54 protein-coding genes (2 of these 54 running past the window's edge) are annotated in these 56024 nt (G+C 70.8%); 33 read left to right on the top strand and 21 right to left on the bottom strand.

Translation table 11 applies throughout. From position 1 onward, the window contains the following. Together proC and ACS5PM_RS09900 are read left to right on the top strand one after the other, a co-directional pair. A protein-coding gene (proC, locus tag ACS5PM_RS09905) for a pyrroline-5-carboxylate reductase (RefSeq protein WP_439387445.1) crosses the window boundary here: on the top strand, window positions 1-179 show its 3' portion. Its footprint begins 649 nt before the window's first position; only the last 179 of its 828 coding nucleotides appear in the window; its start codon lies off the left edge, out of view; its stop codon occupies window positions 177-179. Between the two features lie 7 nt (window positions 180-186). Continuing rightward, a complete protein-coding gene (locus ACS5PM_RS09900; RefSeq protein WP_439387444.1) occupies window positions 187-828 on the top strand; it encodes a VOC family protein in 642 nt (213 codons plus the stop codon). On the opposite strand, the gene ubiA is transcribed toward ACS5PM_RS09900, so the two are convergent. Genes ubiA through lnt form a run of 6 tightly spaced genes read right to left on the bottom strand, consistent with a single transcriptional unit; the run spans window position 829 to window position 5916 of the window. After that, on the bottom strand, window positions 829-1758 hold the full coding sequence (ubiA, locus tag ACS5PM_RS09895) for a 4-hydroxybenzoate octaprenyltransferase (protein WP_439387443.1): 930 nt from the start codon (window positions 1756-1758) through the stop codon (window positions 829-831). Further along, window positions 1742-2737: a hypothetical protein gene (locus tag ACS5PM_RS09890; RefSeq protein WP_439387442.1), complete on the bottom strand. Its 996-nt coding sequence runs from the start codon at window positions 2735-2737 to the stop codon at window positions 1742-1744. Before ACS5PM_RS09890 ends, ubiA begins: the two co-directional genes overlap by 17 nt. A gap of 22 nt (window positions 2738-2759) precedes the next feature. Next, a complete protein-coding gene (locus ACS5PM_RS09885; RefSeq protein ID WP_439387441.1) occupies window positions 2760-3152 on the bottom strand; it encodes a hypothetical protein in 393 nt (130 codons plus the stop codon). A 3-nt stretch (window positions 3153-3155) separates the two neighbouring features. Then, window positions 3156-3536 carry a hypothetical protein gene (locus ACS5PM_RS09880; RefSeq protein ID WP_439387440.1) on the bottom strand — a complete coding sequence of 127 codons (381 nt, stop codon included), beginning with the start codon at window positions 3534-3536 and terminating at the stop codon, window positions 3156-3158. A 26-nt stretch (window positions 3537-3562) separates the two neighbouring features. Then, window positions 3563-4282, bottom strand: a complete 720-nt coding sequence (locus tag ACS5PM_RS09875; protein WP_439387439.1) for a TadE/TadG family type IV pilus assembly protein — start codon at window positions 4280-4282, stop codon at window positions 3563-3565. Then, complete coding sequence (gene lnt / locus ACS5PM_RS09870) at window positions 4279-5916, bottom strand: apolipoprotein N-acyltransferase (protein ID WP_439387438.1); 1638 nt, start codon at window positions 5914-5916, stop codon at window positions 4279-4281. The genes ACS5PM_RS09875 and lnt overlap by 4 nt, the downstream gene beginning before the upstream one ends. A gap of 292 nt (window positions 5917-6208) precedes the next feature. Here lnt and ACS5PM_RS09865 point away from each other — a divergent pair, with 292 nt between their 5' ends. From ACS5PM_RS09865 to ACS5PM_RS09800, 14 genes are all read left to right on the top strand, one after another. Beyond that, the gene (locus ACS5PM_RS09865) at window positions 6209-6493 is read left to right on the top strand and encodes a Flp family type IVb pilin (RefSeq protein WP_439387437.1); all 285 of its coding nucleotides are present in this window, start codon (window positions 6209-6211) and stop codon (window positions 6491-6493) included. A 75-nt stretch (window positions 6494-6568) separates the two neighbouring features. Next, window positions 6569-7453, top strand: a complete 885-nt coding sequence (locus ACS5PM_RS09860) for an OmpA family protein (protein WP_439387436.1) — start codon at window positions 6569-6571, stop codon at window positions 7451-7453. A gap of 88 nt (window positions 7454-7541) precedes the next feature. Further along, on the top strand, window positions 7542-8987 hold the full coding sequence (locus tag ACS5PM_RS09855) for a pilus assembly protein TadG-related protein (RefSeq protein WP_439387435.1): 1446 nt from the start codon (window positions 7542-7544) through the stop codon (window positions 8985-8987). After that, window positions 8987-9877, top strand: coding sequence for a hypothetical protein (locus ACS5PM_RS09850; protein WP_439387434.1), 891 nt, complete (start codon window positions 8987-8989; stop codon window positions 9875-9877). The genes ACS5PM_RS09855 and ACS5PM_RS09850 overlap by 1 nt, the downstream gene beginning before the upstream one ends. Before the next feature lie 11 nt (window positions 9878-9888). Next, entirely contained in the window at window positions 9889-10668 is a 780-nt protein-coding gene (locus ACS5PM_RS09845; protein ID WP_439387433.1) for a hypothetical protein, read from the top strand. Continuing rightward, window positions 10659-11396: a hypothetical protein gene (locus tag ACS5PM_RS09840; RefSeq protein WP_439387432.1), complete on the top strand. Its 738-nt coding sequence runs from the start codon at window positions 10659-10661 to the stop codon at window positions 11394-11396. The genes ACS5PM_RS09845 and ACS5PM_RS09840 overlap by 10 nt, the downstream gene beginning before the upstream one ends. Continuing rightward, window positions 11393-11593, top strand: a complete 201-nt coding sequence (locus ACS5PM_RS09835) for a hypothetical protein (RefSeq protein WP_439387431.1) — start codon at window positions 11393-11395, stop codon at window positions 11591-11593. Before ACS5PM_RS09840 ends, ACS5PM_RS09835 begins: the two co-directional genes overlap by 4 nt. Before the next feature lie 31 nt (window positions 11594-11624). Continuing rightward, window positions 11625-12575, top strand: a complete 951-nt coding sequence (gene cpaB / locus ACS5PM_RS09830; RefSeq protein WP_439387430.1) for a Flp pilus assembly protein CpaB — start codon at window positions 11625-11627, stop codon at window positions 12573-12575. Between the two features lie 53 nt (window positions 12576-12628). Further along, entirely contained in the window at window positions 12629-14182 is a 1554-nt protein-coding gene (locus tag ACS5PM_RS09825) for a type II and III secretion system protein family protein (protein WP_439387429.1), read from the top strand. 16 nt (window positions 14183-14198) lie between these two features. Next, the gene (locus tag ACS5PM_RS09820; RefSeq protein ID WP_439387428.1) at window positions 14199-15917 is read left to right on the top strand and encodes a TadA family conjugal transfer-associated ATPase; all 1719 of its coding nucleotides are present in this window, start codon (window positions 14199-14201) and stop codon (window positions 15915-15917) included. Further along, the gene (locus tag ACS5PM_RS09815; protein ID WP_439387427.1) at window positions 15914-16756 is read left to right on the top strand and encodes a type II secretion system F family protein; all 843 of its coding nucleotides are present in this window, start codon (window positions 15914-15916) and stop codon (window positions 16754-16756) included. Before ACS5PM_RS09820 ends, ACS5PM_RS09815 begins: the two co-directional genes overlap by 4 nt. Window positions 16757-16772: 16 nt before the next feature. Continuing rightward, window positions 16773-17639 carry a type II secretion system F family protein gene (locus tag ACS5PM_RS09810; RefSeq protein WP_439387426.1) on the top strand — a complete coding sequence of 289 codons (867 nt, stop codon included), beginning with the start codon at window positions 16773-16775 and terminating at the stop codon, window positions 17637-17639. Further along, window positions 17636-17980, top strand: a complete 345-nt coding sequence (locus tag ACS5PM_RS09805) for a DUF192 domain-containing protein (protein WP_439387425.1) — start codon at window positions 17636-17638, stop codon at window positions 17978-17980. The genes ACS5PM_RS09810 and ACS5PM_RS09805 overlap by 4 nt, the downstream gene beginning before the upstream one ends. A gap of 3 nt (window positions 17981-17983) precedes the next feature. After that, window positions 17984-20104 carry a fused MFS/spermidine synthase gene (locus ACS5PM_RS09800; protein WP_439387424.1) on the top strand — a complete coding sequence of 707 codons (2121 nt, stop codon included), beginning with the start codon at window positions 17984-17986 and terminating at the stop codon, window positions 20102-20104. A 3-nt stretch (window positions 20105-20107) separates the two neighbouring features. Here the strand turns inward: ACS5PM_RS09800 and ACS5PM_RS09795 are convergent, their stop codons facing one another. Further along, window positions 20108-21736 (bottom strand): peptide chain release factor 3, encoded by a 1629-nt coding sequence (locus tag ACS5PM_RS09795; protein WP_439387423.1) that lies wholly within the window; start codon window positions 21734-21736, stop codon window positions 20108-20110. Between the two features lie 135 nt (window positions 21737-21871). On the opposite strand from ACS5PM_RS09795, the gene ACS5PM_RS09790 reads away from it, so the two are divergent. From ACS5PM_RS09790 to ACS5PM_RS09755, 8 genes are all read left to right on the top strand, one after another. Beyond that, complete coding sequence (locus tag ACS5PM_RS09790) at window positions 21872-22567, top strand: hypothetical protein (RefSeq protein WP_439387422.1); 696 nt, start codon at window positions 21872-21874, stop codon at window positions 22565-22567. A gap of 16 nt (window positions 22568-22583) precedes the next feature. Further along, entirely contained in the window at window positions 22584-23246 is a 663-nt protein-coding gene (locus tag ACS5PM_RS09785; RefSeq protein WP_439387421.1) for a response regulator, read from the top strand. A 1-nt stretch (window position 23247) separates the two neighbouring features. Continuing rightward, the gene (locus tag ACS5PM_RS09780) at window positions 23248-24627 is read left to right on the top strand and encodes a sensor histidine kinase (protein ID WP_439387420.1); all 1380 of its coding nucleotides are present in this window, start codon (window positions 23248-23250) and stop codon (window positions 24625-24627) included. A 101-nt stretch (window positions 24628-24728) separates the two neighbouring features. Further along, window positions 24729-25307, top strand: coding sequence for a cytochrome b (locus ACS5PM_RS09775; RefSeq protein ID WP_439387419.1), 579 nt, complete (start codon window positions 24729-24731; stop codon window positions 25305-25307). Window positions 25308-25317: 10 nt separating this feature from the next. Beyond that, window positions 25318-26661, top strand: a complete 1344-nt coding sequence (locus ACS5PM_RS09770) for a cytochrome c1 protein (protein WP_439387418.1) — start codon at window positions 25318-25320, stop codon at window positions 26659-26661. Continuing rightward, entirely contained in the window at window positions 26646-27032 is a 387-nt protein-coding gene (locus ACS5PM_RS09765; protein WP_439387417.1) for a c-type cytochrome, read from the top strand. Before ACS5PM_RS09770 ends, ACS5PM_RS09765 begins: the two co-directional genes overlap by 16 nt. A 42-nt stretch (window positions 27033-27074) precedes the next feature. Then, window positions 27075-27974, top strand: a complete 900-nt coding sequence (locus tag ACS5PM_RS09760) for an Fpg/Nei family DNA glycosylase (protein WP_439387416.1) — start codon at window positions 27075-27077, stop codon at window positions 27972-27974. Window positions 27975-28098: 124 nt separating this feature from the next. Beyond that, window positions 28099-28509 (top strand): hypothetical protein, encoded by a 411-nt coding sequence (locus ACS5PM_RS09755; RefSeq protein WP_439387415.1) that lies wholly within the window; start codon window positions 28099-28101, stop codon window positions 28507-28509. A gap of 6 nt (window positions 28510-28515) precedes the next feature. Here ACS5PM_RS09755 and ACS5PM_RS09750 read toward each other — a convergent pair whose 3' ends face one another. The 12 genes from ACS5PM_RS09750 to recG form a co-directional block, all read right to left on the bottom strand. Further along, window positions 28516-29637: an ABC transporter permease gene (locus ACS5PM_RS09750; RefSeq protein WP_439387414.1), complete on the bottom strand. Its 1122-nt coding sequence runs from the start codon at window positions 29635-29637 to the stop codon at window positions 28516-28518. Continuing rightward, window positions 29634-30812, bottom strand: a complete 1179-nt coding sequence (locus ACS5PM_RS09745) for an ABC transporter permease (protein WP_439387772.1) — start codon at window positions 30810-30812, stop codon at window positions 29634-29636. The genes ACS5PM_RS09750 and ACS5PM_RS09745 overlap by 4 nt, the downstream gene beginning before the upstream one ends. 375 nt (window positions 30813-31187) lie before the next feature. Continuing rightward, window positions 31188-32177, bottom strand: a complete 990-nt coding sequence (locus ACS5PM_RS09740; protein WP_439387413.1) for an HlyD family secretion protein — start codon at window positions 32175-32177, stop codon at window positions 31188-31190. Then, window positions 32174-33580: a TolC family protein gene (locus ACS5PM_RS09735; protein WP_439387412.1), complete on the bottom strand. Its 1407-nt coding sequence runs from the start codon at window positions 33578-33580 to the stop codon at window positions 32174-32176. The genes ACS5PM_RS09740 and ACS5PM_RS09735 overlap by 4 nt, the downstream gene beginning before the upstream one ends. Before the next feature lie 38 nt (window positions 33581-33618). Continuing rightward, complete coding sequence (locus ACS5PM_RS09730; RefSeq protein ID WP_439387411.1) at window positions 33619-34131, bottom strand: Dps family protein; 513 nt, start codon at window positions 34129-34131, stop codon at window positions 33619-33621. 56 nt (window positions 34132-34187) lie between these two features. Next, window positions 34188-35360, bottom strand: coding sequence for a hypothetical protein (locus tag ACS5PM_RS09725; RefSeq protein ID WP_439387410.1), 1173 nt, complete (start codon window positions 35358-35360; stop codon window positions 34188-34190). A 16-nt stretch (window positions 35361-35376) separates the two neighbouring features. Beyond that, complete coding sequence (locus tag ACS5PM_RS09720; RefSeq protein WP_439387409.1) at window positions 35377-38193, bottom strand: ATP-binding protein; 2817 nt, start codon at window positions 38191-38193, stop codon at window positions 35377-35379. A 6-nt stretch (window positions 38194-38199) separates the two neighbouring features. After that, window positions 38200-38901, bottom strand: a complete 702-nt coding sequence (locus ACS5PM_RS09715; protein WP_439387408.1) for a hypothetical protein — start codon at window positions 38899-38901, stop codon at window positions 38200-38202. A gap of 13 nt (window positions 38902-38914) precedes the next feature. After that, window positions 38915-40291, bottom strand: coding sequence for an amino acid adenylation domain-containing protein (locus ACS5PM_RS09710; protein ID WP_439387407.1), 1377 nt, complete (start codon window positions 40289-40291; stop codon window positions 38915-38917). Between the two features lie 196 nt (window positions 40292-40487). Next, entirely contained in the window at window positions 40488-41411 is a 924-nt protein-coding gene (locus tag ACS5PM_RS09705) for a LysR substrate-binding domain-containing protein (RefSeq protein ID WP_439387406.1), read from the bottom strand. A 161-nt stretch (window positions 41412-41572) separates the two neighbouring features. After that, a complete protein-coding gene (locus tag ACS5PM_RS09700) occupies window positions 41573-43135 on the bottom strand; it encodes a M4 family metallopeptidase (RefSeq protein ID WP_439387405.1) in 1563 nt (520 codons plus the stop codon). Window positions 43136-43619: 484 nt separating this feature from the next. Beyond that, window positions 43620-45758, bottom strand: coding sequence for an ATP-dependent DNA helicase RecG (gene recG, locus ACS5PM_RS09695; protein WP_439387404.1), 2139 nt, complete (start codon window positions 45756-45758; stop codon window positions 43620-43622). A gap of 132 nt (window positions 45759-45890) precedes the next feature. On the opposite strand from recG, the gene ACS5PM_RS09690 reads away from it, so the two are divergent. The 9 genes from ACS5PM_RS09690 (at window position 45891) to ACS5PM_RS09650 (ending at window position 54528) form a co-directional block, all read left to right on the top strand. Then, window positions 45891-46073 (top strand): hypothetical protein, encoded by a 183-nt coding sequence (locus ACS5PM_RS09690; RefSeq protein ID WP_439387403.1) that lies wholly within the window; start codon window positions 45891-45893, stop codon window positions 46071-46073. Between the two features lie 126 nt (window positions 46074-46199). Continuing rightward, window positions 46200-47303, top strand: a complete 1104-nt coding sequence (gene queA / locus ACS5PM_RS09685) for a tRNA preQ1(34) S-adenosylmethionine ribosyltransferase-isomerase QueA (RefSeq protein WP_439387402.1) — start codon at window positions 46200-46202, stop codon at window positions 47301-47303. After that, a complete protein-coding gene (locus ACS5PM_RS09680) occupies window positions 47300-48241 on the top strand; it encodes an HD-GYP domain-containing protein (protein ID WP_439387401.1) in 942 nt (313 codons plus the stop codon). Before queA ends, ACS5PM_RS09680 begins: the two co-directional genes overlap by 4 nt. 146 nt (window positions 48242-48387) lie before the next feature. After that, on the top strand, window positions 48388-48768 hold the full coding sequence (locus ACS5PM_RS09675) for a c-type cytochrome (RefSeq protein ID WP_439387400.1): 381 nt from the start codon (window positions 48388-48390) through the stop codon (window positions 48766-48768). Window positions 48769-49038: 270 nt separating this feature from the next. Continuing rightward, window positions 49039-50181, top strand: a complete 1143-nt coding sequence (gene tgt, locus ACS5PM_RS09670; RefSeq protein ID WP_439387399.1) for a tRNA guanosine(34) transglycosylase Tgt — start codon at window positions 49039-49041, stop codon at window positions 50179-50181. A 64-nt stretch (window positions 50182-50245) separates the two neighbouring features. Further along, a complete protein-coding gene (locus ACS5PM_RS09665) occupies window positions 50246-52306 on the top strand; it encodes a hypothetical protein (protein WP_439387398.1) in 2061 nt (686 codons plus the stop codon). Further along, complete coding sequence (locus ACS5PM_RS09660) at window positions 52303-52848, top strand: hypothetical protein (RefSeq protein WP_439387397.1); 546 nt, start codon at window positions 52303-52305, stop codon at window positions 52846-52848. Before ACS5PM_RS09665 ends, ACS5PM_RS09660 begins: the two co-directional genes overlap by 4 nt. Before the next feature lie 34 nt (window positions 52849-52882). Next, the gene (locus tag ACS5PM_RS09655) at window positions 52883-53662 is read left to right on the top strand and encodes a phytochelatin synthase family protein (protein ID WP_439387396.1); all 780 of its coding nucleotides are present in this window, start codon (window positions 52883-52885) and stop codon (window positions 53660-53662) included. Window positions 53663-53808: 146 nt separating this feature from the next. After that, a complete protein-coding gene (locus ACS5PM_RS09650) occupies window positions 53809-54528 on the top strand; it encodes a hypothetical protein (RefSeq protein WP_439387395.1) in 720 nt (239 codons plus the stop codon). 30 nt (window positions 54529-54558) lie between these two features. Here ACS5PM_RS09650 and ACS5PM_RS09645 read toward each other — a convergent pair whose 3' ends face one another. Both ACS5PM_RS09645 and ACS5PM_RS09640 read right to left on the bottom strand, forming a co-directional pair. After that, window positions 54559-56001 carry a radical SAM protein gene (locus ACS5PM_RS09645; RefSeq protein WP_439387394.1) on the bottom strand — a complete coding sequence of 481 codons (1443 nt, stop codon included), beginning with the start codon at window positions 55999-56001 and terminating at the stop codon, window positions 54559-54561. Continuing rightward, on the bottom strand, window positions 55998-56024 hold the 3' portion of the coding sequence (locus tag ACS5PM_RS09640) for a prolipoprotein diacylglyceryl transferase family protein (protein ID WP_439387393.1). Its footprint extends 732 nt past the window's final position; only the last 27 of its 759 coding nucleotides appear in the window; its start codon lies off the right edge, out of view; it ends in the stop codon at window positions 55998-56000. Before ACS5PM_RS09640 ends, ACS5PM_RS09645 begins: the two co-directional genes overlap by 4 nt.

The following is a 56024-nucleotide window of genomic DNA, read 5'->3' as shown; positions in this document are numbered from 1 at the left end:
TCGCGGCGCAAAGTGCCGATGCTCCCTCGGTCCTGCGCGCCAACGTCACCTCCAAGGGCGGCACGACGCACGCCGCCATCACCACGCTGGACGAGCGCGGCGTGATGGATGCCTTCGTGCAGGCGCTGCATGCAGCGGCGCGCCGCGCGAAGGAGCTCGGCGACGAGTTCGGCGGCTGAGCGGGCCATGGCCGGCTGCCTGATCGATCACCTGACCATCACGGCCCCCACGCTGGAGGCGGGAGCGAAGCTCGTCGAAGGCGCCCTCGGCGTGTCGGCCCAGCGCGGCGGCCAGCATCCACGCATGGGCACGCACAACCTGCTGCTGCGCCTGGGGGATGCGATGTTCCTGGAGGTCATTGCGACCGATCCCGCCGCGCCGGCGCCGCCTCGCCCACGCTGGTTCGCGCTCGACGAACTTGCGGCCGATGCGGCGCCCGGGCTGTCTTGCTGGGTCGTGCGGACGTCGAACATCCGCGACACGGCGGCCGCGGCCACGGAGCCTCTGGGGACTGTGGAGCCCATGTCGCGCGGCGCGTTGAACTGGCTGATCACCCTGCCCGAGGATGGGCGTCCTCCGCTCGGAGGCGTGGGGCCGGCATTGATCGAATGGCACACCGAGGCCCATCCGGCCATGGGGCTGCAGGACCTGGGTTGCCGCCTGGCCGGCTTCGAGCTGCTGCACCCGCAGCCGCGTCGCGCCGAGGCGCTGCTCGTGAGCCTGGGATTCAACCCGCAAGGTGTGAAAGTGGAGATCGTCGAAGCGCCGCACCCGGCGCTGCGGGCCCGGATCCTGACCCCCCAGGGCTTGCGGACCCTGGCCGCCTGATCAGCCGGGCAACTGGGTGAGCGCCAGGGCCGTGCCGGCGAAGACTGCGAAGCCGACCCAGTGGTTGAGGCGGAAAGCCTTGAAGCAACCCTCGCGCTCGCGGTCGCGGATCAGGGTGTAATGCCAGGCCGCCTGCAGGGCGCCGACGGTGATGCCCACCCAGACCAGCCTCGGCACGCCCAGCGTGGTGGTGACCCAGCCCCAGCTGACGAGGTAGACCGCATAGAAGGCCATCACCGCGGCCACGTCGAAGCGGCCCAGCGTGATGGCCGAGGTCTTGATGCCGATCTTGAGGTCGTCGTCGCGGTCGACCATGGCGTATTCGGTGTCGTAGGCGAGCACCCAGAACAGGTTGATGGCCAGCAGGCACCAGGCGTGCCAGGGCACCGCCGCCCCTATGGCGGCGAACGTCCAGTACTTGCCGCCCTGCACCGCGGCAAAGGCCATCGGGATGCCGAAGCTGAACGCCACGCCCAGCACCGCCTGCGGCATCGAGACCAGGCGCTTGGCGTACGGATAGCCGATGGCCACCGCCAGCGCGGCGAAGGACAGCAGGATGGTCGGCGGGTTGGTGGTCAGCACCAACGCGAAGGCCGCCAGCGCCAGCACGGCCCCCAGCAACAGGGCCTCGCGGGCCGGCAGCGCACCGCTGGTGACGGGGCGGTTGGCGGTGCGCTTGACGTGCTTGTCGAACTCGCGGTCGGCCACGTCGTTCACGCAGCAACCCGCGCTGCGCATGAGGATGGTGCCGAGCACGAAGACGACGAGCAGGTGCCAGCCCGGGAAGCCATCGGCGGCAATCCACAGCGCGGCCAGCGAAGGCCACAGCAGCAGCAGCCAGCCGGCGGGCCGGTTCCAGCGGATCAGGTCGAGGTAGAGCGACAGGCGCGAGCGCCGCGGGGCAACGGGGAGTTCAGTGGCGGTGGCCATGGGCCTGGATTGTCGCGCCGGCGGGCTGGCGCAGCGGCGAGTCGTGTCGCCACAAACGGTGCTCGGCCAGGTAGTGCGCGAAGACCAGCCACAGCGACAACGCGACCGGCACCACCGGCGCGAGCAGCAGCACCAGCAGGCTGGCCAGCGGCCACAGCCACGGCCCGGGACGCCGGCCGGCCAGGCCGAGGAGGCGGTAGAGCCGGTTCGCGCCCGGGTGCGTTGCTTCCCTCGCATTGGCCAGGGACGCATAGAAGAGGAAGGCACTGACGTCGTGAACCAGGCGCAGCAGCACGATGCCGAGCAGCGGGTAGCCGGCCAGGACCATCGCCCACGCGCCTGCGATGGTGAGTTGCAAGGCCAGCAGCGCGCGCAGATCGCCACCGCACTGCCGCGCCGCCCAGGCCAGAAGGGCCGCCAGCGGGGTGGACAGGCACAACAGCACGCCCGCGGCCTGCAGCCAGTTGGCCGGCGTGTCCACCAGGGTCCAGCCCGCCTCGCCGCCCACCGCCAGGCCGGCCGCCACGCCGACGGCGGCCAGCAGTGCGCGCCAGGCGTGCGCTGCCAGCGCCCAGGCCTTGGATCCCAACAGCCCTGAGCGCCCGAGCGCCTGCCCGAGCGCCAATCCGCTCTGCTGGCCCACCACGTGGACCATGGTCCAGCCGACGACCAAGCTGTCGGTCGACGGTTGGCCGACGAAGGGTGCCACGGCCAGCGCGGCCAGGGCCGCCCAGCCCAGCGACGGGCGCAGCACCGGCGCGCAGGCCCGCGCCTGCGCCGGGTCGGCGAAGGCGAAGAAGCTGGCCAGGATGTGCGGCATGCCGAACACCAGCGCGTAGCCCGGGATCAGGGCCGGCGAGGCCGGCGTCCAGGTGCGCAGCGACCGGTCGAGGACGGTGGTGTCCAGCAGCACGGCGGCCCCCATGAGCGGCCCGGCGAGGTACACCGCCAGCAGCCACGAGCGCCGCGGGACGTCCATGCCGATGCGGGCCGGCGAAGCTTCAGCGAGCCGGCGGCACCCGCGCCAGCTCGGCTTGCAGCGCCGCGATGTTCGCCCGTGTCCGGCCCAGGGCGGCCGCGTCCGCGCCGGGGCCCTGGCTCAGGGCCTGAGCCAGCAGGGACTGCTCGTGCCGCAACTCGTCCTCGAGGATGCGCCGGCGCTCGGACGCGCCATCGCTGTCTCGCCAGCGAGCCGCCGGGGGGGTGCCGCTGGGACCGACCCTGGGGGCAGGCGCCGCCTCGCAGCCAGGCTGCGGCGCCTCGCGGCCACCGACGATCCACTCGACGCCGCCCCGGCGGCACACGGCCGCGTCCGTTCCCGCGGCCATCGCCTGGCTCACCGGCACGGTGGCCAGCGCCCAGCAGGCCACAGCCTGCCATCGGACCGGCCGCATGGCTCAGCCGCCGTTGGTGACCATCACGTAGGCGAGGCGGCCCATGTCGTCCTCGATCGTGATCGGCATGTTGGTCATGCACACGCCGTTGATGAAGGTGATGGTGAAGCCCTCGCCACTGTTCTCCAGCCGCGACTTGTCCAGCTGCATGCCGGTGGGCACCGAGTTCGCCAGCTTGTAGGGCGGCTGGCCGCCGTAGACGTGCACCACCGGCCCGACGCCGACGGCGCAGCTGTCTTCCGATCCCACGGTGACCGCCGTCGGCGCCACCTCCAGCGCGTCCGCCGGGCCGGATTCGTTGCCCCCTCCACCGCAGGCGGCCACTAATGCCGCGGCCGTGCTTGCCGCCAGGCAAGCGGCCTTCCGTTTCCATGGGTTCGACAACACTTGATCCTCCACTCTTCGGTTGTTCACGACGACTTCTCGGCCCGCGTCTGCATCTGCACGATGGCGAAGCTCTCGATGGGGATGCGGCCGTGCAGGTAGTACTTCAGGCATTCCTGCGACACCGGCCCGAAGACCGTCTGCCAGATCTTCACGTCACCGTAGGCGTCGACACCGACCGAGCCGCCGCACATCACGCGCGACAGCACGCCCGAGATCAGCGGCACCTTCAACTCGTAGCCGTAGGTCACGCGCACCTTCAGCAGGTTGGCGTCCCGGATGTTCATCTTCGAACGCGTGCCGACGTCGAGCGAGCGCCACTCCAGGTTGTCGTTCGGGATGTAGGTCACGCGGGCCTTCGGATCGCGCACGCCGAAGTCGGTGAAGGCATCGGGCGAGGGATTGAGGACCTCGACCTCGGCCGCCCAGGGCCGGGCCAGCGGGACGTTGTCGAGCTTGGCCTTGAGATAGGCCTTGGCCAGCCGGCTCAGGTCGTTGCCGTCGGTGCTGTCCTGGTAGAAGGGTGACAGGCCGCGGATCACCGCTTCGCGCATCACATCCTTGCTGGCGTTGTGCGTGGCGCCCACGCGGGCCGCCATGAAGGCGGCGTGGTTCAGCGTGAGCTTGGCCATGTAGACCAGGCCGGTCTGGATCAGGCCGAGCACGAACAGCGTGGCCAGGGGGAAGACGATGACGAACTCGACCAGCGTGATGCCGCGCTGACGCAGGCGTTGGATTCGCTTCATGGCGGGATCGATCCTCCGTGGGGCGTTTGGACAGGGCGCGGCCACCAGGCGATCAGCGCCAGCAGCGCGCCCAGCAGCAGCGGCGCGACGGCCAGCGCCTCGGCGTGGCGCTGGTACGCGGTCGTGCCGTCGCGCGGCGTCAGGGTCACGGCGAGGCGCTCCGCTCGCTCCTGGTTCGCGGCCTGGGCCTGCACGCGGCCATCCGGCCCCACGAGGACCGTGGGGCCGCCCTGGCTCACGCGCAGCAGCGGCTTGCCCGCCTCGAGGGCGCGCAGCCGGGCCAGGCCGAGCATCTGCCGGCGATACAGGGCGCTGTCGATCCACGCGTCGTCGGCGATGTTGGCCAGCCAGCCGGCACCTTGCGCCCTCTCGGCCTGCGTCAGAGCGAAAGCGAGCTCGTGGCAGATGGACACGCCGACCGTCGTGCCCGCCACGAAAAGGGGGGCGGTCAGCTCCGGCGGCCCGCTGCGCTGCCCCTCGCGCACCCGCTCGAACAGGCGCGCGTAGACGGGGCCCAGGGTCTGCGCCCACGGCAGGTACTCGCCCCCCGGGACCAGCCGCTCCTTCGCGTACAGCGACTGGCGCTCGGGAGAGAGCTGCACCACCGCGTTGGCCAGGTGCACGCCTTCCTGGTCTCGCACGAGGTGCGGCATGCCGACGAGCAGGTGGACGCCGCGCTGGCGGGCGCGGCGCAGCAGGTCGCCCCAGCGGTTGTCATCACCGTTTCGTGGCGGCGGCTCGGGGAAGAAGGTCTCCGCGGTGACCAGCAGGGTGCCGGCGGGCGAGGCATCGATGGCGGCCTCGAGCTGCTGCAGCGCCTCGTCGCGGAAGCTTCTCGTCCAGCGCTTGCCGCGCTCGGCGGGAGGCTGGACCGCCGCCACGCCGAGCGATCCGGCCACTTCGGCCATCGGCGGCTCCGGCCAAGCCGCGCACGCGGCGGCCAGCAGCAGCGCCGGCACGGCTGTGCGCCACGCGGCACGCCATGCGCCGCTGGCCTGCTGCCACACCGCAAGCGCGGCGAGGGCCGACCAGGCCAGCAGCAACATGCCGAATCCCGCGCCGCCCACCGATGGCACGAGGGCCCGAGCGCCGGGCAACTCGACGAAGACCACGCCCAGGCTGGCATAGCCACTGCCCCACCAGCCGAACTGGCGCAGCGACTCCGCGGCGGCGACGGCCAATGCCCAGCGCGATGCCAGCACGCTGGCTCGCCGGCGGTGGCTGCCGCCGAGCGGCGCGAGGAGCCACCAGGCGGCCAGCAGCGGCAGCAGCTGCACGGTGACCATCACGAGCACGACGAGCAGCTGCCACGCGAGAGGCTCGCTCTCGCGCACCGCGAGCGCCACCCAGCCCTGGCCGGTGAAATGCCAGGCCGCCCAGCCGACGGCCAGCGCCACCGTCCCCAGGACCGCGGAGCGCCGCGCGGTCATCACCACCAGCCAGCCCCAGGCCACGAGGGCTGCCAAGGCCGCCGGCCACAGCCGCGGCCACGCCGCCGCCAGGCCGATCAGGCCGCCGCACCCGGCGGCGAGCGCCAGCAGCCACAGCGCCACGCTGTCCAGCCAGCGACCGGGCGATGAGCGGATCGCCTCCGCGCCGCCTGTCGCAGCCTCGTTGGCCAGCGTTGCGTGCACCTGTTCCTCCCTGGAGCCATCTGCGTCGTGGCGCGCGAGTCTCAGGTCGCTGGCGTGACAAATCAAGCGCAAAGCGTGACGTGCATCACTCCATAAAACGTTTTACGTCGCGTTGCACTATCGAAGGTGTTAGGGGGATGTCTTGGGTCGGACGGCTGAAATAAGGTGCCCACGGCGAACCCGGACGGACGGGTCGCCACCCCGGTTCCCACCCAGGGCCGGCACCTCGAGCCGCTGTGCCTGCAGATGGGGCAACGGCCCGCATCAACCACGCTAGTGAGGAGTTCCTTCCATGAAGCTGTTCGACACCTCGTCGCTGCGGCATGCCCGCGGCCAGGGAATGACCGAGTACATCATCATCGTGGCCCTGATCGCCGTCGCGGCGATCGGCGTCTACAGCTACTTCGGCAAGACGGTGCGCAACCAGTCGGCAGCGATTGCCGCCGCGGTCGGCGGCGCGGACAAGGAAGCACGCGATACCAACAAGGCCGGCACCGACGCCGGCAAGGGTGCGACCTCGATCTCGAACCAGGCCGCCGGTCTCGACAATTTCACGAACGACGCGAAGAAGCAGTAACGCAAGGGTGCGCTGCAGGCGCGGCGCCGCCTCTTCGGCGGCCCGCCGCCTGGCGCAGCAAGGGAGTTTTCTCAGATGTTCACGCGGCGAGCCCTCGTCCGCCTGGGGTTGCTGGCCGGATGGCCGGCGCTGGCCTGGTCCGTGGCCAAGCCCGCGGCACTGCCGCCCGCGCTGGCCGACCTGGCCTACCCGGGCGCCGTCCTGAACCAGGAGCAGGATCCGGCCAACACGGCCAACAAGACCTACCGCGCCGCCGGCGCGCTGCCCTCGGGCGCGACGCAGGTTCAGGCCTTCCAGGGCACGCGGCTGTTCGACATGCGGCTGCCGGGCGACCCCGGTGACAGCGCCACCGAACACAAGCGCATCGTCGACCTGCTCAAGCACTACGACACCAAGGTTGCGCAGGCCGGCGGCAAGCGTTTGAACACCGGCTTCGACCCGGGCGCGTGGACGGACGTCAACGCGCGCATGGTCCTTTACAGCCGGCCCACGCCCGAGGGCGAGGTCAGCTTCGGCCTGTGGATCCAGGACGGCGGCATGACCCACTGGCTGATGCTGTTTCCGAGCGCCGACACGCGCGCGCCGGCGAAGCAGGACGAGCTCGCGACACGCCTGGCCAACTTCGGCCGCGCGCCGCTGTACATCCTGTTCGACACGGGCAAGGCCGACCTGAAAGCCGATGGCGTGTCGGCGGTGCAGCAGATCGCCGGCCTGATGAAGGCGGCGCCCGACTGGAAGCTCTCGATCGAGGGCCACACCGACAACGTCGGCCAGGCGCCGGACAACCTGAAGCTGTCGCAGGCGCGGGCCGAGGCGGTGATGAAGGCCGTCGTGGCCCAGGGCATCGATGCCAGGAGGCTCAGCGCCGTCGGCCGCGGCCAGACGCAACCGGTGGCGGACAACGGCACGGAACCCGGGAGAGCGAAGAACCGGCGGGTCGAGCTGGTCAAGCTCGGCTGAGGAAGGCCAGGCAAGAGCCTTCCCGGCATCGAACGAAAACGCGGTGCAGGCCCGCCGTTCCATGGCGGGCAGGCAGGGGAGTCGACAAGTGACGAGCTGGAGTGCAAGAACGGCGATCGCCGCCGCGCGACACGCCCGCGGCCAGGCCCTGATCTGGCTGCTGGGCACCCTGGTCGCCTGCGCGGCCATCCTCTACGGCGTCTTCAACACCGCGCAGATCACGGTCGCCAAGCAGCGCACCGTGAACGCGGCCGATGCCGGTGCGCTGGCCGGTGCCACGGTGCAGGCGCGCGTGCTCAACCTCGCCGCCTACAACAACCGCGCGATGATGGCCAACGAGGCCTTCCTGATCCAGATGCTCAGCATCGAGAGCTGGCTGCAGTACTTCGGCACCACGGCGGACAACTTCGGCACCCTGGCCGAGCTGATCGGCGTGTTCGTGCCGCCGGTCGAGGCGATCGGCCAGTTCCTCGACAAGATGGGCGACGTGGCGGACAAGATCCACGACGGCCTGGCCAAGGCCAACAACCTCATCATCAAGGCGATCGAGCTCGAGAAGAAGGCGATCTACGCGGCGCACACGGTGGTCATCAAGGCCGGCGGCCTGCTGGCCGAGGATGCGGCGAGCAAGATCGTCGAGGCCAACCGCACGCAGTGGGGCACGCACGAGGACATAGGCGTCGAGATCGACAAGCGGCCCGGCGTGCGCGCCGCCACCTTCGGGCTGAACGAGAAGGACTGGCTGGCCTTCACCACCAGCTACACCGGCAACAAGCGCACCGACGCGAAGGAGATCCTGCTGAACTCGCGCGACCGTTTCTCCGCCGACCGCCCGGGCGCCTGGTGGACCAACCTCAACCTGGGCCTCGTGGGCACCGAGAAGCGCGGCGGCTCGCAGCTCAAGGGCTTCGACCGCTGGGAGACGCAGGACACGCTGGAAGTCTGGGAGAAGGTGCCCTGCAAGTCCGGCATGTGCAAGGAGTACCAGCCCATCGGCTGGGGCCGCAGCAACGCCGACAAGAACGGCGGCAACGGCGACGTCTGGGAGCCGAACCGCGCGGCACAGAAGTTCGCCTACGAGCAGGCCGAGAGCCACAGCGGCTGGAGCGGCGTGCCCAATGTCTACGACATCAAGGACAAGTCCGCCAAGGCGCGCCCGGCGCTGGGCATCGACTTCATCGTCGCCACCCGCCGCGTGCGCACCGCCACGCTGACCACCCACCAGATGGGCATCGGCCTGGACGTCGGCGCCAACACCGGCGGGGCCGACATGGCCGAGCGGCTGGAGGCCGACCAGTACACCGCGATAGGCAAGGCCCGGGTGTTCTTCGAGCGGCCGCAGCGCGGCCTCGCCAACGACTTCACCGCCCGCGGCCTGTGGCGCGACGACTCCGCCAAGGAGTACGGCTCGCTGTTCAGCCCTTACTGGCAGGCCCGCCTGGCGGACCTGACGCCCGCCGAAAAGATCGGCCTGATGACTTCGATGGGCATGGTGCCCGACAAGGCCCTGTACACCCCTGGAGGCCAGCGCTGATGCCCGTGTCGTCGTTCCCTTCTCTGCTTGCTCTGGCCGCCGTGCTGGCCTGGTCGCCTGTTCTTGCGCAGGAGGTGAAGGACAGCAGCAATCCGCTGCACCTGCGCCGCGTCGGCCATGGCAACGTGGCGGGCCTGAAGCTGAACATCGGGGCCAGCATCGAGGCCTGCCGCACGGCCAAGAAGCTGCCGTTGAACGCGCCCAAGGTCCTGCCGCCGGACGACTACCTGGCCAAGCTGGTGACGGCCGAGGAGGAGGAGTTCTTCGAGGGCGGCCGCTGGGCCCAGTACGGTACCCAGCGCAGCGTGCTGGCCGATCCGGCCAGCAGCGACTGCCGGCTCGCGCTGTTCACCTCGCGCGGCGTGCGGATAGAGCAGACCTGCGAGAGCCGCTACAGCGCGGTGATGCCCACGACCCAGGAGATGGCCGACCCCGAGGATCCCAAGCCGCCCAAGGCCGAGGTGAGCAGTGGCCCCGGCGGCAACTGCCGCAAGAAGCCCAAGGCCCTGCCCACGCAAGGTCTGCCCACCGAGAACGCCGGCGAAGGGACGCCTTGCGTCTGGTTCGCCGATGCGACCGCCGCGATGATGCGCACGGCCGGCCTGAAGTCACCCGGCCACGACACCAAGACACTCGACTTCTGCCTCTATGCACGCCAGCCCGAGTACTTCTGGCGCGGCCACGTGCGGCAGGTGGTGCTCAAGTCCAGCGGCTCGGACGAATCGCTCGCCGGCAACGACATCAGCGAGATCTTCGGTGAGACGCGCGGCCACTTCAACCAGCAACTGGCCGAGTTCTCGGACGGCAAGCCGATCGCGCCCGATCGTTTCACGCGCGCCGGGGCCGAGGCGTTCCTGAACCAGCCGGCGAAGACGCCGCTGAAACCGTGAGGAGAGGTTCGATGGCTTTGCATCCGCCGTGCCTGCGCATCCAGCGCGGCCAGTCCATCGCCGAGTTCCTCGTGGGCCTGGCGGTCCTGACGCCGCTGTTCTTCGCCATCGCCTATGCCGGCAAGTACGGCGACCTGCAGCAGACGACCACCCAGGCCAGCCGTTATGCGGCCCTGGGCCGCGCGATGGAGCCGTCCGAAGGCCGCCTCGCCGGCTCGACCATCGAGGACCAGATGCGCACCCGCTTCTTCCTCGCCGGCGACTACCTGCACAACGGCCGCATCCAGAGCGACGACAGCGTGGCGGGCCTCACGACGGACAAGGGGCAGGCCGAGCTGTGGCAGGACCTGTCCGGCAACCCGTTGCTGAGCCGGCCGGACAAGATCACGCTGCAATGGGGGGACACCGGCCTCGGCAGCGGCGGCGTCGAAAAGGCCATGGGCGTGATGACCAAGTCGGCCGGCAAGAGCTATCCCGGTGGCCAGGTGGCCAGGGTCGAGGTCACGCTGGCCAACAAGCTGGACCAGATCAACGCGAGCCCCAAGCCCATCGTGATCGCCGCCGCCACCGCGGCCGCGGGCAACGGCCTGGGCAGCTCGGGCTCGCAAGGCACGCGCGACGCCGCCGCGACGATCGTGCCCACCTCGCACATCCCCGGCGCGCTCACCGGCTTCCTCGAGAAGGCGATGGGCCTGTTCGAACCCGAGGGACCGAAGATCGGCTGCATCAAGCCCGACGTGGTGGCCACCAACCGGTTGGACGGCGCGGCCGACAACAGCCAATGCAAGTAGCCACGCATCCCGCGGTGCGTGCCGGCCTGGCGGCTGGCGCAGCCCTCGGCGCCACGCTGGCGGCCGCGGCACCGGCCTGGCCCGAGGTGCCACCGCCGCCGCGGGCCGAGCTCGTCGAATGGGTGGCGCGCGACGCGGTGGTCAACGGCCTGCCCACGCGCATCGAGCGCTTCGAGACCGAGCTCACGCCGAACGAGGTGCTGGCCTTCTACCGCCAGCGCTGGGGCGGCGCCGCTGCCGGTGCGCCGCGAGAGACGCAATCGGGCGACTGGCGCGCCTTGTCCACCCTGATGCCCGGCGGCTACCAGATCGCGGTGCAGGTCAAGCCCCGCAGCCCGTCCGGCACCGAGGGCCTGATCAGCGTGGCGGCTTTCCGCGAAGCCCGGCGCGACCCGGTCCCGACAACGTTGCCACGCTTCGGCGACACGCGGGTGGCGCAGGTCACCGAATCGACCGACGGGCCGCAGCGCAGCCAGCTCGTCAGCATGGTCAGCACCGAAAGCTTCGACGTGAACGTCGCCCGCTGGCGCGGCGAGTGGCAGCGCCGCGGCTGGCAGCTCGCCTTCGAGCAGCAGCCGGCGGTGGGCAGCGATGGCGTGCGCACCTGGCTCGCGAGCTTTGCCAAGCCGCCGCAGTCGATCGACCTGGCGCTGGCCTGGCGGCCCGCCGACCGGCGCTCGTACATCACCGCCAACCTGCTCGGCCCGGCCGAAGGGAGCGCGCCATGAAGGCATCGCGGCGTCACGTGCTGGCGCGCCGTGCCGCGTCCCGCGGCCAGGCCCTGGTCGAGTACATCGTCATCGCCTCGGTGCTGGCGGCGGCCATGTTCACGGTCGAGTTCGGCGGCCGCACGGCGGCGCAATACCTGGCCGACATGATCCGCGCCTTCTTCCGCAACCTGAGCTACTTCATTTCGCTTCCCTGACCTTCCCACCTCGCGCTGTACGGACGCTGTCATGGCCATCGCCCTGCCCAAACCCAAGATCTCCAAGATCAACACCAACTGGCTCTTGCTCGGCGTCGCCCTGGCGCTCGGCGTCGGCGCGGTGGTGCTGAGCAACCAGCTCATCCAGCGCCGCATGAACCAGCTGGAGGAGGAGGCGCGCCGGGGACAGCAGACGGTGCCGGTCGTCGTGGCCAAGCGCGACATGGCGCGCGGCGACCCGATCACCGCCGACGCGATGGCCGTGCGGCAGGTGCCGCGCGAGTTCGTGCACGAGACGGCCGTGCGGCCCGGGGACTTTGGGTCCATCGAGCGCCAGCGCCTGGCGGTGCCGCTCAAGCGCGGCGAGATCCTGCTGCCGGTGCATTCCGAGGGCAACGGCAACCAGGTCTTCTCGGCCACGCTGAAGAAGGGCTGGCGCGCACTGACCTTCGAGGTCGATGCCGTCAACTCCATCTCCGGCATGCTGCGGCCCGGCGACCGCATCGACCTCATCTACACCGCCCGCGGCATCAGCGGCGGGCCGGCCGGCAGCGACGTGGACGTGACAGCGCCGCTGATGTCCAACGTGACCGTGCTGGCGACCGACCAGAGCGTGACCAAGCGCGACCTGGAGACCGGCAAGGAACGCTCGTTCTCCACCATCACGCTGGAGGTCTCGCCGCTCGACGCCGATCGCATCATCGTGGCCAAGGAGTCGGGGCGGCTGACGGCCGTTCTTCGCCACCCGGAGGACGAGAACGCCAACACGACACGTGCACTGACGGCGGCGAATTTGTCCGGCCGCGGCACGGCGCGCGAGACCAGTGGGCCTTCGGTCGAGTACATCGTCGGCGGCAACGGCCGCGGCGGCATGGCGGAGGTCCAGTGGCAGCTCGGCCGCCTGGCGGCCGGGGGTGGATCCGGTGGCGGCGGAGGTGGCGTCGTCGCCGCGGCCGCCCCGGCGGCCGCCGCGGCGCGCTGAAGGGCTGGCCGCTTGAACGCAGAACAAGACATTCGAAGAGGGAAGGAAGTCTCGTGTCCTTGTCGTTTGCCCCTTTGGCCGGCCGCGCCGGCCTCGCCGCCCTGGGCCTGGCCGCTTCGGCCGCGTTGTTCGCGCAGGGCGCGTCCACCAATCCGCCGCCCGCGACCCCGCCCGTGGTCGATCCAGGTGCCGGCCGAGGCCTCGTGAACCCACCAGCGGCCGCCGGCACGGTCATCGAGGCCACCAGGCCGGGCGCGCCCGCGCAGGCCACCCCTCGCGGGCCCAAGCCTCCGCCCATGCCGGTCATGGTCGAGAGCGGGCCGAAGCGAACCATGGCGGTCGGCGAGGTCGCCACCATAGGCCTGCCCGGCGTGGCGCGCATCGCCATCGGCAACGGGGCGCTGGTCAAGGCGACCGTCGTCGACGACCGCGAGATCGTGCTGCTGGCCGAGGCGGCGGGGCAAACGATCATGCACGTGTGGCTGCGCAACGGCCGCCAGATCAGCTACGAGCTGCAGGTGCAGGCCGTGCGCACCAGCCGCGTGCTGGAGGACCTGCAGGCCCTGCTGAAGGAGACGCCGGGCATCAGCGCCCGCCTCGTCGGCGAGCGCGTGGTGATGGAAGGCCGCTATCCGAACGCCGAAGCCGCGGCGCGGCTGAAGCTGCTCGCGACCAACTTCCCGCAGGTGCTCAACCTGGTGCCCGAGGCGGCTGCCGACGCCGACCCGCTGCAGCTCGAGCGCATGGTGCAGATCGACCTGCGGGTCGTCGAGGTGAAGAAGCGTGCGCTCGACCAGCTCGGCATCAAGTGGGCTCCCAACGCCAATGGGCCGGCGTTCGCCACCAATGCGCTCGGCTACAGCAACACCCCGTGGCGGCCGGCGGACAACGTCGGCATGCCGCCGGTCAACATCGCCCACCCGATCGCCACCTACCTCGGCCTGGCGACGCAGATCACCTCGGCGCTGAACTTCCTCGAGCAGAACGGCGATGCGTGGACGCTGGCCGAGCCCAGGCTGTCGTGCCGCAGCGGTGGAACGTCCGAGTTCCTCGCCGGTGGCGAGATCCCGATCCCCGTCGGCCAGGGCTTCGGCGTGGTGTCGGTGGAGTACAAGAAGTACGGCGTGATGATCGAGTTCAAGCCGGTCGCCGATGCGCAGGGCAACATCGATTCGCACCTGCTGATCGAGGTCAGCGAGCCCGACACGCGCAATGCCAACGGCGGCTTCATCGCCTTCGCCACCAACCGCACCGAGACGCAGGTCGCGCTCAAGCAGGGCGAGCCGCTGGTCATCTCGGGCCTGCTGCGGCAGAAGTCCGACAAGTCCACGGATGCCATCCCGGGCCTGGGCAAGCTGCCGTTCATGAGCCTGCTGTTCGGCGCGCGCGAGGCCCGCACCGAGCAGACCGAGCTGTTCGTCATCGCCACGCCGCGCGTGATCACGCCCCAGGCGGCTGCGAACCGCGCCGGCATCGAGCGGGCAGCCGAGATGGCCGCCGAGACCGAAGAGAACACCCGCGGCCGGCTCGAGCCGGCGAAGGCCGCCCCCGCGCCGTCCGAGCCGCCCGCCGAGCCGGCCGGCGGCACCTCGCGCGGCAGCCGTTGAACCAGGAGCCCCTCCCATGCTGACCATCGAAGTCGCCGCCAGTCCTGGCCAGCAGGGCAAGCCGGTGAAGGTGCATGCGCCACGTTGCGTGATCGGCAAGGATGCCGACTGCGAGGTCCCGCTGCCGGGTTGGCGGGTGAGCCGGCGCCACGCCGAAGTCTTCGTCTCCAACGACAAGGTCTTCGTGCGCGACCTCGATTCGACCTTCGGCACGCTGGTCAACGACCGCAAGTTGGAACAGGCGCATCCGCTGGGCGAGGGCGACGAGATCCGCATCGGCTCGCATTCGCTGAAGGTGCACTGGCACCGGCCTGGCAGCGATTCACAGGCCGGCGAAGGCGAGGCGCTTGCGCGCACACCGGCAGCCACGCCGCCCGCAGCACCCGAAGCGCCGGCACCCGCGGCACCGGCGGCACCGCCGGCAGCCAGCGAAGAGCACTACCGCGTCCGCAAGCTGCTGCACGACCGCCTGCTCGAGGCCTTCGACGTGCGCCGCACCGACACGCACCGCATGGCCGACGTCGACCTGCGCGAGCTCACCGAGAGGCTGATCCGCGATCTCATCCAGCGCCTGGCCGACGAGCTGCCGCCCGACCTGGACCGCCAGCAACTGCTCGAGGAAGTGCGAGATGAGGCGATCGGCCTGGGCCCGCTGGAGCCGTTGCTGGCCGACCCGAGCATCACCGAGATCATGGTCAACCGGCATGACGAGGTCTTCGTGGAACGTTCGGGCCAGTTGCAGCGCTGGCCGGCGGTCTTCACCAGCGACCGCGCGGTGCAGGGCATCATCGAGCGCATCGTGGCGCCCATAGGCCGTCGCATCGACGAGAGCTCGCCGATGGTCGACGCGCGGCTGAAGGACGGTTCGCGCGTCAACGCCGTGATCCCGCCGCTCGCCTTGAAGGGCCCGTCGATCACCATCCGCAAGTTCAGCAAGCGCAAGCTCGATTCGACCGACCTGCTGAAGTTCGCCTCGGCCAGCCCGGCGATGATCGAGTTCCTGCAGGTGTGCGTCGAGAAGCGCAAGAACATGCTCATCTCGGGCGGCACGGGCTCCGGCAAGACCACGCTGCTGAACATCCTGTCCAACTTCATCCCCCACGGCGAGCGCATCGTCACCATCGAGGACGCGGCCGAGCTGCAGCTGCACCACGCCAACATCGTCTCGCTGGAGGCGCGGCCGGCCAACATCGAGGGCAAGGGCCAGATCTCCATCCGCGAGCTGGTGAAGAACTCGTTGCGCATGCGGCCGGACCGGGTGGTGGTCGGGGAATGCCGGGGCGGCGAGGCGCTCGACATGCTGCAGGCCATGAACACCGGCCACGACGGCTCGCTGACGACCGCCCACGCGAACAGCCCGCGCGACATGCTGGCGCGGCTCGAGGTGATGGTGCTGATGGCCGGCATGGACCTGCCGGTGACGGCGATCCGCGAGCAGGTCGCCTCGGCCGTCGACATCATCGTGCAGCAGACCCGCTTCGCCTGCGGCACGCGCAAGATAACCAGCATCGTCGAGGTGACCGGCGTGGAGAGCGGCAAGATCCAGCTGCAGGAGGTGTTCGCCTTCGTGCAGACGGGCATCGATGCGCGCGGCAAGACCCAGGGCTACTTCACCGGCCGCGGCTTCGTGCCGGAGTTCTACGACGAGCTGGCAAGAATCGGCGTGCCGCTGGACCTGAACATCTTCAACGACGGCATGCAGCCCACCGCCGAGGCGCGGGAGCGGCGGTCGTGATCCTCGAACTCTCGCTCATCGCGCTGATGGTCTTCGGCGCCATGCTGGCGGCGCTGTGGACCCTGCGAGCCGCCTTCGGCCGCTGGCGCGAGATGTTCACCGAGAACGCCCGCGTGTCGATGGAGGACATGTTCCTGTTCATCGACCCGCGGGCGCTGTTCCGCGCCAACGTGGCGATCTTCCTGCTGCTGCCGCTGCTCGTGTGGCTGGCCACCGGCGTGATCGTGTTCGCGGTGCTGGCGGCGCTGGCCGGCGCGATCTTCCCGCGATTGGCGTGGGTGGTGATGCGCAACCGCCGCCAGCGCAAGCTGGTGCTGCAGCTGCCGGATGCGCTCACCATGATGGCCGGTTCATTGCGCGCCGGCGCCAGCCTGCAGCAGGCACTCGACATGGTGGTGAAGGAGACGCCCGCGCCGGTCTCGCAGGAGTTCTCCATCCTGCTGCGCGAGCAGCGCCTGGGCCTGGCGCTCGAGGACTCGCTGCGTGGCATGGCGCAGCGGCTGAAGGTGGAGGACATAGACCTCTTCGTCTCGGCCATGAGCATCGCCAAGGAGGTCGGCGGCAACTTGTCCGAGATCCTCGACCGCCTCGCCACGACCCTGCGCGCCAAGGCGGTGATGGAAGGCAAGATCCGCGCGCTCACCTCGCAAGGCAAGCTGCAGGGGCTGATCGTCGGTGCGCTGCCCATCTTCCTGGCCGGCATCCTCTACGTGATGGAGCCGGCGGCGATGATGCCGCTGTTCACCACGCTCTACGGCTGGGGCGTGATCGCCGCCGTCTTCGTGCTGCTGGCGATGGGCGGCTTCTTCATCAAGAAGATCGTCACCATCGACGTCTGACCCTCCGGAGCCTGAAGTGAACGACACCCTGCTCGTGGCCCTGCTTGCCGGCGTGGCGCTGTCGGTGGCCGCCTTCGCCGTGTGGCGGCTGGTGGTCGAGCTGGGCAGCGCGGAGACGATCTACCGCGACCGCCCGCCCTCGGGCTTTCGCTGGCTGTGGCCGGCGGTGAACATCTTCGCCAACACCTTCGGCTTCCTGCTGCGCGGCGAGCGCGAGGCGGCGCTGATGGCGCGGCTGCGCAAGGCCGGGCAGGAGTACGCCTTGACGCCCCAGCAGTTCTTCGGCGGCAAGATCGTCGGCGCGGTGCTGGGCGCGCTGGTCGGCTTCACCTTGTCCGGCGAAGGCGGGGCCCTGCTGGGCGTGGCCCTGGGCGGCGTCTTCGGCTTCGTCTACCCCGACATCTGGCTGAGCGACCACACCAAGAGGCGCAACCTGGCGATCCTGAAGGCCATGCCCTTCTTCCTCGACATCGTCACGCTCTCGATCGAGGCCGGCCTGAACCTCACCGGCGCGCTGCAGAAGGCGGTCGACAAGTGCAAGGCCGGCCCGCTGATGGTCGAGATCAACCGCGTGCTGCGCGACGTGCGGGCCGGCAAGCCCCGCATCGAGGCCCTGCGAGACCTGGCCGAGCGCATGGACTACGCGCCCATCTCCAGCCTGGTCAGCGCGCTGGTGCAGGGCGAGCTCATGGGCTCCAGCCTCGGCCCCATCCTGCGCGCGCAGAGCGACCAGCGCCGCACCGAGAGATTCCAGCGCGCCGAGAAGCTGGCCATGGAGGCGCCGGTGAAGATGCTGGGGCCGCTGATCATGTTCATCTTCCCCTGCACCTTCATCGTGATCGGCTTCCCGATCGTGGTGAAGTTCCTGACCTCAGGCATATGAAGGCGCTGCACCTGCACATCGACGGCCAGCGCAGCGCCTGCCGCATCCGGCAGGCCCTGCGCTGGTGGTCGCGGGCGGTGGGGCTGCTGGCCACCGCCACGCTGGACGACCCCTGCGGCCTGTGGATCGCGCCCTGCAACGCGGTTCACACGCTCGGCATGCGCTACCCCATCGACGTCGTCTTCCTGCGCCGCGACGGCACGGTGGCACGCGTCGTGCCGCAGCTGGCCCCGTGGCGCGCTGCGTCCTGTCGCCAGGCCCATGCAACGCTGGAGCTGCGCGCCGGGCTCGCCGAGCACTTGCACCTCGCCCCCGGGCGGACGGTCGCCCTGGGGGCCTGAAGCATGGGCGGCACGCGCACATCGGGCTGGGGTGGCGTGGCCGAGGGCGTGGCACCGCGAGGCACGACGGCGAGCCCGGCGGTCCGTGCGCTCTTCATCGCCTGCATCTTCAGCTCGGCCTTTCTGCTGTTCCTCGTCCAGCCCATCATCGCCAAGCAGGTGATGCCATGGTTCGGCGGCGCGTCCAGCGTGTGGACGACCTGCCTGATGTTCTTCCAGATCGTGCTGCTGGCCGGCTACGCCTACTCCGACGTGGCGACGCGAAAGCTTGCACCCAGGCAGCATGCGCGGCTGCATGTCGCGCTGCTGGCGCTGGCCGTGCTCACGCTGCCCATCGTGGCCGGCGAGGCGCTGAAGCCGGACCCGGAGCACGCGCCCCTTCGCGACCTGCTGGTGCTGCTGGCCGCGACAGTGGGCCTGCCGTACTTCTGCCTGTCGACGACCGGGCCGCTGCTGCAGGCCTGGTACGCGCGGCTGGTACCGCAGGGGCGCGTCTACCGGCTCTTCGCGCTGTCGAACCTGGCCTCGCTGGCCGGGCTGCTGGCCTATCCCTTCCTGATCGAACCGTATTCAAGCAGCCTGCAGCAATCGCGATGGTGGAGCGCAGGCTTCGTCGTGTTCGCCGCGTTGTGCGCCGGCTGCGCGTGGGTGAGCCGGGGGGTGGCCTCGCCCTTGGTGGCATCCGCAGGGAACGAAGATCAAGCGCCGCTGCCGGCGCGCAGCGAGCAGGCCTCGTGGTGGCTGCTCTCCGGCCTCGGCTCCGCGCTGCTGCTGGCCATCAGCAACCACCTCACGCAGAACGTGGCCGCGGTGCCGCTGCTGTGGCTGCTGCCGCTGTCGCTGTACCTGCTGAGCTTCGTGCTGTGCTTCGAGGGGCGGGGCTGGTACCGGCGCAGCGTTTTCACCGGCCCGCTGATCCTGGCGCTGGTGGTGCTGGCGTGGGGCATGAACGTCCATTCGCGCGAGGTGAAGATCGCCATCGCGGTGCCTGCGTTCGCGGCGGCCTTCTTCGTCTGCTGCATGTTCCTGCACGGCGAACTCGCGATGCGCAAGCCGGCGGCCCGGCACCTCACGCGCTTCTACCTGGCCTTGAGCGGCGGCGGGGCGGCCGGTGGCCTGTTCGTCAGTGCGATCGCGCCGGCGGTGTTCGACAGCTACCACGAGCTGCCCCTGCTGCTGATCGCCACGGCGCTGGCGATGCTGTGGCTGCTGCGAGGCTATTTCACGGCCCACATCGCCGCATACGGCGTGCTCTCGCTGGCGGTGATGGCCACCGGCCTGACAGTGTTCATGGGCTGGATCCACCTGCACCGCCAGGCGCAGGACAACCTCGTGATGATGCGCAACTTCTACGCCGCGTCACGGGTGGCCGAGTACGCCAACGACCGGGGCGACACGGTGCGCACGCTCTACAACGGCTCCATCGTCCACGGCACGCAGATACGGAGCCCCGACGCAGCGCGGCGGCTGATGCCGACCACCTACTACGGCGCCGGCAGTGGCGTCGCGCTGGCGATGAAGCGCTTCGAGGGCGCCCCCAAGTCGGTCGGCGTGATCGGTCTGGGCATAGGCACGCTGGCCGCCTACGGCCGCGCCGGCGACGACTTCCGCTTCTACGAGATCAACCCGCACAGCCAGCTCGTCGCCGAGCGCGATTTCAGCTACCTGCGAGAGTCAGCGGCACGCCACCAGGTGATGCTGGGCGATGCGCGCCTGAGCCTGCAAGGCGAAAGCGCACGCGGTCAACCCAACCGTTTCGACCTCCTGGTCGTCGATGCCTTCTCGGGCGACTCGATCCCGGTGCACCTCATCACGCAGGAGGCCCTGTCCGTCTACCGGCAGCACATCAAGCCGCACGGCCTGATCGCCTTCCACGTCTCGAATCTCTTCCTCAACCTGGAGCCGGTGGTGGAGCAGCTGGCGGCCGACGCCGGCCTGCAGGCGGTGTACCTGCGATCCACCGTGGACTACCCTGAGAAGACCTCGGTCTGGGTCATCGTGACCGACGATCCGGTCTTCCTCAACGACCCCGAGGTGCAGGCGCGGCGCCGGCCGATCACGCCCATCCCGGGCCTGACGCTGTGGACCGACGCGTCCAACAACCTTTTCAAGATCCTGTACTGAGGATCAACCTTCCAGCCGCTTCTGGAAGACCAGGCCGGCGTGCTCGCGCAGCGCGTGGAACTTGATCTTCGGCCAGTTGGCTTCGATGGCGCGCAATTCGGCCGCGTACTCCAGCAACAGCGTGGGCGCATTCACCGCGTCGTAGGCGATGCGATGGCTGTTGCCGTCGATGAAGCGCTTGAGCTCCTGGTCGCCGCCGTCGGCCGCGTCGCAGGTGACCCATCGGGCCACGTTGTAGCGGGCCGGCGTCACGCGGGCCTTCACGCCGTATTCGTGTTCGAGCCGGTGCGCGACGACCTCGAACTGCAGCTGGCCCACCGCGCCCAGCAGCAGCACGGTGCCCATCACCGGGCGGAAGACCTGGATGGCGCCCTCCTCGCCGAGCTGGGTCAGGCCGGCCTTGAGCTGCTTGGTCTTCAGCGGATCGGCCACCTCCACCGAGCGGAACAGCTCCGGCGCGAAGAAGGGCAGGCCGGTGAACTGCAGGGCCTCGCCTTCGGTCAGCGTGTCGCCCAGCTGCAGCACGCCGTGGTTGGGGATGCCGATGATGTCGCCGGCGAAGGCCTCGTCCAGCAGCTCGCGCTTCTGGCTCATGAAGGTCACGACCGTGTTGGGCCGCAGCTCCTTGCCCGAGCGCACCACCTTCATTCGCATGCCGCGTTCGAACTTGCCCGAAGCCACTCGGACGAAGGCGATGCGGTCGCGGTGGGCCGGGTCCATGTTGGCCTGGATCTTGAAGACCACGCCCGTGAACTTCGGCTCGTCGGGCTCGACGCTGCGCTGGATGGCGCTGCGGGTGCCTGGCGGCGGCGCCAGGTCGACGAGGGCATCGAGCACTTCCTGCACGCCAAAGTTGTTCACCGCCGAGCCGAAGAACATCGGCGTCTGGCGGCCGGCGAGGAACTCGGCCTCGTCGAAGGCCGGCGCGGCTTCGCGCACCAGCTCGATCTCGCCGGCTGCCTGCTGGTAGACGTCGCCGAAACGATCGTTCAGCAAGGGGTTGCCGATGCCGTCGATGATCTCCTCGGTGCCCGCGACCCGGTCTTCGCCCGGGGTGAAGACGCGCATCTGGTCCTTGCGCAGGTCCAGCACGCCGCCGAAGAACTTGGCCATGCCCACCGGCCAGGTGAAGGGCACCACCGTCATGCCCAGCTCGCGCTCGATCTCGTCCATCAGCGCCAGCGGCTCCTGCACCTCGCGGTCCATCTTGTTGACGAAGGTCAGGATGGGCGTGTTGCGGGCCCGGCAGACTTGCAGCAGGCGCCGCGTCTGCGGCTCCACGCCGTTGGCCGCGTCAATCACCATGAGTGCCGCGTCCACCGCGGTGAGCACGCGGTAGGTGTCTTCCGAGAAGTCCTGGTGGCCGGGGGTGTCGAGCAGGTTGATGGTGCAGTCGCGATATTCCATCTGCATCACCGAGGAGGCGACCGAGATGCCACGCTGCTTCTCGATCTCCATCCAGTCGGACGTGGCGTGGCGACTCGCCTTGCGGGCCTTCACCGAGCCGGCGATCTGGATCGCGCCCGAGAACAGCAGCAGCTTCTCGGTGAGCGTGGTCTTGCCCGCGTCGGGGTGGGAAATGATGGCGAAGGTGCGCCGGCGGCGGACGTGGGGCGTGAGGTCGGAGGCCATGGTGTCGGGAGTCGGGGCGCCATTATCGGCTGGGCCTGCAACCCCTAGGCCGGGGTGAGGAGGAGCGTGCGCCATCGATATCCTCGGCCGCGTTCCATCCAACCATCCACAAGCCTTTTCGGGAGATCCTCACCCATGCGAGTCCTGCCCTGGACCCTCATCGCCGTCGCCTGCACCTTGGCCCTGGCCGGCTGCAAGAAGAAGCCGGCCGAAGCCGAGCACTCCGCCGCCACCAGCCAGGCGCAGCCCGCGCCGACACCGGCCGCCACGCCGGCTCCCCAGCCGCCGGCCGAGCCCACCCAGGAGCAGCGCCGCGCTGCCGAGGCGAAGGCCAAGCTCGACTACGCGACGATGGAAGACGGCTACATCAACGACCCCAAGGCGCAGTGGGCCTCCGGCGCGCGCGCCAGCTCCGCCTTCAACGAGACGCCGGAGAAGGCCAAGGAGAACCCGCAGGCCTCGCGCGCCTGGAACGCGACCGGTTCGCCTGACGGCAAGCAGTGGATGCAGCTCCACCAGGACATCGGCATGGACTGGATCGAGCTGAGCTACGCCCAGCCGGTCCATGCCACGCAAGTGCGCGCCGTGCTGACCAGCGGCGATGCCGTGCGCTCGATCGCCAAGGTCGAGCTCATCGACGAAGGCGGCACGGCCCAGGCGGTCTGGAGCGGCGTGAGCGACATGGAGCCCGACAAGCGCGGCCAGCGCAGCTGGTTCGTCAAGAGCTTTCCCGCGACCGCGAACAAGATCAAGGCGGTCAAGCTCACCTTCGCCAATGCCGTGTCCTCCGGCTACAAGGAGGTCGACGCGGTGCAACTCGTGGGCGAATAGCCGGGGCGAAGGCAGCATGCGCATCCTGCTGGTCGAGGACGACGAGTTGATCGCTGCCGGCGTGCGTGACGCGCTGCGGCGAGCCGACTACGAGGTCGACCGGCTGGCGCAGGGCCGCCAGGTGGCGGACGTGGTGGCCGACGGCCTGCACGACCTGCTCATCCTCGACCTCGGGTTGCCGGACGTCGACGGCCTGGTGCTCGTGCGCAAGCTGCGCGAGGCTGGCGCGGTGCTGCCCATCCTCATCCTGACCGCCCGCGACGGCCTGCATGACCGGGTGGCCGGCCTGCACGACGGCGCGGACGACTACCTCACCAAGCCTTTCCAGCTGCCCGAGTTGCTGGCCCGGGTGCATGCGCTGCTGCGACGCAGCCGGTCGGCAGCCACGTCGCGGCTGGTCATCGGCCCGCTGCAGCTCAACCTCGCGACGCACGAGGTGCTGCTCGACGACGCACCGCCCGCGCTGACCGGGCGCGAGTGGCACCTGCTGCGCCTGCTGGCCATGGAGGCGCCCAAGGTCGTGCCGAAGCGAAAGCTGGCCGACAGCCTGAGCCGCTGGGACAAGGAGGTCACCGACAACGCGGTCGAGATCTACGTGTCGAGGCTGCGCGCCAAGCTCAGCAAGGCGGCGCTGCAGTTGCGCACCGTGCGTGGCATCGGCTACCGGCTGGAGGTCTGAGGTGACAGCCGCCGGCAGCAGCCTGCGCCAGCGCTTGGCCCGCCTGCTCGCCTGGCCGCTGCTGGGCGTGCTGGTGCTCAGTGGTGCCTATGACTACGTCCAGGCGTTGCAGCGGGCTCGCGAAGACCAGGACCGGGCGCTGGCCCGGGTCGCCATCGCCCTGGCGGCGCGGCTGGACCTCGACGCCGACGACGGCCTGAACGACGACTTCGCCTGGCACCTGACCCGCACCCTGGCGGCGATGCAGCGCGCCGAACCGCGCGACCGCCTGGTCTATCTCGTGCGGCGGCCCGATGGCCGCGCGCTGGGCGGCGAGGCGGCCCTGGCCGGCACGGTGACAGGCGGCTCGCCGGACGAGGCCGTGTTCGCCGACGCCACGCTGGCTGGGCAGTCCCTGCGGGTGGTGAGCTACCAGCACGACTCGTTGCTGGGTCGCCTGCAGATCCTGGTCGGCGAGACCACGCACCGGCGCGAGAGCCAGGCCCGGCGGCTGATGCTCGACACGCTGGTGCCCAATGTCGTTCTCGTGGCTTTGGCGCTCGGCCTCATGTGGCTCGGCGTGCGAACCGCGATGCGCCCGCTGGAGGCGGTAAGCCGGCGCATCGCCGCGCGCGAGGCGGGCGATCTCGGGCCGGTGTCGTTCGAGGGCCTGCCCGGCGAGCTCGCCCCCTTCGCCGGGACCATCAACGACCTGCTGGACCGGGCCCGCGCCGCCTCGGCCCAGCAGCAGGCCTTCCTGTCCGACGCGGCCCACCAGTTGCGCACGCCGCTGGCCGGCATCCAGACCCAGCTCGAGCTGGCCCGGCAGTCGGCTCCGCCTCACCTGGAAAGCCGCCTGGAGCAGGTCCGCGCCGCGCTGCAGCGGCTGGGCCGCTCCACCCACCAGATGCTCGCGCTGGCACGTTCCGGCCCGCAGGCCATTCAGCAGGAGGCGCTGCAGAAGCTGGACCTGGCCGGGCTGCTGGAGTCCGCCGCCGACGACTGGCTGGACAGTGCCGTGGCGGCCGGCGTCGAGCTGATCTTCGATGCGCATGCCGTGTGCGTGCTCGCCTCGCCGTGGTTGCTGCGCGAGTTGCTCGCCAACATCATCCACAACGCCTTGCAGCACACGCCACGCGGCGGCACGGTGCGGGTGAGCTGCGGCCCGTGGGGCGATGGCGCGCAGCTGTGCGTCGAGGACACCGGGCCCGGCATTCCGCCCGCCGAGCGCGAGCGCGTGCTGGAGCGCTTCTACCAGCTGCCCGGCCGCACCGGCGGCAGCGGGCTCGGCCTGGCCATCGTCGACGAAGTGGCGCGCCGCCACGGCGCGCAGCTGACGCTGGAAGACGGCGCCGGCGGAGCCGGCCTGCGGGTGATCGTGCGGTTTCCGTCACGAGCCTGAAGCCCGGATGCCCGCGCCGCGGGCGTCGGCGGATCGTCAGGGATTTGAAGGCTGCGGCCTTCTATCTTGCAGGCACCTGCCCTGAACCGGTCCGCCCCGACATGCCGCCACCCACCCCTGTCCCGATGCGCCAAGGCGCTCATCCCACGGCCATCCGAGCCCTGCACTGGGCGGTGGCCGCCGCGGTCCTCGCCGAGTTCGGCCTTGCGCTGGCGCGCATGGCCGCGGAATCCACGTCGCTGCGCCACACCCTGCTGGCCTTTCACCAGCCGCTGGGCCTGCTGATCGGCGCGGCGACGCTGCTTCGCGCAGGGGTGCGGCTGCGCCTGGGGCTCGCGCAATGGCAGGAGCCGGTGCCGCGCGCGGTCGGTTGGGCTTCGGCAGCGGTGCACGGCCTCAGCTACGTCCTGCTGTTGAGCCTGCCCGTGCTAGGTCTGGCGCTGGCGAACGCGCACGGCCATGCCGTGACGCTGCCCGGCCTGGGCGCGCTGCCCGCGCTGCTGCCCGCGGATGCGGATCTGGCCGACACGCTCGAAGAGTGGCACGGCCGCCTCGCCTGGCTGCTGGCGGCCCTGATCGGCCTGCACGTGGCCGCCGCCGGCTGGCACCAATGGGTGCGCCGCGACGGCCTGCTGGACGCGATGTGGCATCGCGGCCCCTCCCGCATTCCCTTGTCCTGAAAGGTTCTCCATGTTCTCGTTCGTCAAGCCGCTCCTGCGCGGCGGCGCCTGGCTCGGGCTGGCCTTGGGCCTGCTCGCTCCCGGTGCCAGCCAGGCGGTGCCCAGCTTCGCCCGCCAGACGGGCCAGGATTGCGTGGCCTGCCACATCGGCGGCTTCGGGCCGCAGCTCACGCCCTTCGGCATCCGGTTCAAGCTCGGCGGCTACACCGAGGGCAATGGCTCGTCCAGCGTGCCCTTGTCCGGCATGGCCGTGGCTTCCTTCACCCGCACCGCCAAGGCCCAGGACGAGGCCCCTGCGGACGGCTACAAGACCAACAACAACGCCGCGCTGGACGAGGCTTCGGTCTTCCTGGCCGGCAAGATCTTCGGCGAGGTGGGCACCTTCACGCAGGTGACCTACGACGGCGTCGGCAAGACGACCGCCATCGACCAGGCCGACCTCCGGTTCGCCCACGCGATGACCCTCGGCGGCAAGGACCTGACCCTCGGCGTGTCCGTCAACAACAACCCGGGCGTGCAGGACCCGTTCAACAGCATGCCGGTGTGGAGCTTCCCCTACACCTCGACGGCCCTGGGCTTCAGCGGTGCCGAGACCGGCACGCTGGTGAACGGCGGCCTGGAGCAGCACGTGCTGGGCGCGTCGGCCTACGCGTTCTACGACAACCAGTGGTATGCGGAACTCGGCAGTTATCGCAGCTTGTCGCCGAGGACCCAGAGCCAGATGGGCCTGGGGCGGGAAGACGATCCCGGCCACCTGCCAGGCTCGGCCTACTGGCGCCTGGCCTGGTTCAACGATCGCAAGCGTGACAACTGGTCCGTCGGCCTGTTCGGCTTGAGCGCGGGCCTGCAGCCGGACCGCACGAGCAGCGCGAGCAACCGCTACCAGGACGTCGGCGTCGACGGCCAGTACCAGTTCCTGGGCAACCGCGAACACATCTTCACGCTGCAGGGCAGCTACGTGCGCGAGCGCCAGCACCGCGACCAGCTCCTGGCGGCGGGTGAGGCCACCCACCTGACGGGTCAGCTGCACGAGCTCAAGCTCAATGCGAGCTACCACTTCAACCAGACCTGGGGCGCGACGCTGGGCCACTTCCGGACCTCCGGCGATGCCGATGCAGCCCTCTACGCCGGCATGGCGGGCGGCAAGCCCGACACCAGCGGCCACACGCTGCAGCTCGACTGGACCCCGTGGGGCAAGGAGGACTCGTGGGCCGCGCCATGGGCCAACCTCCGCCTGGGCGCGCAATACACCGCCTACAGCCGCTACAACGGCGCCAGGCGCAACTACGACGGGGCGGGCCGCAACGCCTCGGACAACAACACGCTGTTCCTCTTCGCATGGACATCGTTCTGAGCTTCGCGCGGGCCGCGCTGGTGGTCCTGCCCGCTTTCGGGCTTGCATCGCCGGCCCGCGCCGCCGGCGACGCGGCGCTGGGCAAGGACGTGTTCGCCGAGCAATGCTCCGAGTGCCACAGCGTCAAGGAGGGCAAGCACAAGAAGGGGCCCAGCCTCTTCGCGGCGCTGGGCCGGCCGGCGGGGAGCCTGGCGGGATTCAACTATTCCGCCGCCATGAAGGCCAGCGGCAAGACCTGGACCGTGGAGGCCCTCGAGGCCTACGTCACCAACCCGAAGGCCGCCGTGCCGGGCGGAAGCATGAAGTACGACGGCCTGGCCGATGCCAAGGCCCGGGCGGACCTGCTGGCCTACCTCGCGACGCTGAAGTAGCGGCCGGTCGACCTGCCCATCGGGCTCGGGCAAGATCCCGTCATGCCCGAGCTGCCCGACGTCACCGTGTATGCCGAGAGCCTGTCGGCCAAGGTGTCGGGCACCGCCCTGCGATGCATCCGCATCGTCAACCCCTTCGTGCTGCGCACGGCCTTGCCGCCGATCGCGGCGGCCGAAGGTCGGGGGGTGCAGGGCGTGGGCCGTCTCGGCAAGCGGGTCGTGATCGAGCTGCACGGGGGCGCGCCGGAAGAACCCTGGTTCCTCGTCCTGCACCTGATGATCGCCGGACGGCTGCGCTGGTACGCCGCGGGCGCCAAGGTGCCTGCCAAGGGGCTGCTGGCGGCCTTCGAGTTCGCGGGGGGCACGATGGCCTTCACCGAGGCGGGAACGCAGCGCCGCGCCTCCCTGCACCTGGTGGCGGGTCGGGCGGCGCTGGCCGGGATGGACCCGGGCGGACTGGAGCCCGTGGGCTCGACCCTCGAGGCCTTTCGCGAACGGCTCCTGGCGGGCAACCATACCCTCAAGCGCGCACTGACGGACCCGCAGGCCTTCAGCGGCATAGGCAACGCGTACTCGGATGAGATCCTCCACCGCGCCAAGCTGTCGCCCGTCGCCCTCACCCGATCGCTCGACGGAGAGGCCATCGCTCGCCTGCACCAGGCGACCCAGGAGGTGCTGGTGGAGTGGACGGACAGGCTGCGCGCCGAGGCCGCGAGGGATGGCGGCTGGCCGCGCGATGTCACCGCCTTCCGGCCCGATTTCGCGGTGCATGGCCGCTTCGGCCAGCCGTGTCCGGTGTGCGGCGCGCCGGTGCAGCGAATCGTCTATGCGAGCAACGAGACCAACTATTGCGCCCGCTGCCAGACGGGCGGCCGGCTGTTGGCCGACCGGGCCTTGTCCCGGCTGCTGAAGGCCAGCTGGCCCAGGACGCTGGACGACTGATTCGCCGAGGCGGGCACGCCACCTGCGCGTATTCGGGTTGATACCTAGCTTTACGCCCGGTTCATGCGCGGCCAACCTCCGCATCACAGGATCAGTGCCCATGAGATCCGTGCAGGAGTGCCCCATGGCCGAAGCTGATCAAGCCAAGCTCGCCACGGCCGCCGCCGAGGCGCCGGGTGCCGCCCTGGTGCCTCTTTACGTGTCCGGTGTGTTCCGTGAGGCGCCTGTCAGCTTCCGTGCGCAGCTGATCGAGACCCTGATGCGCCCCATGGGCGCCCTGGGCCTCGTGGCCGTGGCGAATGGCGTGTTCGCCGCCGTCAGGCAGCGCCACGGTTGGGAGCGCCTGCAAGTGACGCTCGACGATGCCGCGCGCATCACCGCGGACCAGGTGCTTGAACTGTCGTCCTACCTGCAGCAGGCGGCGCCCGAGGTGTTCCGCGCGGTGGGCGATCTCGTCAGCCGGCAGCCGGCCGTGGCCAGCGGCCTCAGCGCCATCCTGCTCTTGCACGCCTTGCGCGCGCTGCGGCGGCGCTGAGCGGCCTCAGGCGGGCGTCCGGCGGCTAGCCAGGGCGGCGAACGCCAGCGCCGTCGCGCCGGCCGCCAGCAGGGCGAGATGGGCGAGCTGCGGTTGCACGTCCGCCAAGGTGGCGTCCATCTGGTTCACGCGCAGCAGGCCCTGGATGGCCGGCGTCGTGGGCAGCAACGCGGCCAGCGCGCGCAGGGGCGGCGCCAACGCTTCGGCCGGCCAGGAGAAACCCGAGAGGAAGACCATGGGGATGGAGCTGAACAGCATCAGCTGCATCGCGCGCTCGCGGTCGGCCGCCAGTGCCCCCAGCGCGAGTCCCAGCGCCGCGGCCGCCCAGGCCAGCAACGCCAGCAGCAGCACCTGGGCCGCCGGATGCGCGGCGGTGCCGAAATCGAAGATCCTGAAGGCCGCCTGGAAGAACCAGGCCCCGCTGGCCAGCCCCAGCGCGGCGCAGGCCGCCAGCCGCGGCCACCAGGGACCGAGCGGCCCGCTGCTGCGCTTCTCGAACCAGGTGCCGGCCCACATCGCGATCGCCATCAGCAGCGTCTGGTGCACGATCAGCACCGCCACCGCCGGCACCACGTAGCTGCCATAACCCTCGGTCGGGTTGTACAGCGGCACCAGTTGCAGCTGGATGGGCGTGCGGTTGGCGGCCGCCTGCAGGCCGCTCGCTCCGCGGGCCCGCAGCTTGCGCAGCTCCACGCCGGCCGAGACCGTGCCCAGGCTCTCGGCGAAGCCGGCCAGCACCACCTTGTTGAGCAGGAAGTAGGCGCCGTTGCCCACCACCGGCGCGACCACGGGCTGACCCAGCAGCACCTCGCGCCGCAGATCGCGCGGCAGCACGGCATAGCCCTCGATCTCGCCGCGCTGCATCGCCGCCCGGGCGGCGCCCTCGTCGCCCGTCACCAGCAACACCTCCAGCTTCGGGCTGGCGGCCACATAACGCGCTATCTGCCTTGACAGGCTGGAGTGGTCCGCATCGACCAGGGCCACCGGCACGCGGGTCGGTGCCTGGTGCAGGTAGGGCCAGGGATAAAAGAACGAATACAGCACCGGCGCGACGAGGGCCAGCAGCAGCACGCCCGGGTCGCGCAACAGCGCGGCGAGCGTGGGGAAGAAGCCGCGAGGCGCTGTCATCGCCGCCCCCAGGCGCGGGCATCCCCGGCCACGCGCGGCAACAGCGCCACGCAGGCGGCCGTCAGCAAGACCAAGGCGAGCAGCAGCCCGGCAGCCACCGGTGCGGCCCGGCTGGCCGGCGCGCCGACCTGCCAGACGGCGGTCTGCGCGGCGAGCACGTGGGTGAGCGGCAGCGCCATGGCCCAGGCTTTCGCGCCCGCCGGCATGGCCATCAGCGGGAAACCCACGCCGGCGAAGGCGAAGGCCGGTGCGGTGATGAAGCCGGCCGCCGAGAGCGCCGTGCGCAGCGAGCGAGCGGCCAGCGCGGCGAGGCCGCCCAGCACCACGTACACGGCCAGCATCAGCGCCTGCAGCGCCAGCACCGGCGCGAGCGGCCCGGCCGGATGCCAGCCACGCACGCCGGTGAGGGCGGCGACGAAGGCCAGCTCCACCAGCGTCAGCGCTGCCCAGGGCAGCCACCACTTGACGATCAATGCGTGCAGGCCAGTGCCCCCGGCACTGACCCACGCGCCTACGGTGCGGTCGCGCAGCTCGCGCCCCACGCCCCACGCCCCGGCCACCATGGCGAAGATCTGCAACAGGGCGGGCACCAGCGTGGTGGCGAGGAAGGGCTCGTAGTCGAGTGCGGTGTTGTACTGGGCGACGAGCGAGGTGCGCATCGGCTCGAAGGCCGCCTTCGCCGACAACGGAGACTCACCGCGCTTCTCGCGCGAGACGATCTCGACGCCGGCCGCCAGGGTGCCGGCCACGGAACGCACGTCGCGCTGGATGAGGCCGGAGTGGGTGGCGAACTGCGCGTTGTGAAGCAGCGCCGCATGCGCGCCGCGGCCGGTCTTGAGCTCGCGTGCAAAGCCTTGGGGGACCACCAGCGCGGCCATCACCTCGCCGCGGCGCAGCGCCTGCTGCATCGCGGCTTCGTCATCGAAGCGCGCCGCCACCTGCAGACCCGGCGCGGCGGCCAGCCAGCGCGTCAGCTGGCGAGAAACGCTGCTGTGGTCGGCATCCAGCACGCCGATCGGCAGCCCGCGCGGCAGGCCGGACCAGAACAGGCTCCAGGTGAGCAGCACCGCCAGCAACGGCACCCAGCTGAACATCGCCCAATCCGCCGGCCTCGTGGCCCACAGCCGGCACTCGCGCTGCCAGGCGCGCGCGAAGCCCGGCGTGCCGTCGCTCATTTCAGACAAGACCAGCCGCGAGGTCTTCAGCCGTTCTCGGACAAGACAAGCTCTCTTCAACCGTTCGCGCTGAGCCAGTCGAAGCGCCTTTCGCGCGCCTCGCGGCATCCCGGCTGAGCTTGTCGAAGCCTGCACGGCGAACGCAGGGCTTCGACAGGCTCAGCCCAGGGGTGCGGCCTGCGAACAACGCTTCGACAGGCTCAGCGCGAACGGTTGGAGGTGTGCGCGGCATATCGCGAATGGTTGGGGGCGTGTGCGGCGTGTCGTGAACGGTGGGGGGCGTGCGCGGGATGTCGTGAACGGTGGGAGGTGTGCGCGGCATTTCGTTTCACTTCTCAGACAAGACAAGCCACGTTTTCTTCATCCGTTTGCTTCTCAGGGCGCGGGCGGCAAGGTCACCAGCACGCTCATGCCCGGCCGCATGCCGGCCAGCGGCTTCAGCGGCTTGGCGCGGACCTCGAAGCTGCGCAGGTCGTAGCCGGCGCCCGAGCGGGTGGCGCGCCAGGTGGCGAAGTCGGGCAGGGGCGACGAACCGGTGACCTTGAAGCGCACGGCTTGCGAGCCCAGCGCAGGCACCACGGCATCGAACTCGGCACCCAGCGCGAACGCCGCGAGCCGGTCCTCGCGCACGTTGAACAAGGCCCAGTGGTCGGCCAGGTCCACCACCGAGACGACCGGCACGCCGGCCGGCGACAGCTCCCCGACCTTGGCCAGCACCTTGGCGACCTCGCCGCCGACGGGGCTGTGCAACTCGGTCTCGGCGCGCGCGGCCTCCACCTCCTGCACCACGCCGGCCACCTGGCGAGCTTGTGCGGCGGCGGCGGCCTGGTCCTCGCGTCGAGCACCGCCCTCGGCCAGGTCCAGCTGCGCCTTGGCCGCTCGCGTCTGGCCTTCGGCAGCGTGGAGGTTGGCCTCGGCTTCGTCGCGCCGCTGGGCTGCGATCAGGCCCTCCTTGAACAGGTTGTCGGCCCGCTGGAAGCCCTTGGCCGCCAAGTCCTGCGCCACCACCGCGCGTTCCCACTGCGCCCGCGCCATGCGGATCTCCTCGCCGCGGGCCCCATGCTTCGCCTTCTCGGAAACGGCCTCGGCCGCGTCGCGCGCCCCGGTGGCCTGGGCCAGCTTGGCGGCGACCTCGGGGCTGTCGACCTTGACCAACAGGGCGCCTCGTTCGACGCGCTGGCCCTCCTGCACCGCGACCTCGGCGATGCGGCCGGTGATCTTCAGTGCCACGTCGGTCTCGCGGGCCTCGAGCATGCCCTGCAGCTGCTCGGGCTGCGGCCGGCTGCCCTGCCACAGGCCCCAGCCCACGAGGGCGAGGGCGGCCAGGCCGGCGGCCGTGGCGAGGATGCGTCCGGTTCGGTTCATGGGTTCGGGATGCGGATGTCGGCGCGGGCCAGCGCCTCGGCAAAGCCCTCGGGCCGGCCGCAGGCTTCGTACAGGCCGGCCAGGGCGGTGACGTACTCGAAGGCCACCTGCGCTCTTTCTGTCTGCGCCTTGGCCAGGTTCACGTCGGCTTCGATGCGCTCCAGCGGCGTGCTGGTGCCCTCGCGCAGGCCGACGCTGCGCAGGTGGACGATCTCTTGGGCCAGCGCGATGGCGGTGTCCATCGACAGGTAGGCCTGGCGCGCCTGCTCGGCGGCGCGCCACTGGCGCTCGACCAGCAGCGCGATGTCGGCGCGGGCCTGGGCATCGCTGTGGCGCGCCTGCTCCACTTGGGCAGCCGAGGCGGCATCCAGCGCACCGTGGTCGAGCGAGCTGAACAGCGTCCACCGGGCCCCGATGCCGGCGACCCAGTTGGCCTGGTCGCCGCTGCGCAACTCGCGCTGCGCGAAGGCGAAGACCTGCGGCTTGCGCAGGCCCTCGGCCGCTTCGTGCAAGTGCTCCGCCTGGGCCTTCTTGGCGCCGACCTTGGCGAGGCCGGGATGCGCCAGCAGCGCCTGGTCGATGAAGCCGTTCAGGGGCGGCAGCGGCTCGGACTGCACGAACAGCGGCGAGCTCGGAGCGACCGGCTGCGGGTTCGCGATCAGGCTGGCCAGGGCGCGCTCGGCCAGCTCGGCGTCGCTTTGCGTCTTGCGCGCGTTGCGACGTGCTTCGTCGAGCGCAGCGCTGGCCTGCAAGCGCTCGACACGGGCGATGGCGCCGTTGGCCAGCAGCTTCTCTGCCGCGCGGTCGTGCTGCTCGACGGTGGCCAGCGCCTGCGCGCGCAAGTCGGCCGCGCGGCGCGCGAGCTGGGCGCCGAAGTAGCGCTGGGCCAGCAGGCTGGAGAGCTGGTGCTCGGTCTGCCGCTCGTCGGCGCGGGCCTCGGCGGCCTGCGCGTCGGCGAAACCGCGCACCGCGTCGGCCGCCCCGCCCAGGTACAGCGGCGCCACCGCGCTGATCGAGGCGGTGGCGATGGTGTCATCGCGCGAGTAGGTGTAGCGCGGCGGCAGCTGCGGCACCGGCAGCGGGATGGGCAGGTTCTCCAGCGGGACGGGCAGGTGCTGGTCGAGCTCGCCGAGCTTGTCGTTGACGCTGGAAAGATCGACCGTCAGGGCCGCGTGATAGGCCGCGTAGGCGCCGCTGACCCCGACGGTGGGCCCGCCGAAGTAACGCAGGCCCTGCGCCTGCTGGGCCTTGCCTTCGCTGGCCGAACGGGCCGAGGCGAGCCGCTCGGATCGGGTCAGCAACTGCTGCCACGCGGCGCCGTAGTCCAGCGCCGCGGGCTGGGCCTGCGCCGCGAGGGAACAGGCCAGGATGGCGATGGGGGCGATGACACGGGACAGGCTCATGGCGCCCGCAGTATCCCCATCGCCGATCGGTCGTTCGTTCAGTCCTCGAGGAGACTTCTCAGCATCCACGCCGTCTGCTCGTGGACGGTGAGGCGCTGCGTCAGCAGGTCCGCCGTGGGCTCGTCGCCCGCCTTGTCGGCCAGCGGAAAGATGCCGCGCGCGGTGCGGGCCACGGCTTCGTGGCCCTCGACCAGGATGCGCACCATCTCCAGCGCCTTGGGCGGCGTGGCGGGCGCGTCGGGCAGCGAGCTCAGCTTGCCGAACTGGGCGTAGCTGCCGGGCGCCGCGTGGCCGAGCGAGCGGATGCGCTCGGCGACCGGGTCCACCGCGGCCCACAGCTCGGTGTACTGGGTCATGAACATCGCATGCAGCGTGTTGAACATCGGCCCGGTGACGTTCCAGTGGAAGTTGTGGGTCGTCAGGTACAGCGTGTAGGTGTCGGCCAGCAGCTTGGACAGCCCGCCCGCGATGGCGGCCCGGTCCTTCTCGCTGATGCCGATGTTGATCTGCGGCGCGGCGCTGCTGCTGCCGCCATTGGATTTCTTGGCCATGGACGCTCCTTCAGGACATGAGCGGCGATTGTCGTCGTGCTGGGCGCCGGGCCGCATCACAGCCAGGCTTCCTGCTCGTGCTTGACCCCCGTGGCGGCCATGGCCTCGACCAGCTCGGCCAGGCCGGGCGGCAGGTCGCTGCGCGCCTTCAGGCGCTCCAGGGTCTGGTGGTCGTAGTCGTTCAAGGGCAGCGGGCGGCCACTGGCGAGGCGATGCGGCTCCATCGCATGCGGCTGCCAGGCCACGCCGGCGGATCCGCACACGGCCCCGGCCGCCAGGGCGATCTCCACGCCGGCCGGGTCGGCGTCGGCGCTCACGAGCACGGGGACGGGCGCGTGGCGCAGCAGGTGCACCCAGGCCTCGCACCAGCCCGCCGAGGGGCGGCCCGGCAGCCACGTGATCAAGGTGTCCTCGGGGCATTGCGCGGCCTGGCGCTCGAAGCTCGTGCGGTTCTCGACGAGCCAGTGGCGCCGGACGCCGTCCACGGCGGTCAGCCGGCTGAAGTGCTTCTGGGGCAGCCCGATGAAGGGCAGGCCGGCGAGCTCCAGGGTGCTCGCGCCGAAGCGCAGGCGTGCGCTGCCGGCGATCCAAAGGGTGTGCGCCAGGGGCTCGATCCCCCAGGCCTCCAGGTCGAAATGCCCTCGCAGCCAGGTCCACTCCAGGTCGCTGATGGCCTTGGTGTGGGGGCGTGCGTGCAGGGCGAAGTCGCGTGGCATGCCGCGCCGCTGGGCCGCCTGCCAGCTGACGAGGGCCTGCAGCAGCTCCAGCCTGGCCTGGCGCCGACGAGGTGTGAGGCGGCCCCGGATCGTGGCCTCCACGGCCTGCTTCAACTCCGGCGGGCCCTGCGCGGCCAGCTCGGTCAAGGCGCCATCCAGCGCGGCTCGCGTCCGATCGCGCTCCTCGCGGGTCCGCAGGCCGAGGGCTTGCTGCGCGCTCGCCAGGTCGGCCCAATGCAGCGCCTTCAACCACCAGCGGCCGCCACGGTGCTCTTCGTCTAGGGCCGCCCAGCCGGCGAGGAGCAGCTTTTCAGCGAGGGGCTCGACCAGGTCCAGCCGGGTCGGACCCGCCAGCTGCTGGAGCATCGCCACGCTGCGCTTGCGGGCATGAGCCTTGGCCCAGTCTGCCAGCAGCGCGCGTTCGGCTTGCGTCAACGGCGGCAAGGCATCGGCGGCGAACGAGGGGCGGCGCTGCCGCCGCTGGCGGCCCCGCAACAGTTCTTCGATCGGCATCCGACCCGCCCGGCGCTCAGTCCACCGGCACGCCGCGACGCTGAACGACGGCGATGGGCGGCGCCCAGCGTTCGGTGCGCGGCTTCTTGCTCGTGACCAGCGTGATCTCCGCGGGCTCGAAGACCTCGACGTTGTGAGTGATCGGCGTGGTCAGCAGGTACTGCGCCCGCGTCGATCGCAGGAAGTGCCCCACCAGCTGGATGTTTCGCACGTCCAGATGGGCGAAGGGCTCGTCGATGAAGACGAAGCCGCCGGGCGTCTCGTCGTCCTTCAGCAGGCCCACCAGCAGGATCAGGCTCTTCATCACCTGTTGGCCGCCGGAGGCCTCGCCGTCGTTCAGGCCGATCGCCGCCTTGCCGTCGAAGTTGAACTTCACCGACAGGCCCGCCTGCGCCAGCACGGTGTCCTCGTTCTCCAGATGCGGCAGCTCGGCATTCACCTCCACGCCGGCGAGCTGCCCCAGTTCCTGGATGTTGCGCCTGTACTGGCGCACGGTGGCGCGCAGCACGTCGATGTAGCGCTCGCGGGCGTTGTGGACGGCGATGCGCGCCTGCTCGTTGTGCGCCTTTCGATCGTCCAAGGACTGCTGCTGTTCGCCGACGGCCAGGCCCATGCGGATGAAGCGGTCCTCCACCGTGTCGTCGGTCTCCCAGCTGCCCGTGTCCAGCTCCTGCTGGATCGCATGGGCGCGCAGGCGAGCCTGGTGGGCGTTGGTGTGTTCCTCGCGCAAGGCGCGCAGGGTGTCGGGCGTGCGCCACCGCGCGGGCAGGCGGACGCGCTGCTCGCGCGAGCCGGCGACCCCGTCGTGATGCGATGCCAGGCTGGCCCGATGTTCCTGCGCCTGGCGCTCGGCGTGCTGCTGCGCGTTGGCGAGCTGCAGGCGCGACTGCTCATAGGCCTGGCGGGCATTCTGGTCTTCGCGCACGGCGCGCTCATGACCGGCCTGCAACTGCTGCCATTGCTCGCCTGCCGCGCGGCGGGCCTCGGCCAGGCGGGGCAGGCGCTCGCGCGCTTCGGCGAACTCGGCGGCCCGCTCGGCCAACTGCTCGGCCGCCCGCTGGCCCTGCAACGCGCGCTGAGCGTCGTCGAGCTGGCGTTTCAGGGCTTGTGCCTGGCTCGCCAAGGTGGTGAAGCGGGCATCGGCGTCGGCGACGCGCCGCTGCAGATGTCCGCGGCGGCCCTCCACCGCGGCGGCGCCGAACTGGTGGTCGGCGGGGTCGACCCAGACGGACCGGCCACCGCGACCGTCGCGCCAGAAGGCTTGCGGCGTGATCCACTCGCCGCCGCCATCACGTCCGGCCGCGACCGAATCGACCCGGCGGATCGTTGCCAGCTGACGCAGCAGCCACTCGGGCACCGGCGCGTTGAAATCGACCACGGCCAGCAGCGACGAGGGCGGGACGTCCAGGCGGGCCGGGCGCGGCGCGACGACGTAGTGGCGAAACCGCTCGGCCTCGGCGAGCGCGAAGGCCTCGGCTTCGCGGGCGGGATCGGCGAGCATCACCATCCAGCGCAGGCCGCGCAGCATGCCCTCGACGGCGGTGCGCCAGCGCTCGTCGCGCACCTCGACCACCTCGGCCAGCCACTGGTGCGCGATGCCGGCCGCGCGCAGCGCCTGGCGGAACCGCTGCACGTCAGCAGGTGCCGGCGGCACGCGCTGGCCGGCCAGGGCGTCGAGCTGCTGCTGCAGCGCCTGTCGCTCGGCGGCCGTCTCGTCGATGCGCCTGTCCAGCGCGCGCTTCTCGTCCTGCAGCGACTGGTGGTGTTCGGCCAGACGGGCGGCGTCGCCCTCCGTGGCCGCGAGCTTCAGCAGCTCCTGCTCGCGCTTGACGAGATCTTCCACCGGCCGTTCGGCCTCGCGCGCGGCCGCCTGGGCCCGTTGCGCGGCATCGCGTTGCTCGGCCAGGCCGCTCACGCGCGCCGCAGCCGATTGGGTCTGCTCGTGCAGGCGCAGCAGCTCGGCGCGCTGTTCGGCATGGCGGGCCCGTTCGGCCGACAGGTGGCGCCGCGTGGCGTGGAGCCGGCGCGCCTCCGCCAACAACGCCTCGCGGCCCTCGGCCCATTCGAGCACCGGCACCACCTCGGTGGCGAGGCGCTCCCGCTCGCGCAGCTTCATCTGCCGCTGGCGCCAGTTGTTGACACGGTTCTGCAGCTCCGCCAGCTGGGTGCGGGCGTGGCCCAGCTCGCGCTCGGCCTGCTCCACCTCGCGTGCCAGCTGCTGCTGGTGGCCCCGCGCCACCTCGTAGCGATCGAGCACGTCCTGGTCGCCGAAGACGTCGAACACCAGCTTGAGCAACTCCTTGGGGCTGAACTCGCACAGGCGGTCCGTCTGGCCCTGCTCGAGCGACAGCACACGGGCGATGGCCGGCGTGAGTCCGGCGGCGGCCAGGCGCCGGCGCCAGGCTTCGACACCGAGCCACTGCAGTTCCTTGTCGGGCGTGGCCAGCATTTGCTCGATGCTGCAATCGCCGTCGGCCAGGACGTACCGGCGTTGCCAATCGCCCCCGGCGCGCTCGATCCGGCAGGCCAGGGTCACCCTGTCGCCGTGCAGCAGCGACGAGGCGAACGGCCTGGTGCTGCCCGGCCGGCCATGGGGGCGGTTGTCCACGCAGGCTCGCAACCACACCTGCTGCGCGCTGGCATGGCGGGCGTAGGTCTTGTAGTTGCGGCCGCCGGAGCAGTCCAGGCCGAGCAGCGTGCGCAGCGCATCCAGCAAGGTGGTCTTGCCCGAGCCGTTGGGGCCGGCGATGGTGATGATGGCCGCATCGAGCGGCAGCTGGACGCGCCGGCAGTAGTCCCAGTGCAGCAGTTCGAGGGTTTGCAGATGGAACATCGAGTCTCAGTCGGCGTGGGTGGACGGTGCGGGCGTGTCGGCCGGCGCCTGCGGTGTCGGTGTCGGTGGGGCATCGCGCAGCAGCACGTCGCCCAGAGCGCCCTCGAGGATGCGGGGGGCGAGGGCGTCGTAGTCGAGCAGCAGGTCCAGCAGCGGGCCCTCCGCGATGTCGTCCTGGCGCCGCTCGATGAACCCGTGCCGCTCCAGGAGCTTGAGGTTGGCGTCCAGGCGGGTCTTCTTGCCCAGCTGGGTACCGAAGTCGGCCAGCAGGGCGCGGTACGAAACCACCGGGCTGACGCTGCGAGCACTCGGCACGGCCTTGGTCGAGCCGAACATCTCGACCTGCATCTGGCCCTCCGGCTCACTCGCACGCGCGGCCTGGCGCTCGCGCTTGGGCAGCACGATCAAGGACCACAGCACGATCAGCAAGGCCACTGCATCCCGCGGCAGGTCGAGGTTGTTGCTGGCGTTCAGGCCGTGCTCGCCGAAGACCGCGCTTTCGGTGCCCCGCTGCAGCGCGATCGTGACGTGGTCGGCGAAGACGTTGTCGACCAGGCGCAACCCGACTTCGCCGAGGCGGCGTTCGACGGCCTGCCACTGGTCGGCGTCGATCAGGGCGCGCTTGACGCGGGGATGGTTGCGCGGCAGCCAGCGCCGCGCCAGCAGCTCGGCGGCCAGCAGGGCCGCGTCGTCGGGAGGTGTGCTCATCGCGTGGGATTCGTCATCGGGCAGGTGCCGGCGCGGTGTCGTCGGCTTCGGGTGGGATGGGCAGGGCTTCGAAGGGCGGCGGCTCGGCGTGCGGCGGATGCAGGCAGCCGATGCTGGCGGCCGAGACCTCCGGCCACGGCAAGGATTGGACGCGGTCCGCCCAGCGTGGCCGCCAGGGCAGGCGGGCCAGGTCACCGGTGGCGCCCTTGAGCGCCTGGGATTGCGGGTCCCCGAGCAGCGGCATCAGCTGGGCGCGGTAGGCCACGGCGGCGTAGCGAGGGTCGGATCCGCCGGCCTGCAGCGCCTCGACCATGTCGCGGGCCGGCGCCGACGCGTCGTGCTGCCAGGCGGCCAGGGCCTGGATGAGCGCGTCCAGCTCCTTCGGCAGGGCCAGCGCGTGCAGTTCACCCGGTGGCGCCGAGGCGGCTTCGGGCAGCGACTCGGCCTGCAACACGGGGCGTTCGCGCTCGAACTCGGCCTCCGTGACGTCCAGCATGTCGTGGCCCATCACGAAGACTGGCCGCACCGGCAGCGCCAGCGCGTCGCCCAGCAAGGCGGCCGGGTCCGCCACGCCGCGCAGCCAGCGGCGCACGTCCGTGGTCGTGACGCCGGTGCTGCCCAGCGTCACGCGCTGGCGCTCCACCTGGTGCAGCGCCCGGTCAAACTGGCTTTTCATGGCCAGCAGCCGGGCCTGCGCCAGGCCGATGTCGCGCGCCAGGCGCAGGGTGCCCGGGTGCTCCTGTGCCGCGGCGGTGATGGCAGCCAGCACCTGGGACGCGCGGTCGATCAGCTCGAACACGCGCCCGTGCCGCTCGCGGGAGCGCCGCAGCCGGAACTCCGACCCGCTGGCGATGGCGTCGGCGAACTCGTCGTGCAGGCGCGCGAGCTGCGCCTGCAGGTGCTTGAGCTGCGATGGTTGAAGGGTGCCGAGCTGGTGGGCGCCTGCCACTTGCGCGAGCAGGCCGGCCAGCTCGGTGTCTTCGTCCGCCGACCGGGTCAACGGCGCCAGCAGGGCCATCAAACCCGCGGCTCGTGGCATCACGCTGTACTCCAGCGTGCCGGCGTCCCACTCGATCAGACCGGCGGCGCGCAGCGGGCGCAAGGCGAGGTCTAGGGCTTCCTCACGCAGGAGGTGGAAATGAAGGTTCAGGGTTTCGCGCGAGAGCCGAGCCTGCGGCAGCGTCATCAGCTCCATGAACACCCAAAGCCGCAGCTGCACCAGCGGCGGGCTGCCGGTGCACAGGCTGCGCAGGGCTTCGACCATCTCGGCCTGCTGGGCCAGTTGCCACCACAGCGGCGCGTCCATCGGCGCGGCGCCTTCGCGGAACCATTGCTGCGGGTCGGCTCGGTCGGCCGTGGCGTCTGGCGAGGTTTCGTCGGAAAGATTCATCTGCGTGCGCAGGGCAGTGGCGGGAGGCGAACAACAAGCCGATGAAACGGCCCGGGCGGCGATCTCGGTCGATGGTCAGCGGGCGCGCATGGGCATCAGGGGTGTCAGGTCGGCTTCGACGCTGGCCGATTGGGATCGAGGCGCCGATCCGGATTCTGAGCTCGGTGGCTTCCGGTCGACGGGCCGGTGGATCCCGTCATTCGGTCAGCCGCTTGACCCCTTGCAGCTCGCACGCATACACCGCATTGCGCAGGGCCGCGATGGCCTCGTAGCGGGTGAAGCTCTTGCGCCACGCCAGCACCACGCGGCGGCTGGGGACCGGTTCGGCGAAGGGGATGAAGACCACGTGGGCCTGGCGCTCGCGCGGCACCGACAGGGCAGGCACGACCGTCACGCCCATGCCGGAGGCGACCATGTGCTTGATGGTCTCCAGCGAGGAGCCCTCGAAGCTCTTCTTGATGCCTTCGGTGTCGCTGGAAAAGCGAGCGAACTCCGGGCACACCTCGAGCACGTGGTCGCGGAAGCAGTGGCCGGTGCCCAGCAGCAGCATGGTCTCCCGCTTGAGCTCCTCGGAGGTGATGCTCTGGCGCACGGCCAGCGGGTGCGTCCGAGGCACCGCGGCCATGAACGGCTCGTCGTACAGCGGCGCGATGGCCAGCCCGGCCTCGGGGAAGGGCTCGGCCATGATGGCGCAGTCGAGTTCGCCGGTGCGCAGCATGTCCAGCAGCCTGACGGTGAAGTTCTCCTGCAGGATGAGAGGCATCTGCGGGGTGTGCTCGATCGCGTTCTTCACCAGGTCGGGCAGCAGGTAGGGCCCGATGGTGTAGATGATCCCCAGCCGCAGCGGGCCGGCCAGCGGGTCCTTGCCGCGCTTGGCGATCTCGCGGATGCCCTGCGCCTGCTCGATGACCTGCTGGGCCTGGCGGACGATGGCTTCGCCCAGGGGCGTCATGCTGACCTCGGTGCTGCCGCGCTCGAAGATCTTGACGTCGAGCTCCTCCTCCAGCTTCTTGATCGCCACGGAGAGGGTGGGCTGCGATACGAAGCAGGCCTCGGCGGCACGGCCGAAATGGCGCTCGCGGGCGACGGCGACGATGTAGCGCAGCTCGGTCAGGGTCATCTGGCCCCCGTGGCGCTGCGCGCCGTTTCCACGCGGGGGAATTCGCCCTGGAGGCGGCTTGGCGTTCTCATGCCGGGATTGTGCGCAAGTTCGGCCAGGCCCATGTAAAAAGCCGCCCGGCCGGAGGGCGCGGGCGGCTTTGCCGCAGGGGCAGGAACTGCTTACGGGCGGTTGACGGCGGTCCAGGCGGCAGCCACCGCGTTCGCCTCGGGCGATCCGACGCCGTACAGGTCCTGGGCGGCCTTGATCGTGTCGGTGCGGGCCTTGGAGAAGGTCTCGCTGGCCGTCATGTAGACGCTGAGGGCGCGATACCAGATCTTCCCGGCCTTGTCGCGGCCGATGCCGGTGACGCTGCCGTTGCCGGTCGCCACGCGGGTGTTGCCCGCCACGCAGGTCTTGCTCGGGCTGCCGTTGGTCGTGCCTTCGGCCAGCAGGTAGTAGAAGTGGTTGGCCACGCCCGACGAGTAGTGCACGTCGAGGTTGCCCACGCCCGAGTACCAGCAGTCCGACGAGCCGCCGTCCTGGCTGGGGTTGACCATGTTGCGCAGCCACTGCCCCGGCGGCGAGATCTCTTCGCCGATCAGGTAGTCGCCCACGTCGTTGGCGTTGTTGGCGTAGTACTCGACCATCGAGCCGAAGATGTCGGAGGTGCCTTCGTTCAGGCCGCCCGACTCGCCCGAGTAGATCAGGCCGGCGGTGTGCTCGGTCACGCCGTGCGTCATCTCGTGGCCGGCGACATCGATGGCGACCAGCGGGCTGAAGAAGTTGCCGTCGCCGTAGGTCATGCGGCTGCCGTCCCAGAAGGCGTTGTCGTAGTTGCTCGAGTAGTGCACGCGGGAGTAGTAGCCGCGGCCGTCGTCGGCGATGCCGTTGCGACCGTGCACGTTCTTGTAGTAGTCCCAGGTCATGTTCTGGCCATAGGCGGCGTCCGCGGCGGCCGACTCGCTGCTGGACTCGGCGTTGTTGCCCCAGACGTTGTTGGTGTCCTTGTACTTCGTCTCGGTGAAGGTGCCGTTCTTCATGTCGACCACGTAGTGCTTGCCGCGGGTCACGTCCTTCAGGGTGTACTTGCCGGTGCCGGCCTTGAAGTTGTCGTGCAGCGGCACGTCGCCCGAGTACAGGGTCTTGCCGGTGCCGACGTCGTCGGCGGTGTGGATGTCGTCCCAGTGGTCGAGCACCTTGCCGCCCGCGCCGAGGATGACGTGGTGCACGCTGGGGGTGCCGTCGGCCTGCACCCCCTTGACGACCACGTCCCAGGCCAGCTGCGGCTGCACTTCACGCGCGTACACGACTTGCTTGAGGGAGTCGACCTTGCCTTCGCGGTGCGGGAAGGCGGCCATCGCCTTGGCCATCGCATCGCGCGAGGCCAGCGGCGACTTGGCGGTGTCCACGTTGATGCGCTGTGCGAGGCCGACCGTCACGTCTCGCAGCGCGCCGTTGGCGTGCAGGTGCACGACGAGGTCGCCACCGATCACGCGCAGGCCCTTGTAGGCGCGGTCCAGGCGCACGTGCTGGGCGCCGTCGGCGTCGACGACCAGGTCCTTCGCCTTGAAGCTGTCGCCGGCCGACACCAGGGCCGCCGCGGCGGCCTGGCCCTTCAGGTGTGCCAGCGCCTGCTTCACGGCGGGGTGGTCGGACGCCGGCATGGCGGCCTGGGCAGCAAAGGCGGCCAGCGAGGTCAGGGCGGCCAACACCGCACGATGGATGGTCGTGTATTGAGTCATGAGGTCTCCAGCACTGTGGAATGGGAATAACCGTGACGTTCGGCGGCACGCCGAAGCAGCAGTCTTTGCACCAGTGGCCGGCGCGGCGGCAGGTCCGGGTTCGGTGCTGCGCGCACTGTGTGCGCCGAGGCAGGCAGCGGCCATCCCGAGAACAGGGGGTCGCTCCAAGAAACCCTCACGCGCCTCGCCTTCGATGATTCTTGTTGAACATCGCCCGTGTTTCGCTCAGCGTCACACCAGTCAACAAAACGGGGCGCGCGCAGCGCCGCCCCCTCCAAGGGCGTGCGCGGATCCGGCTCTGCCGGTCCGCTGCGCGAGCCCCCTCGGGGGGCAGGCCCCGGGAGGGGCCGTGGGGGCCAACATTCCTTCCGCTGCGCGAGCCCCCGGGGGCAGGCCCCGGCAGGGGCCGTGGGGGCCAAAATTCCTTCCGCTGCGCGAGCCCCCTCGGGGGCAGGCCCCGGCAGGGGCCGTGGGGGCCCCAACTTCAAGCTTTCAGATAGTCGACCTGGTGCCCCAGCCAACGCAGCACCTGCGCCTGCGCGGCGTCGGGGTGGCGATCCAGCAGCATGGGCGCGGCGCGGCGCGCCTGCGCGAGCAACGGCGCGTCCTCGGCCAGGTCGGCGAAGCGCAGCAGCGCATCGCCCGATTGCCGCGCCCCCATGAATTCTCCCGGTCCGCGGATCTCGAGATCGCGGCGCGCGATCTCGAAGCCGTCGGTGGTCTCGGCCATTGCCTTCAGCCGGTGCTTGCCGCTGTCCGACAGGGGCGTCGAGTACATCAGCACGCAGACGCTGGCCACCTCGCCGCGGCCCACGCGGCCGCGCAGCTGGTGCAGCTGCGCAAGCCCGAATCGTTCGGCGTGCTCGACGACCATCAAACTGGCGTTGGGCACGTCGACGCCGACTTCGATCACGGTGGTGGCCACCAGCACGGCAATCTCGCCGGACTTGAAGCGCGCCATCACGGCGGCCTTCTCGGCGGTCTTCAGGCGGCCATGCACGAGGCCCACCTCATGACCGGGCAGCGCAGCGGACAGCACGGCGTGCGTCTCGGTTGCATTGCGCAGTTCGGTCAGCGGCTTGCCGCCTCGCGCCTTGCCTTCGGGCGGCGAGCCGTCGTCCTCCACCGCCTCCACCAGCGGGCAGACCCAGTAGACCTGCTGGCCCGCCTCCACCGCATCACGGATGCGGCCTATCAGTTCCTCGCGCCGGTGGTCCGCTATCAGCTTGGTGACGATGGGCGTGCGGCCCGGCGGCAGCTCGTCGATGGTCGAGACCTCGAGGTCGGCGAAGTAGCTCATCGCCAACGTGCGCGGAATGGGCGTCGCACTCATCATCAGCAGGTGGGCGGAAAGCGAAGACTCGGTGTCCTGCAGCTTGTGTCGCAGGGCCAGGCGCTGGGCGACACCGAAGCGGTGCTGCTCGTCGACCACCGCCAGCCCCAGCCGTGCGAAATGCACGTCGTGCTGGATCACCGCATGGGTGCCGACCACCAGCGCAGCATCGCCGCTCGCGACCTGCGCGAGCGCCTCTTCGCGCGCCTTGCCGCGGCGCGCGCCGGCGAGCCAGGCCACCTTCACGCCCAGCGGCTGCAGCCACTGCACGAGCTTGGCCACATGCTGCTCGGCCAGGATCTCGGTGGGCGCCATGAGCGCGCATTGCCAGCCGGCGTCGATCGCCACTGCGGCGGCGAGCGCCGCGACCACGGTCTTGCCGGCGCCCACGTCGCCTTGCAGCAGGCGATGCATCGGCCGGCCGGCGGCCAGATCCGCCGCGATCTCGGCCGACACGCGCTGCTGTGCACGCGTCAAGGCGAAGGGCAGCGTGGCCAGCAGCTTCTCGTGCAGGCCGCCCACGCGGGGCACCAGCATCGGCGCCGCATGGCGCCCGCGTTCGCGCCGGGCCTGTCCCTGCGCCAGCTGCTGGGCGAGCAGCTCCTCGAACTTCAGCCGCTGCCAGGCCGGATGGCTGTGGTCCTGCAGCGCAGCCAGCGGCGCCCCCGGCGGCGGGTGATGCAGGAGCTCCAGCGCCTGGCGCAGCGGGGGCAAGCCGGGCGGCACGATCCCCGGCGGCAGCAGCTCGGCGAGGTTCGCACGCTGCAGCCCCGAAGCCACGGCCTTGCGCAGGTAGCTCTGTGGCAGGGCGGCCGTGCTCGGGTAGACCGGCGTCAGCTCGGCCGCCAGGGGTGCCCCGTGCTCGATGGCCTTGAACTGCGGGTGGATCATCTCGCGGCCGAAGAAGCCGCCGCGCAGCTCGCCGCGCGCGCGCACCCGCACGCCGGCTTGCAAGGCCTTCTGGTGCGATGGGTAGAAATGCACGAAGCGCAGGACGAGCGTCTCGCCGCCGTCGTCGGCCGCCCGCACGACGAGCTGGCGCCGGGGGCGGAACTCGACCCTCGCGTCGCGCACCGTGACCTCGACCTGCACCGTTTCGCCCGGGTGCGCCTGCGACAGCGGCGTCAGCCGGGTCTCGTCCTCGTAGCGCAGCGGCAGGTGCAGGGCCAGCGCGAGCGGAGTGGTCAGCCCGAGCGACTGAAGCGCTCGCGCGGGACCCGAGCGCTGCGGGGCGGTCTTTGCGGCAGTGGCGGCGTCCGGGGCGGCGTCGGCGGGCGGCATGCGGGGCATTGTCGTCGCCGGACGGACACGGCCCGGGCATGCCGGATGCCACGGGCAGTGACGTCTTCTTGCGACTGCTCACTAACGTCGGGCCGGGTTGATCCGAAATGGCGGGAGAATGCGCCCGCCAGAATTCCCGACTTGATCTTTTCGCCCACTGCCATGCGTCTAGCTGTTCGACTGCTCGTGCTGATTGCCACCGTGTTGGGTCTGGGCGTGGCCTTCGCCTGGGCCTGGGATCAATCCGATGCGCGGGCGGACGCCCAGGCAGAGGTCGCTGCCGGCTCGCCGACGCTGCATGCCGACTCGCCGGCCAAGCGCTGAGCCAAGGAACCGAATGACCGCCGGCGGGCCCAAAGAGGGCACGCCGGTTGCTGGCGCGGCCGCAGCCGGCGTGGAACAATTCACACATCTCTTTCGCAGGCCGGTGAAGCCTCGAGGTCACGTCCCTTGTCCAGCCCGCGCTCCTACACCCTTGCCGATTTCGATTTCGCGCTGCCCGGCGAGCTGATCGCCCAGCATCCCAGCCCGCTGCGCAGCGCGTCACGCCTGCTCGACGGCCGGACCGATCGTCCGGTCGACCGCGTGTTCCGCGAGCTGCCCTCCCTGCTCGCGCCGGGCGACCTCCTGGTGTTCAACGACACCCGCGTCATCAAGGCCCGGCTGCTGGGTGAAAAGCCCACCGGCGGCGCCGTCGAAGCCCTGGTCGAGCGCATAGTGCCCGACGAGCCGGGCGAACCGCCCCACCAGGTGCTCGCCCACCTGCGCGCCAGCAAGTCGCCCCGGGCGGGCGGCTTCGTGCGCTTCGGGCTGGATGCCGGCACGCCGGGAGCCGGCTTCGACGCCGAGGTCCTGGGCCGCGCCGGGCCGGACGATTCCCTGTTCCGCCTCCGGTTTCCGGCCGATCCGCTGGGGTTGCTGCAGCAATACGGTCACGTGCCGCTGCCGCCGTACATCACCCACGCCGACGCGCCCGAGGATGCCGAGCGCTACCAGACGGTCTTCGCCGAGCGGCCGGGGGCGGTCGCGGCGCCCACCGCTTCGCTGCACTTCGACGAGCCCGTGCTCGCCGCATTGGCCGAGCGCGGCGTGCACAGCGCCCGGGTCACCCTGCACGTGGGCGCCGGGACCTTCCAGCCGGTGCGTACCGAGAACCTGGACGAGCACCGCATGCACAGCGAGTGGTTCGAGGTGCCCGGTTCCACCGTGCAGGCCATCGCCGAGGCTCGGGCCCGCGGCCGGCAGGTGATCGCCGCCGGCACCACCACGCTGCGCGCGCTCGAATCGGCAGCGCTGCGCTCGCCCGCGGGCCTGGACAGGCCCCAGCAGGGCGAGACCGACATCTTCATCCGCCCCGGCTTCGAGTTCCGGGTCGTGGATCGACTGATCACCAATTTCCACCTGCCCAAGAGCACGCTGATGATGTTGGTCAGCGCCTTCGCTGGCCATGAGCATGTGATGGCGCTGTACCACCACGCCATCGAGGCGCGCTACCGCTTCTTCAGCTATGGCGACGCGATGCTGTTGGCGCGCGCCCGCCCCTCGGGGCCATGAACGCCTTGCCATTCGGGCGGGCGGCCGAGGCGGCCGATCCCGGCCTGGCGGCGGCCGAAAAGCGGCTGGCCGAATGGCATCTCCTCCTGGACAGAATGGCGAGCCTGCTGCAAACGCCGGCAGCCGAAGGATTTGAAGGCGCGATCCGCGCGCTGGCCGACGAGCTGGCGGCGCTCGTGCAGGGCGATCCGGACATGGCGCAGGCCCTGCTCGTGCATCCGGACTTCTGCGCCGCGCATCCGTACAGCGTCGCCCACTCGGCCCATGTCGCGGCCACCTGGGCGGTGCTGGGACTGCGGCAGGGCAGCGGGGCCGCCGAGATGTCGGTCCCGCTGGCCGCGGCGCTCACCATGAATCTCTCGATGCTGGCGCTGCAGGATCAGCTGACGCACCAGGACGCGCCGCTCAAGCCCGAGCAGCGGGAGCAGATCCGCCGGCACCCGGCGCAGAGTGCCGCCCTGTTGCGCGGTGCGGGCATCACCGATCCCCTCTGGCTCGGCATGGTGGAGCAGCACCACGAGACGCCCTCCGGCGCCGAGCCCCTGCCCGAGGCGAGGCGCCTGCGCATGATCGACGTCTACTGTGCCTGCTTCGGGTCTCGCGTCCGGCGCCACCCGCTGCTGCCCGACCAGGCGGTCCGGCGCCTTTACCAGCAGCATCCGCAGGAACCGACGGCGCTCGCGCTCGGCCACGCCTTCGGCCTGTACCCACCGGGCACGGTGGTGCGGCTCGCCTCGCTCGAGCTCGCGCTGGTGGTTCGGCGCGGCCGGGCGGCGAACACGCCGGTCGCCGCCGCGCTGCAGGGCGCGGGTGGAGAGGCCCTGGCGAATCCGGCCCGGCGCGACACCGCCCAGCCGGGCTACACGGTGGTGGCGGCGGTGACGCCGGCCCTGCTGCGGGCCCGCATCCCGTGGGCGCTGCTGTTCACGCTGTGCTGAGCTGGAGCATCCCGGCTGTCACGCGGTGCGCCGCCGCGCAGCGCCGCTGCTCCATCCTGGCAAAACGCCGGGCGCTCTTGATCTGACGCAATCGCGCGGACGCGCCGCTGCCTATGGTGGGGTCAATCGACCTCAAGGAGCCCACCATGAAACCCCTGTTGATCACCACACTGACCGCCGTCCTGGCGGCCGCGGGAGCGGCCCACGCGGCCTCCAGCGACGACGCGATGCTGACGCTGGCCTCCCACAGCGGCTGCATGGCCTGCCATCACGTCGACCCGGGCGCCAAGGGCCCGGACGGCCTGCCGCCGGTCGGCCCGTCCTGGCGGGACGTCGCCGCCAAGTACCGCGGCCAGAAGGACGCCGAGGGCAACCTCACCACCACCGTCCTGAAGGGCTCCAACCCCTACGACAGCCACTGGAAGGGCAAGGCCAGCGGCCTGGCCATGCCGCCCAACAAGGTGGCGATCAGCGAAGGCGACGCGAAGAAGCTGGTGCACTGGATCCTGGCCCTGGGCCCGAATTAGCCAGGAATGCGGGCGGCAGAAGCCGCCTGCATTCCTGGCTTGCGCCCATCCATGGGCTCCCCCTAGCCCCCTCCAAGAGGGCGGCTCCAGCATGTAGTGGGCTCCCACCAGCCTCCCTCCGAGAGGGAGGCTCTGGCCAGAGTGACGAGATGGTCGTGCCGGTTGATGGACTGGCTGGAGCCGCCCTCTTGGAGGGGGCTCGGGGGAGCCGGATGTTCTGCCCGGGCCCGGGAGCCGAAGCGGCTCCCGGGCCGGGCGACAATCCGGCCCATGCTCGAGTTCGAACTGCTGTCCACCGAGGGCCTGGCACGGCGTGGCCGCCTGCGGCTGAACCACGGCGTCGTGCAGACGCCGATCTTCATGCCGGTGGGCACCTACGGCACCGTCAAGGGCGTGCTGCCGAGCTCGCTGGTCGAGATGAATGCCCAGATCATCTTGGGCAACACATTCCACCTGTGGATGCGCCCGGGGCTGGACGTGATCCGCAGCTTCGGCGGGCTGCACCGCTTCGAAGGCTGGACCCGGCCCATCCTCACCGACTCGGGCGGCTTCCAGGTCTGGTCGCTGGGCGACATGCGCAAGATCAGCGAGGAGGGCGTGCACTTCGCCTCGCCGGTCAATGGCGACAAGCTCTTCCTCACGCCCGAGGTCAGCATGCAGATCCAGAGCGTGCTGGACTCGGACATCGTGATGCAGTTCGACGAGTGCACGCCCTACTACCAGGGCGACAAGTCGGCCGGCCACATCACCACCGAGGCCGAGGCGCGCTCGTCGATGGAGCTCAGCCTGCGCTGGGCGCGGCGGTCGAAATCGGAGTTCGAGCGGCTGGCCAATCGCAACGCCTTGTTCGGCATCGTGCAGGGCGGCATGTTCGAGTCGCTGCGCGAAGCGTCGCTGGCCTCGCTCGTCGAACTCGACCTGCCCGGCTACGCCGTCGGCGGCGTCTCGGTGGGCGAGCCCAAGGACGAGATGCTGCGCATCATGGCGCACACGCCGCATCGATTGCCGGCACACAAGCCGCGCTACCTGATGGGCGTGGGCACGCCCGAGGACCTGGTCGAAGGCGTGGCCTGCGGCGTCGACATGTTCGACTGCGTGATGCCCACCCGAAACGCTCGCAACGGCCACCTGTTCACCCGCTTCGGCGACCTGAAGATCCGCAACGCCCGCCACAAGCAGGACCAGCGGCCCATAGACGAGAGCTGCGCCTGCCACGCCTGCGCCGGCGGCTTCAGCCGCGCCTACCTGCACCACCTGGAGCGCTGCGGCGAAATGCTGGCGCCCATGCTGGCCACCCTGCACAACCTGCACTACTACCTGAACCTGATGCAGGAGATCCGTGACGCGCTGGAAGCGGGGCGCTTTGCCGAGTTCCGCCAGCGCTTCGCGGCCGATCGCGCGCGCGGGGTCTGAACCCGCGGCCGCTAGACCAGCGGCCCGGCCCCGCCCCATTCCCTTTCTCGAACCGATTCTTCCCATGGCGACTACCACCCGGCGCCGCAAGCCGGCCCCGGCCGACTCGGCCACGTTCGACCTGCTCGACGCAGGCCCCGAGGCTTCGACGGCTCCCGTTCCCACCGATCCACCGGCCGCCGAATCGGAGGCGGCCCCTGAAGCCACCCTGCCGGCCAAGCGCCCACGGGCTCCGCGCAAGCGCACCGCGAAAGCTGCGGAGTTGCCGCTGGAGGACGCCGCCAGCGAAGTGCTGGCGGCCGAGCCCGCCACGGCCGAGGAAGCGGCTGTCTCCGGAGAAGCGCCCCCTCCAGCGCCAAAGGCGAAGCGACGAGGCGGACGGGCAGCGGCGCCGGACGTGCAGGAGCCCGAAGCGCTTGCAGCGGCCGAGCCGGCCGCAGACGTCCCGCCGGCCGGCGAGCCAGCCGAGCCGGAGGCCGAAGCGCCCGCGCCCGTCGAGGTGGAGCCGCTGCCGTTCATCGAACCGCTGGAACCGGTCGAACCGGAGCAAGCTCCCGAACCCGCGCCGCCGGTCCGCGAAACCAGTCAGCTCACGCTGGAGGAGGGCCTTCAGCGACGCGTTTGCTGGCAGGCCGGCTCGCGCTGCCCCGGCACGCTGAGCCAGGCCGTGCAGCGCTGGCAAGCGCAACGCGGAGCGTCGGAACTGGCGTTCGGCCACCTCGACGAGCTCAGCGAACTGCTGGCCATCGCCGCCCGCACCGGCCACACGGTCGAGGTCGACGAGGCCGTCTGGTCGCACCTGGCACGGCTGTCGGACCTGCAGGGCCGGATCGCCCACCTCGAATCGCGACACCCGCAGGGGCTGGACCCCGCGGCCCAGCCCGAGGGCAGCCTGCTGGCCGGCTGGCGCGCCTGCCAGCTCGAAGCGGCCTTCTTCGCCGCCTGCGTGGGCCGCTGCGTGCTGGCCGACGAGCCGGCGCTGGAGCCCGAGAACGAACTGCTGCTCGCCGCGCGGCTGGTGATGCAGCACTTCGGCACGGGCGCGCCGGTGGTGCTGGCGCCGGCGGATGCGCACGCGGGCTGGCAGGCGGCCTGGAGCCGCGTCTGGCCGGCCGACGCGCCGGCCGGGCCGCCCGCGCTGGTCGTGCTGTCGCCCGGCGAAGCGGTGCCCGAGGGCACCGAGTTGCTGTTGCTCGATCAACGCCAGCGGCCGGATGTCGCAGCCACCGAGGCGCCCGCATCCCAGGCGGCCGCATGGCTGTGGGTGCTCGCGCCCCACGACCTGCTGGAGCGCCCCGAGGCCTTGCCGTTGTTCACCGCCGTGGACCAGCTTCGCCAGGGCGGCCTCGCCACCTGGCAGGCCGAAGGCAATGTCGACGCGCTCGCGGCGGTGCTGCTGGCCCGTCGCTTTGCCGATGTCGCCTCGCAGTGGCCGGCCTGGGCGCCGACGGTGCGTACCACGGCCACGCCGGTCGGCGAGGCCTCGTTGCGAGACGAACTTGCCCAGCGCCTGGCCCGTTGGCAGCGCAGCGGCTTCCTGGCGGACAGCGATCAGCTGGCCCTGCGGCGGACCGTGGCCTCCCTGTGGGCCGCGGCCCGCGCGGCCAACATCGCGGCATTGCCCGCGTTGCTCGGCGACGCCCTGTCGGGCGGGGCGGGCCGCATCGTCGTCTTCAGCGAGGACGCGGCGCTGCTGCCCGAGCTGGCCGCGACCCTGCAGGCCACCGGGCTGCCGGTCGAAGCCTTGCCGGCCGCCGGCTCGCCGCGTCTGGCCGAGCAGGCCCTGCGCGCCTTCCGCGAGGCCGAGGGGCCGCGAATCCTGCTGGTGGCCGACGGCCCGGAAGGCGCCGAGCAGCGCATCGGCGTGCAGCTCGCAGCACCCATCGTGATCCACCTCGACACGCCCTGGCACGCCGACGCGTTGGCGCGCCGCCTGCAGCGCGTCCGCCCCGGCGGCAGCCAACGAGAAGTGCCGGTGTGGCAACTGCTGCCCGAGGCCAGCCTGATGGCCCGTCGTGCGCAATCGCTGCCGGTCGACGCGGGCGCCGGCACGCGCCTGTCGGGCGCGTTGCTGCGAGGTCCCGTGCTCGAGGCCTGGCTGCAGGAACTCGCTGCGCTGCTGTGAAGCACCGGCGCGAGTCCAGCGAGCTCGGCGGCCGGCCGTCCACCAGCCGCTGGAGCAGGCTGCTGCGCGCGTCATGGCAATGGCCGCTGGCCCTGCTGATCCTGTTCGAGGAATGGGGCTGGGAGCCGCTGCAGCGCGCGCTGGCCTGGCTGGGCGAGAAGCTCGGCCTGACGGCGGTGGCGGACTGGATCCGGCGCCTGCCGCCTTATGCCGCGCTGGCCTTGTTCGCCGTGCCGGCGCTGGCCCTGCTGCCCATCAAGCTGCTCGCGCTCTGGCTCATCGGCCAGGGCCGCGCCTTGCTGGGCGCCATGGTGATCCTGGCCACCAAGGTCATAGGCACCGCCATCGTGGCGCGGCTGTTCACCCTGACCCAGCCGGCCCTGATGCGCCTGGCCTGGTTCGCCCGCCTGTATGCACGCTGGAGGGCCTGGAAGGAGTCGCTGCTCGCCTGGGCCCGCGCCTCGGCGGCCTGGCAGGCGGCGCGCTTGTGGCGAAGGCGCGTTCGCATGCAGTGGCGGCGCTGGCGCGGCTCATGGAGCTGAAGCGCCGGCGAGGAATCAGGATCACGGCACGCCCATGAAGACGACGGACAACAACATCCAGGCCGCCCGCGTCGAGGCGGTCGCGCGCCGCGAGCCTCGGCGCCTGTGGCTGCGGGTGGCGGCTGGGGCGACGCTGTCGCTGCTGGTCGCGGGCGCCGGCCTGGTCTGGCACCTCGCCTTTCGCGCGCCTGGCGACGAGCCGCTTCCGCTGCCCGGCGGCCTCGTCTCCGCCGCCACGCCGCAAGGGCAGCGCCTGCTGGCGGAGAGCACGCCCCAGGCCGACCATGCACCGCTCAGTGCTGCCTTCGAGCGCCAGCGCCGCCCCGCCTTCTGCGGCGTGGCGAGCTCGGTGATGGTGTTGAACGCGCTGCACCCGGAGGGGCCGCGACTCACCCAGGACCGTTTCTTCGACGACTGGCCCACCGAGATGCGGGTCACCTTCAACGGCATGACCCTGCAGGAACTGGCCGGCTTGTTGCGCCAGCGCGGCGCCCATGCCGAACCCGTGTTCGCGCAAGACAGCAGCCTCGAGGCCTTTCGCGCCATCGCCACGGCGAACCTGGGCCGCCCCGGCGACTACATCCTCGTGAACTACCAGCGCGCCACGCTGGGGCAGCGGGCCGGCGGCCACATCTCCCCGCTGGCCGCCTACCACCCGGCCACCGACCGCTTCCTCCTGCTCGATGTCGCCGCCTACCGCTACCCGCCCACCTGGGTGACCGCGTCAGACCTGTGGGCGGCCATGAACACGCTCGACGACTCGTCCGGAAAGACACGGGGCTTCGTGCTGGTTCGTGGCACGCCCCGCCTCTGACAAACTTCGCGGAACGGAGGGGATGAAGTCCCATGAGCGGAGCGCATAGCCGGATCACGGTGACCGGGTCACCCATCTCAGCGGCCCTGAAGTTCGAGCGCAGCATTCGCGCGGATGTGCACAGTCGCCGGTGGGTACGAGTCCATGTGCTCCTGATCGGACTCGTCACCTTCGGCCTGCTGTGGGGCATCTCGCACACGCTTCTGCTGGCCGGGATCGACTCCCTCGCACTGCGCCACGGCGTGGCGCTCCTGGGGGCCTATGTCATCTACCTTGGGCTGCTGTGGGCGTGGTGCCGATGGCTCATTTCGCGAGATGAGGCATCGCTCGACGGCGGCGACCTGAGCTTCGATCTGCCTGGCATGGGGTCCAGCGGCAACGGCTCGGCCGATGCCGCGGTCTTCCGGTCAGGCGGCGGAGGAGATTTTGGTGGCGGGGGTGCCAGCGGCGGCTTCGATGCTGCAGACGGCGTGGCGGTGGCCGACTGCGCAAGCCCACCGGTGGGAGAGGCTGCCTCTACCGTGGCAGAGGCGATCGGCAGCGCGGACGATGGCGCGGTGGTGCTGGTCCCGCTGGCTTTGGCCATCGGAGTCGCGGTGGCGCTGGCCACCGTGCTGGGCTTTGCGGTCTTCGGGCTCTTCGGTGTCGAAGTCCTGATGGGCGTCGCGGTGGAGATCGCCTTCGCTTCGGCCGGAGGCGCCCTGGCATTGAAGGCGCAGCGCGAGGGCTGGCTGGCTCATGCCCTGCGGCGCACGTGGGGGCCGCTGGCCGTCGTCATGGCGATCACCGTCCTGACCGGCCTGGCGATCGGTCACTGGCTGCCAGAGGCGAAGACCCTGCCGCAGGCGCTGGCGCGGCTGTTCTGAACGCGAGTCCGCCGGGGCCGTGGGCTCCCCTCAAACCCCGCTGCGCTCCCCGTGAAAACGGTCCAGCTCGGCCCGCAGGGCCTCCAGGGTCACCGCCCGCTCGTCCCGGTAGAACATGTTGTAGCTCTCGAAGGGGATCATCTTCCCGTCGGGCCGGGCGAAGTGGATGCAGCTCTTCTTCAGGGCGCGGATGTCTAGGCCGCGGGCGTCCATGAACTGAACGATCAGCACGCGGAAGACGCGCTGGTAGTCCAGCTCCGCGGGTGCCGCGATCTGCGGCAGGCAGCACATCAGCTCGGACAGGCAGCTGGCCTGCGACTCCGGCGAGTGGTTGGTCGAGAAGAGCTTGAAGACCTGGCCCTTGAGCCGGGGGTCGCGCTCGAAGACGATGGTGTTGCTGCTGGCCTCGACCAGCGTGGTCGGGTCGAGGTAGCGGGTCAGCGGCTGCAGCTGCCCGTCGTCGCCGCGCAGGGCGTAGGCCATGGCCAGCGTGTCCGGGTTGCACGGCACGGGCACCACGTCCTCGGCGGTGAACAGGCCCGATTGCTCGACGATGCGGCGGCGCACTTCGCTCACGGTGAGGCGGTGCCTGGCGGCTTCGTAGGCCTCGTTGCGGCCGGCATCCTGCACCGGCTGCAGCGTCACGCCGCGCACGCAGCGCTGCGCGGCGGCGAAGCGGATCACGTCGCCGATCTCCTCGTCGTTGATGCCGCGCTTGACGGTCATCACGAGCGTGGTGGAGATGTTCAGGGCATTGAGCCGCTCCAGCGCGTCCTGCCGGATGCGGCGCAGGTCGGCACCACGCAGGTCCATCAGCGGCTCGCGCTGGAGCGAATCGAACTGCAGGTAGACCTCGAAGCCCGGCGCGTAGGTGGCCAGCCTTTCGGCGAAGCCCGGCTCCTGCGCGATGCGGATGCCGTTGGTGTTGAGCATCAGGTGGCGGATGGGCCGCGCCTTGGCCGCGTCGAGGATGTCGAACAGTCGCGGATGCAGCGTGGGCTCGCCGCCGGAGATCTGCACGACGTCGGCCTGGCCTTCGCTGGCCACCACGGCGTCCAGCATGGCGATCACCTCCTCGAACGAGCGATGCGTGAGCCGCTCCGGGCCGGAGGCGGCATAGCAGGTGGGGCAGCGCAGGTTGCAGTGGTCGGTGATCTCGACGATGGCCAGGCAGCTGTGCTGCATGTGGTCCGGGCACAGGCCGCAGTCGTAGGGGCAGCCGTGGCGCATGGCGGTGGCGAAGCGCTGCGGCATCTCCGGCGGCTTGACGTAGACCTCGCGGCACAGGCGGTAGTAGTCGACGTCGTCGCTGACCAGCACGCGCTCGGTGCCGTGCGCGGGGCACCACTTGTCCATGTAGACCCGATCGTCCTTGAAGACGATCTTGGCCTCGACCTGGCGCAGGCAGCGGGTGCAGACCGACTGCGTGGTGTCGTAGAAGAGGTAGGGGCGGGTCTTGCGGTCTGAACTCATGCGGGCTGGATTCGAGGCGTGAG

Origin of the sequence: Ideonella flava (assembly GCF_051857595.1) — a bacterium.
In the GTDB taxonomy this organism is placed as follows: Bacteria; Pseudomonadota; Gammaproteobacteria; order Burkholderiales; family Burkholderiaceae_C; genus Ideonella.
The sequence above is the reverse complement of the archived record's forward strand: the minus strand, read 5'-3'. Positions and strand labels throughout refer to the sequence as shown.

Excerpts from the sequence above, each read along its gene's own strand:
- ACS5PM_RS09900 (WP_439387444.1), top strand. The coding sequence starts at position 187 with ATGGCCGGCTGCCTGATCGATCACCTGACCATCACGGCCCCCACGCTG.
- ubiA (WP_439387443.1), bottom strand. The coding sequence starts at position 1,758 with ATGGCCACCGCCACTGAACTCCCCGTTGCCCCGCGGCGCTCGCGCCTG.
- ACS5PM_RS09890 (WP_439387442.1), bottom strand. The coding sequence starts at position 2,737 with ATGGACGTCCCGCGGCGCTCGTGGCTGCTGGCGGTGTACCTCGCCGGG.
- ACS5PM_RS09885 (WP_439387441.1), bottom strand. The coding sequence starts at position 3,152 with ATGCGGCCGGTCCGATGGCAGGCTGTGGCCTGCTGGGCGCTGGCCACC.
- ACS5PM_RS09875 (WP_439387439.1), bottom strand. The coding sequence starts at position 4,282 with ATGAAGCGAATCCAACGCCTGCGTCAGCGCGGCATCACGCTGGTCGAG.
- ACS5PM_RS09865 (WP_439387437.1), top strand. The coding sequence starts at position 6,209 with ATGAAGCTGTTCGACACCTCGTCGCTGCGGCATGCCCGCGGCCAGGGA.
- ACS5PM_RS09860 (WP_439387436.1), top strand. The coding sequence starts at position 6,569 with ATGTTCACGCGGCGAGCCCTCGTCCGCCTGGGGTTGCTGGCCGGATGG.
- ACS5PM_RS09850 (WP_439387434.1), top strand. The coding sequence starts at position 8,987 with ATGCCCGTGTCGTCGTTCCCTTCTCTGCTTGCTCTGGCCGCCGTGCTG.
- ACS5PM_RS09845 (WP_439387433.1), top strand. The coding sequence starts at position 9,889 with ATGGCTTTGCATCCGCCGTGCCTGCGCATCCAGCGCGGCCAGTCCATC.
- ACS5PM_RS09840 (WP_439387432.1), top strand. The coding sequence starts at position 10,659 with ATGCAAGTAGCCACGCATCCCGCGGTGCGTGCCGGCCTGGCGGCTGGC.
- ACS5PM_RS09835 (WP_439387431.1), top strand. The coding sequence starts at position 11,393 with ATGAAGGCATCGCGGCGTCACGTGCTGGCGCGCCGTGCCGCGTCCCGC.
- cpaB (WP_439387430.1), top strand. The coding sequence starts at position 11,625 with ATGGCCATCGCCCTGCCCAAACCCAAGATCTCCAAGATCAACACCAAC.
- ACS5PM_RS09820 (WP_439387428.1), top strand. The coding sequence starts at position 14,199 with ATGCTGACCATCGAAGTCGCCGCCAGTCCTGGCCAGCAGGGCAAGCCG.
- ACS5PM_RS09805 (WP_439387425.1), top strand. The coding sequence starts at position 17,636 with ATGAAGGCGCTGCACCTGCACATCGACGGCCAGCGCAGCGCCTGCCGC.
- ACS5PM_RS09800 (WP_439387424.1), top strand. The coding sequence starts at position 17,984 with ATGGGCGGCACGCGCACATCGGGCTGGGGTGGCGTGGCCGAGGGCGTG.
- ACS5PM_RS09795 (WP_439387423.1), bottom strand. The coding sequence starts at position 21,736 with ATGGCCTCCGACCTCACGCCCCACGTCCGCCGCCGGCGCACCTTCGCC.
- ACS5PM_RS09790 (WP_439387422.1), top strand. The coding sequence starts at position 21,872 with ATGCGAGTCCTGCCCTGGACCCTCATCGCCGTCGCCTGCACCTTGGCC.
- ACS5PM_RS09785 (WP_439387421.1), top strand. The coding sequence starts at position 22,584 with ATGCGCATCCTGCTGGTCGAGGACGACGAGTTGATCGCTGCCGGCGTG.
- ACS5PM_RS09775 (WP_439387419.1), top strand. The coding sequence starts at position 24,729 with ATGCCGCCACCCACCCCTGTCCCGATGCGCCAAGGCGCTCATCCCACG.
- ACS5PM_RS09770 (WP_439387418.1), top strand. The coding sequence starts at position 25,318 with ATGTTCTCGTTCGTCAAGCCGCTCCTGCGCGGCGGCGCCTGGCTCGGG.
- ACS5PM_RS09765 (WP_439387417.1), top strand. The coding sequence starts at position 26,646 with ATGGACATCGTTCTGAGCTTCGCGCGGGCCGCGCTGGTGGTCCTGCCC.
- ACS5PM_RS09760 (WP_439387416.1), top strand. The coding sequence starts at position 27,075 with ATGCCCGAGCTGCCCGACGTCACCGTGTATGCCGAGAGCCTGTCGGCC.
- ACS5PM_RS09755 (WP_439387415.1), top strand. The coding sequence starts at position 28,099 with ATGGCCGAAGCTGATCAAGCCAAGCTCGCCACGGCCGCCGCCGAGGCG.
- ACS5PM_RS09750 (WP_439387414.1), bottom strand. The coding sequence starts at position 29,637 with ATGACAGCGCCTCGCGGCTTCTTCCCCACGCTCGCCGCGCTGTTGCGC.
- ACS5PM_RS09745 (WP_439387772.1), bottom strand. The coding sequence starts at position 30,812 with ATGAGCGACGGCACGCCGGGCTTCGCGCGCGCCTGGCAGCGCGAGTGC.
- ACS5PM_RS09740 (WP_439387413.1), bottom strand. The coding sequence starts at position 32,177 with ATGAACCGAACCGGACGCATCCTCGCCACGGCCGCCGGCCTGGCCGCC.
- ACS5PM_RS09735 (WP_439387412.1), bottom strand. The coding sequence starts at position 33,580 with ATGAGCCTGTCCCGTGTCATCGCCCCCATCGCCATCCTGGCCTGTTCC.
- ACS5PM_RS09730 (WP_439387411.1), bottom strand. The coding sequence starts at position 34,131 with ATGGCCAAGAAATCCAATGGCGGCAGCAGCAGCGCCGCGCCGCAGATC.
- ACS5PM_RS09725 (WP_439387410.1), bottom strand. The coding sequence starts at position 35,360 with ATGCCGATCGAAGAACTGTTGCGGGGCCGCCAGCGGCGGCAGCGCCGC.
- ACS5PM_RS09720 (WP_439387409.1), bottom strand. The coding sequence starts at position 38,193 with ATGTTCCATCTGCAAACCCTCGAACTGCTGCACTGGGACTACTGCCGG.
- ACS5PM_RS09715 (WP_439387408.1), bottom strand. The coding sequence starts at position 38,901 with ATGAGCACACCTCCCGACGACGCGGCCCTGCTGGCCGCCGAGCTGCTG.
- ACS5PM_RS09710 (WP_439387407.1), bottom strand. The coding sequence starts at position 40,291 with ATGAATCTTTCCGACGAAACCTCGCCAGACGCCACGGCCGACCGAGCC.
- ACS5PM_RS09705 (WP_439387406.1), bottom strand. The coding sequence starts at position 41,411 with ATGACCCTGACCGAGCTGCGCTACATCGTCGCCGTCGCCCGCGAGCGC.
- ACS5PM_RS09700 (WP_439387405.1), bottom strand. The coding sequence starts at position 43,135 with ATGACTCAATACACGACCATCCATCGTGCGGTGTTGGCCGCCCTGACC.
- recG (WP_439387404.1), bottom strand. The coding sequence starts at position 45,758 with ATGCCCCGCATGCCGCCCGCCGACGCCGCCCCGGACGCCGCCACTGCC.
- ACS5PM_RS09680 (WP_439387401.1), top strand. The coding sequence starts at position 47,300 with ATGAACGCCTTGCCATTCGGGCGGGCGGCCGAGGCGGCCGATCCCGGC.
- ACS5PM_RS09675 (WP_439387400.1), top strand. The coding sequence starts at position 48,388 with ATGAAACCCCTGTTGATCACCACACTGACCGCCGTCCTGGCGGCCGCG.
- tgt (WP_439387399.1), top strand. The coding sequence starts at position 49,039 with ATGCTCGAGTTCGAACTGCTGTCCACCGAGGGCCTGGCACGGCGTGGC.
- ACS5PM_RS09665 (WP_439387398.1), top strand. The coding sequence starts at position 50,246 with ATGGCGACTACCACCCGGCGCCGCAAGCCGGCCCCGGCCGACTCGGCC.
- ACS5PM_RS09655 (WP_439387396.1), top strand. The coding sequence starts at position 52,883 with ATGAAGACGACGGACAACAACATCCAGGCCGCCCGCGTCGAGGCGGTC.
- ACS5PM_RS09645 (WP_439387394.1), bottom strand. The coding sequence starts at position 56,001 with ATGAGTTCAGACCGCAAGACCCGCCCCTACCTCTTCTACGACACCACG.